We start from the raw sequence: 57044 nt of genomic DNA, 5'->3' as shown, positions 1-57044 counted from the left end.
GCCGTCGGCCCGGGCGGTCTGCCTCGCCCTCGACATCCCCCTCGCCAAGACCACCCGCCGCCTCAACGACTGCTACCACTCCCTCCTCGCCAACCCCCGCCCCAACTCCGAGGCCGACACCGGCGAACTCCTCGAAGCCCTCGGCGTCTTCGACGTCCCCGTCACCCTCACCGACACCGACCGCGCCCTCATCGACCTCTTCCTGGTCGCCATCGACGCCATGGGCGGCATCCGCCCCGGCCACCAGCACGGCCTCGCCCGCTGGTTCACCACCGGCAACCTCACCACCGCCTACCTCTCCCTGGCCGCCGCCCACCCCATGCCCCGCACCGGCGACCCCACCACCTACTGGACCACCCTCATCACCGCCGGCGAACTCCTCGCCGCCGCCCCCAGCCCCGACTTCCGCATCAAACTCGCCCTCGCCCACTGCCGGAACCAGGCCCGGAAGGCCACCGTCGGGTGATCTACTGGATGCCCAACACACGTTTGCCGCCGGCTACTTGAGGCCTTCACCGTGTTCCGCGACGACCGCCCGCGCGACATCCGCGTCCCCACCGACCGCGAGACCGCCGAGCGCTGGGACGCCGTCACCGACCTCACCCTCCGCCCGCCGGCGGCGTTCTGAACCCTCCGACCCCGCCGGTCCGGATACCCGTCGTTGACCGCCCCGGCCCGACCTCCCAATCCCGGGGGACCGAACTACTCCATCGGGCACGAAGAATGGGGTTAGGCTGTGAAGATGGTTGCGAACTGCACAGAAGAAGTGGCCATCAGCGAACCGGAGTTCGTCAGTGCCCCCGCCCTGATCCTTCAGTCCCTCGCCGCCGATCCCGACCGACGGGCCATCACCACCGCCGACGGTGCGGTGATCACCGCCGGCGACTTCGCCGCCGCCACGTACCGCCTCGCCCACGAACTCCTCGCCCGGGGCGCGGCACGCGGCACCACCGTCACCCTGCTCACCGGCAACACCCCCGAGGCGTTGAGCGCCCGGTACGCCGCCGGGCTCGCGGGCGCGCGGGTGGTGAACCTCTACGACGGCATGAGCGCGCCGACCCTCGCCGAGATCGCGGCCAGCGTCGACACCGCCCTCCTTCTCGTGGACGCCGAACGGTACGCGACCGCAGCCGAGTTGCTCCCCCTCGTCGACGTGCCGACCGTCCTCACCCTGGGACCCGGCCCCGGCCCGTCGACCATCGGCGCGGACGTCATCGCCGCGTCCGCCCACCACCCCGCCGAGCCGCCCGCCGTCCGAGTCGGCCCCGACGACGACCTGGGCATCCGCCACACCGGCGGCACCACCGGCATCCCGAAGGGCATCCGCAGCCTGCACGGGCCCTACCGTCGCGTCTTCGACGCCCCGATCGGCAGCGACCCCGCCGACGGCGCGCCCCGGCTCCTCGCAGCCACCCCGCTCGCCCATCTCGCGGGCGTCCTCTGCGACCTGACGCTCCACCATGGCGGATCGGTGGTCCTCCAGCGCTCCTTCGACCCCGGCGCGGTGCTGGCCGCCGTCGAGCGCGAACGCATCACCGACCTCTGGGCGCTGCCCCCACTGCTCTACCAGCTGCTCGACCACCCGGCGGTCGGCCGGACCGACCTGTCCAGCCTGCGGCAGATCGCGTACGGGGGCTGCGCCGCCTCGCCGACCCGGATCCGCGAGGCGCTCAAGGTGTTCGGGCCGGTCCTGACGGGCGCCTACGGGATGTCGGAGGCACAGCTGATCTCCGTGCTCACCCCGCAGGAGCACGACCGGATCGGGCCGGGCGGCAGCCGGGTCCCGGTCGGCCGGCCCCTCCCGGGCGTCGAGGTGGTGATCCGGGCCGCCGACGGCACCGGGCTGCCGACCGGCGAGCAGGGCGAGATCCACATCCGCGCCGCCACCATCATGGCCGGGTACTGGAAGCGGCCCGACCTCACCGCCGAGGTCCTGCGCGACGGCTGGCTGAACACCGGCGACATCGGCTACCTCGACGAGGACGGCTACCTCTTCCTGGCCGACCGCCTCAAGGACAAGATCATCGTGGTCGGGGGGCACGTCTACCCCGACGAGGTCGAGGAGTTGCTCCTCACCCACCCGGCGATCGCCCGGTGCGCGGTCTACGGGGTGCGCGACGCCCAGGAAGCGGAGCACGTCCACGTCGCCGTCGTCCCCGCACCCGGGCAGCAGCCCGAACTGGCGGACATCCGCGCGTACGTCACGGCCCGCAAGGGCCGGATGTACGCACCGGAGGCCCTGCACGTGATGGCCGAGATCCCGCTGACGGCCGTGGGCAAGCCGGACAAGAAGCTGCTGCGCGACTCCCACGCGGGCTGAGGACGGCCCCGGGGGGCGTTTCCCTTCGATTCAATCAAACCCTCCGAAGGGAAACGCCCCGGTCGACAGCGACCGGTCGTCAGCCCACCAACAGTCGGGGCACACACCGTCGGGGCAACCCGGACGGGTACGCCATCATGGCGCCATGGCAGATGAAACGATCACCGCTCGCACTATCGCCGACCGTTACCTCGACCACGTGGCCGCCCAAAGCCCCTTGAACGCCGCCTGGTTGGGCCTGCACCCCGGCGACGACCGGCAGCCGGACCTCTCCCCCGAAGGATTCGAGGCGCTCGCCGACCTCGCCCGACGCGCCCTCACCGACCTCGACGCCACGACCGCCGCCACCGGCCCCGCCCCGGAAGACCCCGCCGACCAGAACTGCGCCCGACTCCTCCGCGAACGCCTCACCGCCGAACTGGCCGTCCACGACGCCGGCGAGAACCTCCGCCAGCTGCGCAACATCTCCGCGCACGTCCACCAGGTGCGGAAGATCTTCACCTACATGCCGACCGCCACCGACGACGACTGGGCCACCGTGGCCGGCCGGATGCGCAACCTGCCCGCCGCACTCGACGGCTACCGGGCCACCCTCACCGAAGGGATGAACCGGCGCCTGCTCGCCGCGCCCCGCCAGGCCGCCACCGTCATCGACCAGCTCACCGCCTGGACCGGCGAAGGCACCGGAAACGCGGGATGGTTCGCCGACTTCGTCACCCCCGGCCCCGAGCAGCTGCGCGGCGAACTGGACGCCGCCGCCCTCCGGGCCACCGCCGCCGTCGCCGAGTTCCGCGACTGGCTGCGCGACACCTACGCGCCGGCCACCGCCGACACCCCGGACGCCGTCGGCCGGGAACGCTACCGGCTCGCCGTGCGCCACCACACCGGCGCCGACATCGACCTCGACGAGGCGTACGCCTGGGCCTGGAGCGAATTCCACCGCACCGCCGCCGACATGCGTGCCGCCGCCGAACGCGTCCTGCCCGGGGCGGGCGCCCTCGCGGCGATGCGGCACCTGGAACGGCACGGCCACGCGGTCCAGGGCGAGGAAGCGATCCGCGACTGGCTGCAGCAGACCATGGACCGGGCGATCACCGCCCTCGACGGCACCCACTTCGACATCTCCGGACCACTGCGCCGGGTCGAGTCCCGGATCGCACCGGCAGGCAGCGCCGCCGCGCCTTACTACTCCGGCCCCAGCCTGGACTTCAGCCGCCCCGGCCGCACCTACCTGCCCACCCTCGGCCGGGACACCTTCCCGACCTGGCAACTCGTCAGCATCTGGTACCACGAGGGCGTTCCCGGCCACCACCTGCAACTCGCCCAGTGGGTCGCCGTCGCCGACCGACTCAGCCGCTACCAGACCACCCTGGGCATGGTCAGCGCCAACGTCGAAGGCTGGGCCCTGTACGCCGAGCGCCTCATGGACGAACTGGGCTTCCTCGACGACCCGGCCCACCGCCTCGGCTTCCTCGACGAACAGATGCTGCGCACCATCCGGGTGATCATCGACATCGGCATGCATCTCGGCCTCGCCATCCCCGCCGACGCGGGCTTCCACCCCGGCGAACGGTGGACTCCGGAACTCGCCACCGAATTCATGGCCACGTACAACGGCAGTCCCGCCGACATGCGCGACAGCGAGATCGTCCGCTACCTCGGCTGGCCCGGCCAGGCCATCGGCTACAAGATCGGCGAACGCGCCTGGCTCCAGGGACGCGAAGCCGCCCGCCACCGCCAGGGCGCCGCCTTCGACCTCAAGACCTGGCACATGAAGGCCCTCACCCAAGGCTCGCTCGGCCTCGACGACCTGGTCGAGCAGCTCGCCGCACTCTAGGAGCGGCGGGAACTCCAGGAACCGGCTCCGAACGCCGGGAACGGCGCCGTACTCGAGGAGCGTCGCACAACCCCCGCCAAACCCCCCGGAGACCCCCACCGGACTTCACCCCACCGTGGGGTTTCGCTCAACGAACCACCACCCCGCTGCCGAGAAGCCAAGAGGGGTGGCGGCGCTGAGGGCTGCCACCCCACCTCCCCCACCCGCACCGGCCCTGCCTGACTCCTCCGTCCGACTCGCCCTCGCCGCCTCCGACGACCACGTCCTAGTTCTCCTCCCGGCCCTCCTCCCGGCCCTCCTCCCGGCCCCGGAAGGCCCTGCGGTACTCGCGCGGCGCGACGCCGACCCGCGCCGTGAAGACCGGGCGCAGGGAGACCGCCGAGGTGAAGCCGCAGCGGGTGGCGACGGTGTCGACGGGGAGGTCGGTCTCCTCCAGGAGGCGTTGGGCGGTGAGGATGCGCTGGTCGAGGAGCCAGCGGGTCGGGGTGGTGCCGGTGGTGGCGGTGAAGTGGCGGGCGAAGGTGCGTTCGGACATCAGGGCGGCGGCGGCCATCCGGGGGACGGTCCAGGGGGTGTCGAGGGAGGCGAGGATCTCGGCGCGGACGCGGGAGAGCGGGTCGTCGGCGGTGGGGGCCGGGACCGGGGTGGGGATGAACTGGGCCTGGCCGCCGGCCCGGAAGGGGGCGGTGACCATGGCGCGGGCGATGGTGGCGGCGGCCTGCTGGCCGTGGGCGGTGCGGACGAGGTGGAGGCAGAGGTCGATGCCGGCGGCGACGCCGGCCGAGGTCCACAGGCCCTCGCCGCCGGTGAAGAGCACCTCGGGGCGGACCGTCACCGCCGGGAAGCGGCGGGCGAGTTCGGGGGCGAGGGCCCAGTGGGTGGTGGCTTCGCGGCCGTCGAGCAGGCCGGCTTCGGCGAGGACGAAGGCGCCCGCGCAGAGCGAGGCGATGGGGATCCCGGCGGCGGCGACGGCCCGCAGGGCGTTGAGGACGGCGGGGTCGAGGTCGGCGCCCGGGTCGTCGACGCCCGGCACCACGACCAGGTCGCAGTCGGCGAGCGCGGCCGGCCCGTGGTCGGGGACGCGTTCCAGCCCGCCGCCCAGCCGTACCCGGGCGCCGTCCGGGCCGCAGACCCGCAGGTCGAAGGCGGGCAGCCCGGGTCGGGAGGTCCGGTTGGCCCACACCTCGCCGATCACCGCGTAGTCGAAGGCCCGGACACCGTCGAAGATCAGGCAACCCACGGTTCGCATGGCAGAAATCTACTGGCAGGAATCTATCGATGGGTGACGTTTCTGCCCATCACGGCCCCGGCACCCGGACGAGCACGATGGACCCATGACGAACACCGACGCCTTCGACGCCCCGCTCACCCTCGACTCCGACGCCGTCCTCATCGTGATCGACGTCCAGAAGGGCTTCGAGGACCACGACTTCTGGGGCCCCCGCGACAACCCGCAGGCCGAGCAGCGGATCGCCGAGCTGATCGCCGCCTGGCAGGCCACCGGCCGCCCGATCGTCACCGTGCAGCACGCCTCCAAGGCGGGGCCGCTGGCCGAGGGCGCGCCGGGGTACGAGCTGAAGGACTTCGTCGCCGAGGTCACCCCGGCGCTGCACATCGTCAAGACCGTCAACAGCGCGTTCTACGGCACCCCCGACCTGCACGCCTGGCTCCAGGAGCGCGGCGCCCGTCAGCTGGTCGTCACCGGGATCATCACCAACGTGTGCAACGAGACCACCGCCCGGATGGCCGGCAACCTCGGCTACGACGCGATCTTCCCGACCGACGCCATGCACGGCTTCGACATGACCGGCCCCGACGGCACCACCCTCCCCGCCGCCGAACTCGCCCGCGCCACGGCCACGGTGCTGCACGCGATGCGGTTCGCCAAGGTGGTGACGGCGGACACGGTGCTCCAGGCGGCCAAGGCCTGAGCAGCCAGGGTCCGAACGCTCGGGCCTGAAAGCTCAGACCTGAAGACTCAGACCTGAAAGCTCAGGCCTGAACGCCGAGCCTGAACGCTACGGCCTGAGCAGCGGCTCGTACGCGTTGCCCTCCACGGCGTTGAGCAGCACGAACTCCGGCCCGAGGCCGAACGCGACCTCCCGCAGCCGCGCCAACGCCTCGGCCTCGGAGGGGACTTCGAGCCCAAGCGCGGCGGCGGCCGCGTCCCGGTCGGCGAAGTGCCCGGGCTCCTCCTCCAGGTAGTCCTCGGCGGCCTCCGCGCACTCCGCCGCCGTGAGCCGCCAGCAGTCCCGCCACCACGGCACGGCCAGCAGCAGCCGGACCAGCTCCGGCACCCCGACGGCCAGCAGGGCGGCGCCGCCCTCGGAGTCGGCGTACAGGACGGGCCGTTCCTCGCCGCCGTCGCCGCAGAGGAAGTAGGTGCCGCCCGCGCCGTCCTTGGCCACCGCCTCCAGGGCCGCGCCGGAGGCGAGCACCACCTCCTCGACGTGCTCGTAGCTCCGGGAGGGGTCGAACTCGCCTGTGCAGGTCAGGTAGTCGGCGGCGGCGTCGTTGGCGCGGATCGCGTCGAGGAGGGACATGGCGGCCACCCTACGGCGCACCGCTGACAGGGCTCACCCGGCCGGGAACCACCCCGCCGGGAACCACCCCGCAGGGGCTCACGCCGCCAGCCGCTCCGCCAGGAACTCCTCCCAGGTCCGCCGCCCGTGCTCCGCCCCGGTCAGGGTCAGGTTCTCCCCGGCCCGGTACGCGCGCCCGACCTTGCCCGGCACCCGTACGGGCAGCTGGCGGCGGCTGCGGCCCTGCGCCTCCAGGTACCGCCGGGTCAGCTCGCCCATCTCGTAGACGGTGGGGCCGGCCAGGTCGGGCACCGTTCCGGCCGGCTCGTCCAGCGCCAGTTCGACCATCCGGGCGGCGACCTCGCGCACGTCCACGGGCTGCCAGCGGATCCCGCCGGGCGCCGGGACGAGCGGCAGCTTCGCCATCTTCGCGACCACGGTGAACGCCAGGTCGTGGAACTGGGCGGCCCGCAGGATCGTGTACGGCAGGCCCGAGCCGGCCACCGCCTCCTCGGCGGCGTGCTTGGCCCGGAAGTAGCCGAGCGGGATCCGGTCGGCGCCGATCACCGAGATGTACACCAGGTGCCGCACGCCGGCCCGCCGGGCGGCGGCGACGAGCAGCCGGGTGGCGGTGTCGTCGCCCTTCGGGCCGCCCGCGAGGTGCAGCACGGTGTGCACGTCGGCCAGTGCCTCGTCCAGCCGGGCGGCGGCCTCGGCCGGGTCGCCGAGCAGGTCGCCGCGCACGTAGGTCACGCCGTCGGCGGCGGCCCGGTCCTGCCGGCTGAGGACGCGGACCGGCCACCCGGCCGCGCGCAGCAGCGGTACGACCTGCTTGCCGAGGGTGCCGGTGCCGCCGGTGACCAGCACGGGGTTGTTCGTCACGAGATCCACGGTCGTCTCCGATTCGTCCCTGGCGGGGAGTTGATCTCTCCGCCGCAGCCGTTGTTGGGTGGCTTCTGCTGCTCTGACCCACGGCGACGAAGGAATGTGACACGGTGGACGAGAATTCTTCTCCGGATGCCCGCAGCGCCCGAGCCGCGCTCTTCGAGGAGCAGCGCCCGCATCTGAAGGCCGTCGCCTACCGGATGCTCGGCTCGATCAGCGAGGCCGAGGACGCCGTCCAGGACACCTGGCTGCGGTACGACCGCACCGACACCGCCGGGGTGGAGAACCTGGGCGGCTGGCTGACCACGGTGGTCTCGCGGGTCTGCCTGAACCTGCTGCGGGCCCGCGCCCTGCGCCGGGAGGAGCCGCTGGAGCCCGCCGGGCCGGGCGGCGAGCCGGGCCCGCCGCGCATCCCGGACCCGCTGCTGCGGCGCGAGGGCGTGGTGGATCCCGAGCAGGAGGTGATGCTCGCGGATTCGGTCGGGCTGGCGCTGATGGTGGTGATGGAGTCGCTGTCGCCGGCCGAGCGGGTCGCTTTCGTGCTGCACGACCTGTTCGCCGTGCCGTTCGAGGAGATCGCCCCGCTGATCGAGAAGACGGCGGCCGCGACCCGGCAGCTGGCCAGCCGGGCCCGCCGCAAGGTGCAGGGGCAGGCACCCGCGCCGGACCCGGACCTGGGCCGGCAGCGGCTGGCCGTGGACGCCTTCTTCGCCGCCGCCCGCCACGGCGACCTGGACGCGCTGCTCGCCGTGCTCGACCCGGACGTGGTGCTGCGCTCGGACGGCGGGGCGGTCATGGCCCGGCACACGGTGGTGCTCTCGGGCGCCGCGACGGTGGCCGGCCAGGCCACCCTGTGGGGCACGCTGTCGCCGTTCGCCCGCCCGGCGCTGGTCAACGGCACCGCGGGCGCCGTGGTCATCGGCGACAACGGCCGGGCGCTGTCGATCATGGCGTTCACCGTGGTGGACGGCGCGATCGTGGCGATCGACGTGCTCACCGACCCCGATCGGCTGGCCGCGCTGGACCTCTCGGACTTCCGGAGCGTCTGAGACACGAAGGGGTGGGAGGGCAGGCGAGCGCCCTCCCACTCCGACAGCCTCAGCGACGTCCCGCCGGCGCCGACAGCCACCGCCGCCGCCCGTCAGCGCCCGACCGCGCCGTCCAGCTGCTCGCGGATGATGTCGGCGTGCCCGGCGTGCCGCCCGGTCTCCTCGATCATGTGGACCAGCACCCAGCGCATCGACGGCGCCTCGGCGTTCGGCCGCAGCGAGCGCACGCCCGGGCGGTCGAGGTCCGGGGCGGCCGCCGCCACCGCGTCGGCCCGGGCGATCGCGTCCCGGTACGCGGCGATCTCGTCGGCCACCGTGGCGCCGTCCAGCGGGATCTCGTCGGACTCCAGCGGCTCCTCCCCCAGCCCCTGGTAGGCCCACTCGAACCAGTTGAGTTCGACGGCCGTCAGGTGCCGCACCAGCCACAGCAGGCTGGTGCCGGAGGCGACGCCGGGGCGCCGGGCGTCCTCGTCGGAGACCCCGGCGAGCTTGCCGATCACCGCCTCGCGCAGGTATCCGAGGAAGGCCAGCAGAGTGGTCGGCTCGTCGGTGTTGACGCCGGGCGGGCGGTTGTCGGAGCGCTTGCGCGCGGTGCTCTCGGTCACCGCGCCACCCTAGCCAGGGCTTTGACGCTCGGTCACCAGCCCTGGGCGGAGACCCAGCCGGCGAGGTGCCGGGCGCAGTCGTCGACCGACTCCCGCCAGGTGTGCGCGGCGCCGCCCCCGGCCTCGTCGCTGACGTGCTTGACCAGCCGCACCGGCACCCCGGCCCGGTGGGCGACGGTGGCGACGGCGTAGCCCTCCATGTCGACCAGGTCGGCGTGCTCGGCGAGCCGGTCGCGGGCGGCGATGTCGGAGACGAACAGGTCGCCGGTGGCCAGCACCGGTCCGTCGCCCTTGCCGATCACCAGCGGGGCGCCGTACTGACGCCCGGTGAGCGCCTGCAGCGCGGGGGTGTCGAGGTCGTGCTGGATCACCTGGACCACGTGGTGGGTGCCCTCCCAGCCGGGGCGCAGCGCGCCGGCCGTGCCCAGGTTGATCACCTCGGAGGGCTTCTCGCCCTGGGCGAGGACGGTGGCCAGCGCGGCGGCGGCGTTGACCTTCCCGATCCCGGTGAGCAGCACGGGCAGTCGGTCGTCCAGGTGGGCGGCCTCCTCGCGGACGGCGACGACGAGCAGCGGGCGGTCGGGCGAGATCGTTCCAAGCAGGCGCATGGGCCCATCGTACGGAGCGAAGGGGTGCCGCACCCGGGAGCGCGCGCCCACGAACGGACCCGCGCGCTCCGCCCGGTCGGGGGAACCACGGAGGGTGCGGGCCGCGTCGGACGGTTCGCCACCTCTCCGTACGGGCCTCGGCCGCCGCGGTGCGACGGCGTGCGGAAACCGTGCACGACATGCTCAAGATCGGCGCAAGTCAGGTGTGGCCGGGGAGAGTCACGGCCATACTGCTGCCATCGGCCGGGCCCGGGGAACGGGCCGGCTCCAGGGGAGGATGAGGCGGGTGGCGACACCAGTAGGCAACGGCGCTCCGGGCGCCGCGATCCCGGCACGGCCGGACGGTCCACCGGGAGCCCCGGCCGCGCCGGGAACGCCGGTCGCCGTGCGGCCCGGCAGGGCCCCGGCGCCCAGACCCGGCGGAGCGCCCGCCCGGCGCCCCCGGGCGGTCGTCGCCACCGGCGTCCGCGCCCGGCTCGCGCAGGCCACCCGGACGGCGCCCGGCCGACTGCGGCTGGCCGGGGTGGTGCTCGCGGTGCTCACCGTGGCGTTCGGCGGGCTCACCGCCTGGCAGTTGGAGACCAGGGCGCAGGCCGCGGACCGGGTGGTCTCGTACAGCCAGCCGCTCAGTCGGGACGCCGCCGAGATCCACCGCAACCTGGCGGACGCCGCGACCACCGCGGCGAGCGGCTTCCTGCTGGCCGGGGCCGAGCCGAAGGACGTCCGGGCCCGCTACGAGCAGGACCTCGCCACGGCCGCCAAGCTGGTCGCGCAGGCCGCCGCCCGGACCACCGCGACCTCCCCCGCGCAGGACTCACTCGCCCGGCTGAACCAGCAACTTCCGACGTACGCCGGTCTGGTGGAAACCGCCCGGGCCGACAACCGGCAGGGCATCCCGCTCGGCGGCGCCTACCTGCGGTACGCCTCCGAGCAGATGCAGACCGTCCTGCTGCCGGCCGCCGCCGAACTGGCCGCCGCCGAGAACCAGGAGCTGGCGAACGACTACGCCGCGGCCAAGTCGGTGCCGTGGGGGGCGTACGGCCTGGCGGTGGTCACCCTGGCGGCGCTGGTCTGGGTGCAGCTGACGCTGTTCCGCCGCACCAACCGGGTGTTCAACATCGGCCTGCTGGGCGCCACCGCCGCCGTGCTGGCCGGCGCGCTCTGGCTCACCGTCACCGGGCTGACCACCAGTTCGGCGCTGAAGCGCAGCGACACCGAGGGCGCGACGCCGCTGCGGGCGCTCAACTCCGCCCGGGTCGACGTGCTGACCGACCGGCTGGCGGAGAACCTGCACCTCGTCGCCCGCGGCTCGACCACCAAGTACGCCGACCAGTGGACGAAGACCACCGAGCACCTGGAGGGGGCCGCGTCCCGGGACGCTCCGCTGGAGCGGCGCACCGGCTCGCTCCCGGAGGCCGTCCGGCTCGCGCCCTCGGCCGCCGAGCCGAGCGTCCGGGAGGCGGTGACCCAGTTCGACCAGTGGCGCGACCGGCACGACGCGGCCCGGAAGCTGGAGGTCGACGACGCCGACTACCAGGGCGCCCTGGACGCGACCGTGACGGCCACCGCCGACACCCACACCGCCGACGCCTTCTTCAACGCCACCGACCGGGCGCTCGCCCGGGCCGCCGACATCGAGCAGGACCGGTTCGAGCAGTCCGCCGAGGGCACCGGCGGGGACCTGCGGGCCGCCGCCGGCGCGGCCGCGCTGCTCGGCCTGCTGGCCGCGGCCGCCGCGCTGCGGGGCCTGGGCCGACGACTGGCCGAGTACCGGTAGCCGGTAACCGGCAGGGAGGAAACGGACAGATGCGCAAGAGAACCGTACGGACCAGGCCGGTCGCCGCCCTGGCGCTGCTGGCGGCCGGCGCCGTCGTGCTCGCCGGCGGCGGCCCGGTCGGCGCCGCACCGGCCGGGCCGGGTGCCACCGCGCCGCAGGCCGCGCAACAAGGGCAGCAGGGACAGCAGGCGCAGCAGGACCAGGCCGACTGCGACGTCTACAAGAGCGTGCCGCCGAGCACCGAGGACGGCCCGGCCGTGAAGGCCATCAAGGCCAAGCGCAGTCTGGTGATCGGCGTCGACCAGAACAGCTACCGCTGGGGCGCCCGCAACCCGAACACCGGCCAGATCGAGGGCTTCGACATCGATCTCGCCCGGGCGATCGGCACCGCCATCATCGGCGACCCGGACAAGGTGGTGCTCAAGCCGGTGGCGACCGCCGACCGGATCGACGCCATCCAGAAGGGCCGGGTCGACCTGATCGTCCGCACCATGACGATCAACTGCCAGCGGATGAAGGACGTCGCCTTCTCCAAGCCGTACTTCAACATCACCCAGCGCGTCCTGGTGCCGAAGGCGTCCCCGGCGAAGGACATCGACGACGCGGTCAAGGGCCGGACGGTCTGCGTCGCCGACGGCTCCACCGCCCAGACCGTACTCAAGGACAACAAGACCATCGGACAGGTCGTCACCGTGGGCAACCAGCTGGACTGCCTGGTGCTGCTGCAACTCGGCAAGGCGGACGCCGTCATGACCGACAACGGCCTGGCGGCAGGTCAGGCCGCCCAGGACCAGACCGTGCGGATCGTGGACGGCGAGGTGCAGCCGGAGGTGGTCGGCGTCGCCATGCTGAAGGAGAGCCCCGACCTGACCGCCCGGGTCAACCAGGTGCTGGCCGACTACTACGCGCGCGGCGACTGGGCCCGTTCGTACGAGCACTGGCTCAAGCCGTACATGCTCAACGACGCCGACCACTACTGGCCGGGCACGCACTGAGGCACCCGGAGGCACGCACTGAGGCACCGACAGGGCATCCGGGCCCGGGGCGTTGACGCGGTCTTGACGCCCCGCGCCCGTTCCGCCTCAACGGCCACCGGCTAGGGTTCGGGACGATCACCGCGGGGAGACCGGTGGTGGACACGGGGGGTTGTCGTGGGATCGCACGTCATGCGCGTCAGGCGCCTCGGGATCGCACGCGAGGAAGGAAGGACACCGCGGTGGCGGCATCGGCTGGCCCGGTACTGAGCCGGGAGGAGGTGGACCGCGCGCTCGCGCGCCTCGGCGCGGAACGGGACGCGGTCGAGTCGGCGCTGCTCGCCCTGCAGGACCACCCGGGCCTGCGGCTGCTGGACGGCGCCGAGCTGGCCGGGCGCACCCTGGAGCGCTGGTCGGTCGCCGGGAAGGGTCTGCCGCTGCTCTGGGCGCTGTTCGACCGCTACTCCGAGGCGCTGGCCTCGGCGCGCGCCGTGCGGGCCCGCAAGGCCAAGCCCGGCGCGCCCGAACTCGCCGAGCTGAGCGAGCTGTTGACCGGCGACGCGGTGACCGTCCCGGGCGGCGCGGTGCCGGACGGGCCGCAGCTGCTCGGCGCGCCCGCCAAGCTGGTCGAGCGGATCAGCCTGGACGCGCTGATGGCCCGGATGAACTCCTGGTACGCCTCCGTGCTGGAGGTGGTCAGCGCCGCCGACGCGGTCTGGTCGGCACTGCCGGCCCGGATCGACCTGCTGCTGGCCGAGCTCCACCGGGTGCGGACGCTGGCCGGCTCGCTCGGCGTACGGACCGGCGGCCACCCGCTGGCCGACGACATAGCCGCGATCGAGAAGGACCTCACCGAACTGCGCACCGAGGTGCACGGGGACCCGCTGGCGCTGTGGCGCCCGGCCCGGGTGCCCGCCCAGCGCGGCACGGTCCCGGAGGGTTCGGCCTTCGCCGGACCCGCCGGGGTGGTGGACACCGAGCGGTTCGACCGGGCCGGGCGGGCGCTGGACGGCGTCCGGCTGGAGCTGGAGGACCTGCTGCGGCTGCGCGACGAGGCCGAGGAGCGGCTGCAGGGCGTCGGCGACCTGCTCCAGCGGGCCGACGCCACGCTGGCCGAGGCCCGCCGGGCGCGCGGCGAGGTGCTGGCGAAGATAGCGGCCAGCGACGTCCCGGCGGTACCCGGCCCGGCCTCGGCACTGCGCGAGCGGATCGTCGCGGCGCTGGACCTGCGGCAGGCCGGGCAGTGGGGCCGGCTGGCGCCACTGCTGGACACGCTGGAGGACGCCGCCGCCAAGGAGCTGGCCCGGGCCCGGCAGGCGCTCACCGAGGTGACCCAGCCGCTGGCCGTCCGGGCCGAACTGCGCGGCCGGCTGGACGCCTACAAGGCGATGTCGGCCCGGCTGCGGGTCTCCGAGGACCCGGAAGTGATCGAGCGGTACGAGAAGGCGCGCTGGCTGCTGTGGAGCGCGCCGTGCGACCTGCGGGCGGCGGCCGCCGCAGTGGCCAGGTTCCAGCAGTCGCTGCGGCCGGCCCAGGCCGAGGCCGCGCAGGTTCAGGAGGCGACCGGCGAGGCGCCGGTCGACGGACAGGTCCAGGGGGGCTGAGGTTGATGGGCGGGACGTGCGTACGGCCGGAGTGCTCCGGCAGCGGCAGGATCGACGCCGACGGCTACTGCGACGAGTGCGGGCTGGCCCCGGCGGGCGGGACCACCGCGGCACCGAAGACACCGACGGCCGCTGCGGCGACCGCGGCGGGAGCCCGGGCCGGGGACGGTGCCGCCGGCCCCGGGGCGGCCTGCCCGCGTGACTGCTCCGGCACCATCGACGCGGACGGCTACTGCGACGAGTGCGGTCTCACCCCGCCCGGCGCCGACACCGGCGTCACCCAGCCCTACGTCCCCTCCGCCCGGGTCTCCCCGGACTCGGGGCGCAGCGGCTCGGTGCGCTCGATGTCGGCCCGCACCGGCTCCGCCCGCTCGATGTCCGGCCGCTCCCGCTCGCACCGCTCGACCCGCACCGGCTCCGCCCGCTCGGTCTCGGTGCGCTCCTCCCGGGCCAGCGCCAGCGCGGGCACCCGCAACCGGCTGGGCGCCGGCCTGGTCACCGTGCCGACCGTGGAGACGGCCGACCCGGCGCAGGCGGTGCTGGCCAACCCGGAGGTGCCCGAGCGCAAGCGGTTCTGCTCCAAGTGCGAGGCCCCGGTGGGCCGGGAGAAGAACGGCAACCCCGGCCGCCCGGAGGGCTTCTGCACCAAGTGCGGCACGCCGTACTCGTTCACGCCCAAGCTGCGCCGGGGGGACCTGGTCGGCGGGCAGTACGAGGTGGTGGGCTGCCTGGCGCACGGCGGGCTCGGCTGGATCTACCTGGCGGTGGACCGGCGGGTCAACGACAAGTGGGTGGTGCTGAAGGGCCTGCTGGACACCGGGGACGAGGACGCGCTGGCCGTGGCCGTCGCCGAGCGGCGCTTCCTGGCCGAGGTCGACCACCCGAACATCGTCCGGATCATCAACTTCGCCGAGCACCCGGACCTGCGCACCGGCTCCACCGACGGCTACATCGTCATGGAGTACGTCGGCGGCAAGTCGCTCAAGGACATCGCCAACGACCGCCGCACCCCGGACGGCCGGCGCGAGCCGCTGCCGGTCGAGCAGGCGATCGCGTACGCGCTGGAGGCGCTGCCGGCCTTGGGCTACCTGCACGGCCGGGGCCTGGTGTACTGCGACTTCAAGATCGACAACGCGATCCAGAGCGGCGACACGCTCAAGATCATCGATATGGGCGCCGTCCGCCGCCTCGACGACGACGGCCCGATCTACGGCACCATCGGCTACCAGGCCCCGGAGATCGCCACCGACGGCCCCTCCCCCGCCTCCGACCTGTACACCGTGGCCCGCACCCTCGCCGTGCTCACCTTCGACTTCCAGGGCTACAGCACCACCTACCGCGACTCGCTGCCCGGCCCGGAGGACGTCGAGGCTTTCGCCCGCTACGAGTCGTACTACCGCCTGCTGGTCCGCGCCACCGACCCGGACCCGGCCCGCCGCTTCTCCTCCGCCGAGGAGATGGCCGACCAGCTCACCGGCGTGCTGCGCGAGATCCTGGCCCTTCAGAACGACCGGCCCTACCCCGCGCTCTCCACCCTCTTCGGCCCCGAACTGCGCGTCGTGGACACCGAGTTGGTGCTGCCCACCGAGCAGGCCGGGCAGCTCCGGGTGGCCGCCCTGGACCCGGCCGCCGCCGCCCTCGCCCTGCCCATCCCCCGGGTGGACCCGAGCGACCCCAACGCCGGCTTCCTCGCCACCCTGCTCTCCCCCGACCCCGAGGAGGCCCTCGTCGCCCTGGCCGGCATCCCCGCCGTCTCGGTGGAGAGCCGGCTGCGCGAACTGCGCGCCCTGCTCGAACTCGGCCGCCACCGCGACGCCCTGACCCGCCTCGACGCGCTGGAGCAGGACCACCCCGACGACTGGCGGGTGGTCTGGTACCGCGGCCTCACCGCCCTGGTCGGAGCCTCCGAAGAACTCCCCGAGGGCAACGGCGAGCGCCCTGAGGGCGAGCACGCACCCCGAGTCACCGCGGAGGCGAGCGGGCGAATGACAGCCCTGCGGGCGGCGGCCGAGGCCTTCGACGCCGTGTACGACGCCTTCCCCGGCGAGGCCGCGCCCAAGCTCGCCCTCGCCATCTGCGCCGAACTGCTCGGCAACGGCGGTGACGCGGCCGAGTTCTACCGGCTGGTGTGGGCCACCGACCAGGCCTACCTGAGCGCCGCCTTCGGGCTGGCCCGGGTCCGGCTGGCCGAGGACGACCGGGCCGGCGCGGTCCGCGTCCTGGAGTCCGTCCCGGCCACCTCCAGCCAGTACACCGCCGCCCGGATCGCCACCGTCCGGGCCCGGCTGCGCGAGCGGCCCGCCACCGACGAGCTGGCCGCCGACCTCGACGCGAGCTCGGCGCAGCTGACCGCGCTGCGGCTGGACGACCGGCGCCGCGAGGAGCTCTCCGTCGAGGTGCTCGGCGCGGCCCTCGGCTGGGTCGGCGCCGGGTCGGCCGGGTCCCGGCAGGCCGCCGACCTGGCGGTACTGGGACGTCCCGCACAGGAGCGGGAACTGCGCTTCGCCCTGGAACAGTCATACCGGGTACTCGCCCGGTTGGCCGACCGGGCCGAGATCAGGATCGAGATGGTGGAACGGGCCAACCGTGCCCGTCCCAGGACGTGGGTGTAGCCGATGCCGCAGCAGACCGAGTGCCCGAGCTGTTCCGAGCCGATGGACCCGGAGGACGCCTACTGCGGCTCCTGCGGGGCCGGTCGGGACGGCCGGCCCGCCCAGGGCGCGATGCCCGCGGGCTGGGCCGCCGCCCGGGGTGAGGCCGTACCGCAGCAGCGCGGGCCGGTCTGCGTGCACTGCGGGCAGCCGCAGGTCACCGCGGACGGCTACTGCGAGGGCTGCGGCGGCGCCCAGCCGCGGCCGCGCGACCACATGGAGAAGGCGCTCGCGGGCGTTGCCGGGGTCAGCGACCGCGGCGTGCGCCACCACCGCAACGAGGACAGCTTCACCATCGCCGCGAGCTCGCTGCCCGGCGGCGAGCCGGTCGTGGTCGCCGTGGTGTGCGACGGCGTCTCCTCCTCCGACCGCCCGGACGAGGCCTCGGCGACCGCCGTCGACGCCGCCTCCGAGTCCCTGCTGACCTCGCTGGAGGCCGGCCAGGAGCCGACCGGGGCGATGCGCGCGGCCATCGCCGACGCCGCCAAGGCCGTGGCCGACCTGGCGACCGACGGCTCCGGCCCCGTGCGGCCCGACCTCAACGCGCCCGCCTGCACCTACGTCAGCGCGATAGCCGCGGGCGGCCGGGTCACCATCGGCTGGGTCGGCGACACCCGGGCGTACTGGATCCCGGACGACCGCGCCGCCGCCGAACCCTTCCGGCTCACCCAGGACGACTCCTGGGCGGCCCGGATGGTCGAGGCCGGGCTGATGAACGAGGCCGAGGCGTACGCCGACCCGCGCGCGCACGCGATCACCGGCTGGCTCGGCGCCGACGCCGAGGAGGTCGTGCCGCACACCCTCGACTTCACCCCGCACGTCCCCGGGGTGGTGCTGATCTGCACCGACGGCCTGTGGAACTACGCCGAGGCGGCCACCGACCTGGCGTACTACGTCCGGCCGGACGCCCGCACCGAGCCGCTCGCGACGGCGCAGACCCTGGTGAAGTTCGCGGTCGCCGCCGGCGGCCACGACAACATCACCGTCGCGGTGCTGCCGATCGACCCGCCGGTCGTGCCCGTCGAGGAGGCCGAGCAGACCCCCACGGCGCTCGACCTGCCCGTGCTGACCCCGTCCGTGCCGGCCGCGCGGCCGGCCGCTCAGGCGGCTCCCGGGGGCGGCGAGGACTACGAGGACTACGAGCCGACCCTGCCGGACATCCCGGTGATCGGCTCCCCCGCCGCACCGCTGCCGCCGACACCGCCGGTCCCGCCCGCACCGCCGGCGGTCCCCCCGGCCGTTCCCCCGGTTGTTCCCCCGGCACCGGCTCCTCCGGCACCGCCCGCCACACCGCCCGCCGCACCGCCCGTCCCGCCGCAGCCGCCGCACCCGCCGACGGCCTGACCGGCCGTGCGCCGGACGCCCCGGCGCCACGGTCCGCCGCTCCCGAGCGCCCAGCCGCCCGGGGCCGGCGGACCGCCCCACCGTCCTGATCGCATCCACCCCCTCACCCGACGGGAGCCGACCGCCCCATGGCAACACTGGCTAAGCCGAACCTGCCCAGGTTCGACGTGGAGATCTTCCAGAACGAGTACCTGGCCGACGGCGCCCGCGAGGTCAACGCCATCGTCACCGTCACCGCGACCGGCGGCGGCACCTCGGGCGGCCGCCCGCTCGGGATCACCGACGCGGGACCGGCGGGGGCCGAGGCCGCCGCGGCCGTGGTGATCCTGGTGGACTGCTCGGGATCGATGGACTACCCCAAGACCAAGATCAACGGCGCCCGGGACGCCACCGCCGCCGCCATCGACGCACTGCGTGACGGCACCGCCTTCGCCGTGGTCGCCGGCACCCACGAGGCCCGCGACATCTACCCCGGCGACGGCACCCTCGCCACCGCCTCCGCCGCCACCCGCGAGCAGGCCAAGCAATCGCTGCGCCGCCTCACCGCGGCCGGCGGCACCGCGATGGGCACCTGGCTCGCCAAGGCCGACAAGCTCTTCCTCACCCGCCGCGAGATCGCCATCCGGCACACCATCCTGCTCACGGACGGCAACAACGAGCACGAGTCGGCGGAGGACCTGGCCCGCAACATCGAGCGGGTCACCGGCCACTTCACCGCCGACTGCCGGGGTGTGGGCACCGACTGGCGGATCGACGAGCTGCGCACGATCTCCTCCGCATTGCTCGGCACCGTCGACATCGTCGCCGAGCCCTCCGGCCTGGCCGAGGACTTCCGCTCGATGATGGCCGGCGCGATGGGCAAGCAGGTCGCCGACGTCGCGCTGCGGATCTGGACCCCGGCCAACGCCACGGTGAAGTTCGTCAAGCAGGTCGCCCCCGCGGTCGAGGACCTGACCGCCCGCCGCGCCGAGGCCGGGCCCCGGGCCGGCGACTACCCCACCGGCTCCTGGGGCGACGAGAGCCGCGACTACCACGTCTGCGTCGAGGTCCCGGCCGCCGCGGTCGGCAACGAGATGCTCGCCGCCCGGATCAGCCTGGTCCTTCCCCCGCAGGTCGGCGGCGGCGCCCCCGAGGTGCTCAGCCAGGGCCTGGTCAAGGCCGTGTGGACCGACGACCTGGCCTCCTCCACCCGGATCAGCCCGCAGGTCGCCCACTACACCGGGCAGGCCGAGCTCGCCTCCTCCATCCAGGCGGGCCTGGAGGCCCACCGAGCCGGGGACGTCGACACCGCCACCGCCAAGCTGGGCGCCGCCGTCCGGATCGCGCACGCGACCGGGAACGAGGGCACCTACAAGCTGCTGCAGAAGGTGGTGGACGTAGTGGACCCGAAGGAGGGTACGGTTCGGTTCCGTAAGAACGTGAGCGAGGCCGACTCGATGACCCTTGAGACCCGGTCGACCAAGACGGTACGTGTGAAGAAGTGACCGCTGAAGACGTGACCGGGCCGGCACCCCGGCGCGACGCCGCACCGAGCCGGCCCGAAACGAGGGGGACCTGATGCCGATCTGCCCGAGGGGCCACGAGTCGCAGGCCGAGGACTGGTGCGACTTCTGCGGCTTCCCGATGACCCCGCCGGCCCCGAACCCCGGCGCTCACGGCGCCCACGGGGGCTACCCGGGCGCGCCCGGAGCCGCCACCCCCGCCCCCGCGCCCGGCGCACCCGCCGGGTACCCGGAGCACGGCGGTGCGTCCTTCGGCGCGCCACCGCCCCCTCCCCCGATGCCGCCGGGGGCCTTCCCGCAGCCGCCCGCGGCGCCGCAGGGCCTCACCGAGGGCCTGGTCGTCTGCCCGATCTGCCGCAGCCCGCAGACCGGCCGGTTCTGCGAGGAGTGCGGCTACGACTACGAGCTCTCCACGCCCTCGCGCCGCCAGGCCCCGGCCACCGGCGCACCCGCGCCCGGCCCGGCCCAGTCGCGGCCGCTGAACATCCCGGCGGCGTACGGCGGGGCCCCGCAGCAGCAGCCGCAGTCCTCGTACGGCCAGGCGCCGCACGAGCAGCAGCAGTACGGCCACGGCCAGGCTCCGCACGAGCACCAGCAGCACGAGCAGCAGCAGTACGGCCAGGCGCCGCACCAGCAGCCGGCGGCCGGCCGGCAGGCCGTCGCCCCGCCCGTCCCGCAGCAGCCGCACGCCCCGGCGCAGCCGCACACCTACGGCTACCCGCCGGCGGAGGCCGCGTACCCCGAGTCCGCGTTCCCCGAGGCCCCGGTGCGCGAGGACTCCGGCCCGGTGTACGCCCAGCCGGCCGGTCCCGGCCCGAACAACCGCGGCGGCGACTTCGGCACCTCCTTCCACCTCGCCCCGCCGCAGCCACAGCACCCCCAGCAGGAGGCCGCCCCGGCCGAGCCGGTGCGGACCACCTGGATCGCCGTGGTCTCGGCCGACCGGGACTACTTCACCGACATGATGGCCCGCAGCGGCCCCGAGGCGGCCGGCCTGTTCTTCCCGCCGTACTGCCCCGAGCGCCGGATCCCGCTGACCGGCCGCGGCCAGCTGCGGATCGGCCGGCGCAGCCAGCACCGGGGCACCGTGCCGGAGATCGACCTGTCCGTCCCGCCGGAGGACCCGGGCGCCTCGCACCAGCACGCGCTGCTCGCCGAACAGGCGGACGGCAGCTGGGTGCTGGTGGACCAGGACTCGACCAACGGCACCACCGTGAACGGCGGCGCGGAGGCGGTCGCCCCGCACACCGCGGTGCCGCTGAACGACGGCGACCGGATCCACGTCGGCGCCTGGACGACCATCACGGTGCACCGCGCCTGACGGAAGATCACAGCTCCGAAAACTGTTCGGAACGATTTCCTGAGGAAGCGTCACCGACAACTCCGGCCGGGCCGGGCGGAATTCAACATCCGCCCGGCCCGGTTTTGTTCCAGAATCCTCAAGGAACCCACAAATTCACCGTCGCGGGTGTGCACAGGGACACGCTGAAGCCCTAGGCTCAGGGCACATGACTGCAGCTATATCCGCCGACGGCATCCGTCAGCGGTACGGGGATGTACAGGCCGTCGACGGGGTGTCCCTCACCGTCGAGGCCGGCGAGTTCTACGGGATCCTGGGCCCCAACGGCGCCGGGAAGACCACCACCATGGAGATCCTGGAAGGCGTCCGGAAACCGGACGAGGGCCGGGTCGAGCTGCTGGGGATGGCTCCCTGGCCGCGCAATCCGAAACTGCTGCCGCGAATCGGCGTGCAGTTCCAGGCCTCCGCTTTCTTCCGGAAACTGACGGCCCGGGAGACCATCCGCACCTTCGCGTCGTTCTACGGGGTCGGTCCCAAGCGGGCCGATGCGATGCTGGAGCGGGTCGGTCTGGCCGACAAGGCCGAGACCCTGACCGACCAGATGTCCGGCGGCCAGGCCCAGCGCCTGTCGATCGCCTGCGCGCTGGCCCACGACCCGGAGCTCGTCTTCCTGGACGAGCCCACCACCGGTCTGGACCCGCAGGCCCGGCGCAACCTCTGGGACCTCCTGCGCGACATCAACGCCGAGGGCCGCACGGTCGTGCTCACCACGCACTACCTGGACGAGGCCGAGGTGCTCTGCGACCGGGTCTCGATCATGGACCACGGGAAGATCCTGCACACCGGCGCCCCGGCGGCGCTGATCCGCGAGATCGACGACACCGTCCGGATCAGCGTGGCCTCCGGCCAGCTGCCGCTCGACCGGGCCCGCGAGCTGCTCACCGCGGCCGGCGCCGACATCGCCAACCTGGAGGACGACACCGTCTCGCTCTCCGTCTCCACCCGCCTTCCGGCCCCGGTGCTCAGCGTCCTGGCCGAGCAGAGCGCGCTACGCGGCCTCGAGGTGCGCGGCGCCACCCTGGAGGACGTCTTCCTCCAGCTGACCGGACGGGAGTTCCGCGCATGACCGCCTCTACCTCCACCGAGCCGAAGGTGCCCGCCCAGCGGGGCGGTTCGGCCGGCGCCGCCGACGGGCGGGAGCGGGTCAGCGCGTTCTGGAGCCTGTCCCGCGCGATGCTGCTCGGCATGAAGCGCGACCGCACCGCGACGTTCTTCATCCTGCTCTTCCCGCTGGTGTTCCTGGTCTTCTTCGGCACCGTGACCAAGGGCTCCGGCAGCCCGCACGCCAAGGTGGCGCAGGTCGGCGCGGTGAAGCTGTTCGACTCGATCCAGGGCGACGCGCGCAGCGGCCTGAACGATGTCCTCACGATCACCAGGACCGACGACGAGTCGGCCACGCTGGAGAAGGTCCGCAAGGGCGACTTCGACGCGATGATCACGCAGGGCCCGGACGGCAAGGTCGAGCTGCGCTACAGCGCCGCCGACACGGTCCGCGCCGGCGCGCTCCAGGGCATCCTCAACTCGGTGGTTCAGAGCGCCAACCAGGCCGCCACCGGACAGCCCCCGGCCTACGTGCTGGACGCCCAGCAGGTCGAGGACAAGTCGCTCAAGCCGATCCAGTTCCTCACCCCCGGCCTGCTCGGCTGGGCCATCGCCACCGGCGCGGTGTTCGGCGCCGCGCTGACGCTGGTCAACTGGCGCAAGACCAAGGTGCTGCGGCGGCTGCGGCTGGCCCCGATCAGCGCGGGCACGGTGGTCAGCTCCCGGGTCGTGGTCTCCCTGCTGACCGCGCTCCTGCAGAGCACCGTCTTCCTGGTCGTCGCCACGAGCTTCTTCGGACTCAAGCTCACCGGCGACTGGTGGCTGATCATCCCGCTGGTGGTGTGCGCGACGCTCGCCTTCATGTCGATCGGTCTGCTGGCCGGCTCGGTCGCCAAGACCGAGGAGGCCGCCAACGGCATCTCGCAGGTCATCGTGCTGCCGATGTCCTTCCTGTCCGGCTCGTTCTTCCCGCTGGACGGCGCCCCGGGCTGGCTGCAGACCATCTCCAAGGTCATGCCGCTGCACTACCTGGTGAGCGCCGCCCAGTCGGTGCTGACCCGCGGCGGCGGCGTCATGGACGCCCTGCCCACCATGGGCGGCCTGCTGCTCTTCGCGGCGGTGCTGACCGGCATCGCCTGGAAGCTGTTCAAGTGGGAAGACGCCTGACCGGCCTGACCGCTCGACCGGCCTGACCGCTTCGCGCTGATGCCTGACCCCGACGGGGTCGTACGCCCCTGGACCCCCGCCTTTGGTCCTGGTGTACGACCCCGTCGGCGTCTGCGACCATGGTCGGGTGAGAGAGATCCGGCAGGGCACGTTGAGCGAGGAGACCTTCTACGACCAGGTCGGCGGTGAGCCGACCTTCCGACGCCTGGCCCACCGGTTCTACGAGGGCATCGCCGAGGACGAACTGCTGCGGCCGATGTACCCCGAGGGCGACCTCGGCCCGGCCGAGGAGCGCATGGCGCTGTTCCTGATGCAGTACTGGGGCGGCCCGCGCACCTACAGCGACCGGCGCGGCCACCCGCGGCTGCGGATGCGGCACGCGCCGTTCAAGGTCGACCGCGCGGCCCACGACGCCTGGCTGAGGCACATGCGGGCGGCCGTCGACAGCCTGGAACTGGCCGCCGACCAGGAGCGGCAGCTGCTGGACTACCTGACCTACGCCGCCGCCTCGATGATCAACACCGAGGGCTGAGCCGCCCGTTCCGCCCGCCCGGGCCCGGCTAGACCAGCGCGCTGAGCCCGAGACCCGCGCCCGGCGCGGCCACGGTGCGCACCGCCACCGAGCCCGCCGGGGCGCTCAGCCGCAGCCAGCCGCCCGCCCGGTGCACGGACAGCGGGGCGCCGGGCTTCAGGAAGCCCATCACGTACGCGGCGTGCACCGCCCGCAGCGGCAGCTCCGGCAGCGCGGACACCGGACGGGACCAGATCTCGTCGGCCAGCGCGTCCAGCACCGTACGGGTCCGGTGGTGCGCCGGCACGGCCTCGCTGCGCTCGCGGAACTCCCGCACCCCGGCCATGAGTTCGGGGTACACCTCGGCCGCCGGCGGGGACCCGGCCGGCCGCCAGCCGGTGCGCGGCGGCAGCAGCCCGGCCCAGGCCGGGCCGGTCACCGGCGCGGGCAGCGCGACGGCGCCCTCCTCGGCGTCCACGCCGTCCAGCAGTTGGCCCGCCGAGACCGTCAGGTCCACCGGCTCGTCGAGGCGGTCCAGCCGCGCGGTCCGGATCGCCAGCGCGCCCGAACCGCCCAGCGGCAGCCGTCCGAAGACCGCCAGCACGCCGTCCTCGGCGGCCGGCTCCACCGCCTGCAGGCGGACGGCCGCCGCCTTGTCGAAGCGCAGCAGGCGCAGCAGGAAGGCGGAGAGGTCGGCGGCCTCCCCGGCGTCGGTCAGGGCGAGACGGGCGGTGACGGTCAACGCAGCTCAGCTCGAATCATCACGTGGCGGTCAGACCGCGGCGGGCACGGGCTCGTCCATGAAGCGGCCGAGGAACTCCCGCTCCACCGGCGAGATCCGGCGCGGCCGGCCCTCGGCCAGGTCGTAGGGGACGACCACGGTGGACGCCCGGACGTACACGATGTCGGTGCCGTCCTCGGCGACGTCCTTGACCTCGTACGAGACGGTCAGCGAGGCACCGCCGATCTTCGTCACCCAGGTCTCGATGGTGACCGGCTCCGGCCGGTGCACCAGCGGGCGCTTGTAGTCGATCTCGTGGCGCGCCACCACCGAACCGCCCGCGAACTCCCCGGCGCCGGCCGCGGCGGCCTGGGTGAACATGAAGTCGATCCGGGCCTCCTCCAGGTAGCGCAGGAAGACCACGTTGTTGACGTGCCCGAAGGCGTCCATGTCGGACCAACGCAGCGGGCAGGCGTAGATGTGGCGAGCCACGGGTGTTCTCCTCGGTTCCGGTCGCCCGCCGCCGCCGTCGCCTCGGTGGCGACGGGCGGTGGCGGCGGGCCGCGGCCCGGCAGGCCGCCCCGGAGGGCAGTCTGCCGGGCCGTTGTGACGGCTGGGTGTCAGCCTCGGGTCAGCTTCTTGTACGTGGCCCGGTGCGGACGGGCGGCGTCGGCGCCGAGCCGCTCGATCTTGTTCTTCTCGTAGGACTCGAAGTTCCCCTCGAACCAGAACCACTTGCTCTCGCCCTCGTAGGCGAGGATGTGGGTGGCCACTCGGTCCAGGAACCAACGGTCGTGGGAGATGACCACGGCGCAGCCGGGGAACTCCAGCAGGGCGTTCTCCAGCGAGGAGAGCGTCTCGACGTCGAGGTCGTTGGTGGGCTCGTCGAGGAGCAGCAGGTTGCCGCCCTGCTTGAGGGTGAGCGCCAGGTTCAGGCGGTTGCGCTCACCACCGGAGAGCACGCCGGCCGGCTTCTGCTGGTCCGGGCCCTTGAAGCCGAAGGCCGACACGTAGGCGCGGGACGGCATCTCGACCTGGCCGACGTTGATCCAGTCCAGACCGTCGGAGACGACCTCCCAGAGGGTCTTCTTCGGGTCGATGTTGGCGCGGCTCTGGTCGACGTAGCTGATCTTGACGGTCTCGCCGACCTTGACCGTGCCGCTGTCCGGGGTCTCCAGGTCCTGGAGCATCTTGAACAGGGTGGTCTTGCCGGCGCCGTTCGGGCCGATGATGCCGACGATGCCGTTGCGCGGCAGCGTGAAGCTCAGGTCGTCGATCAGGATCTTCTCGCCGAAGGCCTTGTTGAGGTTCTCGACCTCGATGACGACGCTGCCCAGACGCGGGCCCGGCGGGATCTGGATCTCCTCGAAGTCCAGCTTCCGCATCTTGTCCGCCTCGGCCGCCATCTCCTCGTAGCGGGCCAGACGGGCCTTGGACTTCGCCTGGCGACCCTTGGCGTTGGAGCGGACCCAGTCCAGCTCCTCCTTGAGGCGCTTGGCGCGCTTCGCGTCCTTCTGGCCCTCGACCTTCAGACGCGACTGCTTGGTCTCCAGGTACGTGGAGTAGTTGCCCTCGTACGGGTAGGCGCGGCCGCGGTCGAGCTCCAGGATCCACTCGGCGACGTTGTCCAGGAAGTACCGGTCGTGGGTGACCGCGACGACGGTGCCCTTGTACTTCTCCAGGTGCTGCTCCAGCCAGTTCACCGACTCGGCGTCCAGGTGGTTGGTGGGCTCGTCGAGCAGCAGCAGGTCGGGGGCCTCCAGCAGCAGCTTGCAGAGCGCGACGCGGCGCTTCTCGCCACCGGAGAGCTTGGTGACCGGCCAGTCGCCGGGCGGGCAGCCCAGGGCGTCCATGGCCTGCTCCAGCTGGGCGTCCAGGTCCCAGGCCTCGGCGTGGTCCAGCTCCTCCTGGAGCTTGCCCATCTCGTCCAGCAGGGCGTCCGAGTAGTCGGTCGCCATCAGCTCGGCGATCTCGTTGAAGCGGTCGAGCTTCCCCTTGATCTCCTTGACGCCGTCCTGGACGTTCTCCAGCACGTTCTTGGACTCGTCCAGCGGCGGCTCCTGGAGCAGCATGCCGACAGTGAACCCAGGCGAGAGGAAGGCGTCGCCGTTGGAGGGGTGCTCCAGGCCGGCCATCATCTTCAGCACGGTGGACTTACCGGCGCCGTTGGGGCCCACGACGCCGATCTTCGCTCCGGGGAGGAAGCTGAGCGTCACGTCGTCAAGGATGACCTTGTCTCCGTGAGCCTTGCGCACCTTGCGCATCGTGTAGATGTATTCCGCCACGTGAGATCGCTCCGGCGTCGTCGGGAGTATTCGGCTTGCAGCGTTCCATTGTGCCGCACCCGGCCGCGAGCCCCGAACCGCCGGGGTGCCCCTCCGGGGTATCCCGGCCGTGCCCCGCACGCGTCCTCCGCCCCTGCGTCGGCCCCCGACGGGGCGCCCCCGCCCGCCGACCTCCGCTTCCCTCCGCGCGCGACGCAAAAGCCCGGCCCCCCGCAGCGACTGCGGGGGGCCGGGCTCGGCTCTGCGTCAGGGCCTCAGGAGGTCAGTGCCTCGGGGCCCGCGGAACCGGTCAGGCAGTGGTGCGACCGTGGCGGCCGCGGCGGCGCAGGACGAAGACGGCGGCGCCACCGGCCACGACCAGGCCACCGGCAACGGCGGCGAGGATCGGGGTCGAGTCATTGGCACCGGTCTGGGCCAGGCCACCGGTGCCCGGGGTGGTGCTGGTGGGCGCCGGGGAGGGGTGGCCGGCGCCGGTGCTCGGGGTACCCGAGGGGGTGCCGGTCGGGGTGCCGTTCGGGGCCGGGGTGGACGGACCGGACGTCGGCGTGGTGCCGCCGGTGCCGGTCTTGCAGTCCAGGACACCCTCGAAGTCGCGGGTGTAGCCGTTCGGGCCGGAGACGGTGATCTTGTAACCGGTCTTCTCGGCGACCTGGACGAGCACGCTCTCGGTCTTGCCCGGCTGGACGGTCAGCTGCTGCTTGCCGACCGTGACGGTGCCGGCCTCGTCGCCACCGTTGGTGACGGCGACGCGCACGCCGCCGCTGGCGCACTCGACCTTGGCGGTGCTGTCGATCAGCGCGCCCTTGCCCTGCTTCCAGGTGGCCTTGGCCGCGTCGGCGACGCTGAGCTTGCTGGAGCCGGCCAGGATCATGGTCTGGCTGTGGTCCTCACGGGTGTAGCCCTTGCTGAGGAAGACACGGCCGCTGGGCACCACGGTGGAGGCGCTGGCGTTCACGGTGACCGAGCCGTCCGGGGTGCCGGCCGGCACGTCCAGGAACAGCTGGGTGTCCTTGGCGATCGGACCGGCGATCGAGCCGCCGACCGGCTTGCTGTCCTTGTCCAGCAGCTTGACCTTGTCGGCGGAGTCACCGCTGACGGCCAGCTTCACCTCGGAGGCGCTGGAGTTGAGGGTGAACGGGCCGAGCTTGGCGCCGGACTTGCCGGAGACCGAGTCCGGGCTGAGGCTCAGCGAGGGCTTGGGCTCGGCGGCGATGCCCTTGTTGGCGGCACCGGTCAGGTAGTCGCGGAGCTTCTTCGCGTCAGCGCTGTGCGGGACGGCGTTCTTGTTGTCCGAGTACTTCCAGATCGCGGCCTGGGTGCCCGCGGCGGCGTCCTCGGCGGTCAGGCTGCCCGTGCCGGCGGCCTTGGCGAGCGCCGTGAGGTCCTTCACCTGCGGGTAGGAGTTCTCCAGGATCCAGCGGATCTTGGAGGCCGCCTCGACCTTGTTCTTGTCGCCGAGGGAGCTGGAGGCCCAGTCGGACTCCTGGTACTGGATCTTCTTCCGGATGTCGACCGGGAAGCCGAAGTCGATGCAGTAGGTCTGCAGCTCACCGTCGGCGGTCTTGAGGGTGAACAGGCCGCCGTCGACGGTGCCCTCGCCCTCGACGTCGATCTTCTCGCCGAGCATCGTGGGCTGCACCACAGCGGTCACACCCGAGCCCGGGGTGTCCGCCGCGACCGCCGCACCGGCCGCGAACAGTCCTCCGCTCACCGCCAGTCCGGTCGTGAGCATGACAGTGGTTATCCGGGACAGACTCCGCCCCTGCCTCTGGAACATCTGGGATCCCTCCGGGCCGAGCCGCACCGATGGGGCGGTCCGCCGACTTGCCGTGCCGCGCGTGCCCCCTGGAGGCACTGCTGCGGGTATGAACCAGACGAATCCTATTGACCCCCACGAGCCCCGAAACCCCCATGCGAAATCAGGACGATTCCGTATCTGGATCGTTATCAACCCCCTCAGGTTCCACACAAGCTGACGGTCGGCCAGAAACTCTCCGCCACTTTCCGTTATCCGGTCGGGATTGCACGTGCGGGTACAACGACCTTCTCGATCAACATATTTGTCGACAGGGAAGGTCACCGACCGGTCAGTTCAATGCATCCGGCCCGTCACCTCCCCGCCCCCTCTCGGCCACCTCGACCTGTCCTCCCGTCACCGGCCGCGCGCCCGGCGGCAACGCCCGCGGACCGGGCGCCGAAGCCACCGCCGCCACCCCCGCCGGGGCCGCCGCCGGGGCCACCGCGGCCGCCCTGCGGGCCTCCAGTGCGCTCACGATCCACTCCGGCACCACCTCGCCCCCGGACTGCGCCCCGGCCGGCCCCGCGCCGCCCGGCGACTGCCCGCGCACCCCGGCCGCCCAACGGAACGCCGAGGTACCGCGGGTGAGATCGTGTCCGACCGATCGGGCGTCGATCTCCGCCCGACTGCGCCGCGCCTCCCCCTCCCTCCACTCCCGCACCCGCAGCCGGCCGCTCACCAGCACCGGATCGCCCTTGGCCAGCGAGCCGATCAGGTTCACCGCCAGCGCCCGCCAGGCCGTCACCGTCACCCACTGCGTCTCGCCGTCCACCCAGCACTCGCGCTGCCGGTCGTACCGCCGCTCGGTGCAGCCGAGCCGGAAGCTGGCCGTCGGCACCCCGCCGGCGCTTTCCCCGTAGCTCACCTCCGTGGCGACATTGCCGAGCACCGTCACATGCGACTCGTTCACAGCACACTCCGTTCTCGCCGATGCACCGTACGGAATCGACCGGTGCGCCTTGAGCGTGCACTTCGGGAGAAATCCCGGCCAGTGACTTACGAAATCCTGTGGATAACTCGGCCTCATGGAACAGTTGTCACTCGCAGGGGTGAATTTCAGCCTTCCCGGAAGCGCTTCGCCCCCGACTCTTCGCGGCCATGACAACAAACCCGCTGATCGCCGCCCCGGGCGCCGTGCGCCGGAACACCCGCCGGGGACCGTCCGCGCACGTCATCCGACCGACACAACCGCGATTACCGCCCCCACCCGCACCGTCGGCGACACATTCTCCGTGTCGAATCCATAACGGGTGAGGAGGCAGCCCCGTAACGACTGCACAACGTCCGGCGCGGAACACTCCCAGACCGCTGCACGCACGGCCTTCACCTGCGATTATCGGACCGCTCCACCGAACCGACACACCAACGACGGTGTCGTCACACTCGGACGAGGAACTGGACACCCTTATCCTGTCCCCGACAGGACGAGGGCCCGCCAACCCCCACCCCCACCCTCCGGCACGGGGCGGACCGCGCGCGCCCCGGCGCTCGTCGCCCGATCCCGGCCACGGTCACGCCCACCCGGGCGCCGCCCGTCCCGCCCCCATAGCTCAGCGGATAGAGCACCCGCCTTCTAAGCGGTAGGTCGCAGGTTCGAATCCTGCTGGGGGCACCATCCCGCAATTCCCGCAGGCCACCGGCGCCAATCGCGACTACGCGTAGCCGGGCCGACTCCCCCGGTAATGCCGAGCACCCACCGCGCATAAGCCGTGACAATGCGTGTCGTGCCCGCCGCGAAAACGACCGCCGGCCAATGCCGTCGGTTCCGGGAATCACGCGGCGGGAATGGCGCGGTTCGGACATTCCCGCCAGGCTCCGCAAACGGCGGAAATCCCGGGCGAATCCCCCACCCAGGAACATTCCGACAGCCTTCCGGCAGCCGGTCGGCCCGCCGGCCAGTCCACTGGCCGGCCTAGCGGTCAGTCCACCGGTCAGTCCGCCGGTCGGCCCGCCGCCCCTGCCAGATGGGCGTCCAGCAGGGCGATCTGCCGTTCCGGCGGGAACTCCTCCGGGGCGAACAGCGCCTGCACCACCAGCCCGAGCACGAAGGCCTGCGCCCCGGCGGCGACTTCGGCCGGGTCGGCCTGCGCCGGGAGCTCCCCGAGCCGCTGGGCGTCCGCGACGAGCTCGGTGAGCGCCACCCGCGAGCGGGCGTAGCGGCCCGCGTGCGCGGCCGCCAGCTCCGGATCGGCCAGGGCGTGGTCCCAGGAGCCGACCCAGATCCGGTTGCCGGCCGACGCCTCCGCGTCCAGCGGCAGGACGTCGAGCAGCGCCGCCCGCAGCCGGGGCAGTCCGGCGGGCGGCGGCGGGCTGCCGTCGGCGGGCGCGGTGCGCCGGGGCCGTTCGCCCGAGCGCCGGTCCAGTTCCTCCAGGGCGTGGCTCAGCAGTGCCCGCTTGTTCGGGAAGTAGTGCGTCAACAGTCCGGTGGAGGCACCCAGTTCGGCGGCCACGGCGCGCAGGGTCAGCCCCTCGAAGCCCCGGCTGGAGAGCACCCGCCACACCCCCTCGGACACGTCCGAGCGGCGGGCGTCATGGTCTCCACGGGCCGGCGTCATGGGGGCTATCGTACATACCAAACGTTTGTTATGAATGATTCCGACCAGTCCGCGCCCCACCCGCGAAAGGCCCGCCCGTGTTTGCCGTACCGCTCACCGACCACGCCGAACTGCGCCCGCTGGAGCCGTGGCAGGCCCCCGAGTTCCTGGCCCACATCGACCGGGCCCGCGCCCACAACGACCCGTGGATCCCGTGGGCCACCTTCTCCACCGACCTGGACTCGGCCCGCGCCACCCTGCAGCGCTACGCCGACGGCCAGGCCGCCGACCAGAAGCGGATCTACGGCATCTGGCTGGACGGCACGCTGGTCGGCGGCGTGATGTTCGTGGGCTTCGACACCAAGTCCGGCGTCTGCGAGATCGGCGCCTGGACCGAACCGGCCGGCGAGGGCCGCGGGCTGATCACCGCCGCCGTCCGGCAGCTCCTCGACTACGCCTTCGTCACCCGCGGCCTGCACCGGGCCGAGTGGTGGTGCACCTCCGTCAACACCCGCAGCCGCGCCGTCGCCGAGCGGGTCGGCATGCGGCGGGACGGCGTGCTGCGCGAGTGGTACCTGCACAACGGGGTCCGCCTCGACAAGGAGATCTGGGCGATCCTGGCCTCCGAGTGGGCCGCCCGGACCTGAGGCCGGAAAGCCCAGGGCCCGGTGGACTCCCCGCAGTCCACCGGGCCCCGCCCCGTCCGAGCGGCCGCTCGGACGCCTCAGGCCGCGAGCACCGGCCGCGCCTCCTCCGCCCCGGCGCCCGTGCTCCCGGCGCCCTCGGCCTCGCCCTGCGCCGGCCGCAGCCGCAGCGCGAGCAGCAGCGCCAGCGCCAGCACCCCGCCCGCCGACAGGAACACCACGTCCACGGCGTCGGTGAAGCTGCGCACCGCGTGCTCGTGCGCCGCGCCGGCGAGCGTACGGACCGCGCCGAGCGTCCGCCCGGGCTCGCCCGTCTCGTAGGCCCGGGCCAGCACGGTGCCGAACAGCGCCGCGCCGAGCGCGCTGCCGAGGGTCTGGAAGAAGCGCACCCCGGTGGTCGCGACACCGAGCTGGTGCCGGGGCACGGCCTCCTGCACCACCGTGATCAGCTGGCCGATCAGCTGGCCCAGCCCGCAGCCCAGCAGGGCGAGTTCGGCCAGCACCGCCCAGAGCCCGGTGTCCGGCCCGCTGAGGCCGAGCAGGCCCAGGGCGAGCGCCGCGCAGCCCGCACCGGCCACCAGGAAGGTCCGCGTCGAGTGGCCGCGGGCGGTCAGCCTGCCGACCAGCAGGCCGACCGCGGTCATGCCGGCGGCCATCGGGATCAGGTAGAGGCTGGCCGAGGTCGGGGCGACCTCGCGGGCGATCTGCAGGTAGAGCATCACGTAGACGATCGAGCCGGTCATGGCGACGCCGACCAGGCCCTGGATGGCGAAGCCGAGCCGCACCGCGCGGATCCGGAACAGTGACAGCGGCAGGATCGGCTCGGCGGCGGTGGCCTGGCGCCACAGGAAGAGTCCCAGCGCGGCCAGGACGGCGGCGCAGAGCCCGAGGATCACCGGGGAGTTCCAGGCGTGGTCCTTGCCGCCCCACTCGGTGATCAGCAGCAGCCCGGTGGCGAAGGCGGCGGCCAGGGCCGCGCCGAGGAAGTCCAGGCTCCGGCGGCCCGCGGCCGGCGGCAGCTTGACGGCCAGGGCGATGCCGGCCAGGGCGAGCAGGCCGAGCGGCAGGTTGATGTAGAAGATCCAGCGCCAGCTCAGGTGGTCGGTGAACAGCGCCCCGATCAGCGGGCCGACCGCCATGCCCAGGCCCGCGACGATCCCGCCCATCGCGCCGCCCTTGCCGCCGCGTCCGGCCGGCTCCTTGAGGTGGGCGATGACCACCATGGTGACGCTCATCAGCCCGCCGCCGCCGATGCCCTGGACGGCGCGGAAGGCGATCAGCTGGCCCATCGACTGCGCGGCCCCGCACAGCCCGGAGCCGAGCAGGAAGGTGCCGAGGGCGCCGATCAGCACCCGCTTGGCGCCGTACAGGTCGCAGAGCTTGCCGTACAGCGGCAGCAGTGCGGTGGCGGCGAGCGAGAACGCGCTGATCAGCCAGGGCAGCCGGTCGACGCCGTGCACGGGGTCGAGGTCGCGGACGATCGGCACGGTGGCCGCCGACACGATGTTCATGTCGAGCACGGCCAGCACGATCGTGACCAGGCAGAGCAGCATGGCCAGCCTTTGTCGGGCCGGTGTCATCGGGGCGGGTGCGGTCAAGGCGGCGGATGCCATAGGGAAGTCCCCCCAGCGTCAGTGGAATTCGGCCCGGACGGATGCGGTCGGGCGGGCTCGCCCTCACCATGGCAGGATTTTTATACCCGGTCAACACTTCATCCCGGCACATCTTTCAGCCTGGTCAACCTTTGATCCTGGTACAGTTCCCCCATGGAGACGCGCACCGGCACGGACGTCGGCCTCGACCTCGACCTCGACGCACTCCCCCTGCGCGAGCGGAAGAAGATCCGGACCGCCCGGCGGATCTGGCGCACCGCCGTCACACTGTTCGCCGAACGGGGCTTCGACCAGGTCTCCGTGGCCGAGATCGCGGCCGCCTCCGAGGTGTCCAAGATGACCGTCTTCAACTACTTCCCGTCCAAGGAAGACCTGGTCCTGGGCCCGATGGAGCACCACCTCGACGAGCCAGCCCGGGTGGTGCGCGAACGCGCCCCGGGCACCTCGGCGGTGGCGGCACTGCGCGAACAGTTCCTGTCGGCGCTCGCGGTGTTCGACCCGGCGACCGGCCTGAGCGACCAACAGGTCGTGCTCGACGTGGTCCGGCTGATCCACCGCACCCCGGCCCTGCTGATGCGCACCACCGCCGGCTTCGACCACCAGGCACAGGCCCTGCTGGCCGCCGAGCTGCTCGCCCAGGACCCGGCCCACGACGAGCTGACCGCCCAGCTCGCCGCCGCCCAGCTGATGGCCGCCCGGCTCACCCTGACCGGCCGCAACCAGCGCCGGATGCTGACCGGCGAACGCGCCGAAGACGCCCTGCCCGCCGCGCTCGACGCGGCCCGCCGCGCCTTCGCCCTGGTCGAACGGGGCCTCGGGGACTACTGCGCCGGTACCGCCTGACAGAGTGGGCGCACCACGACCGACCGGAGGTGCGCATGGACCAGCCGCTGCTCACGCGGGACCGCTCCGCCCTGCCCGCCCAGGCCGAGGGCCTCAACGCGTACGTCGGCGAGGACGGCGTCGCGGTGCTGGAGTTCGCCCGCCCGCACCGCCGCAACGCGGTGACCCTGGCGATCTGGGCGGCCCTGCCCAAGGTGCTGGAACAGCTCGCCGGGCACGAGGGCGTGCGCGCCCTGCTGCTCACCGGCGCCGGCAATACCTTCAGCGCGGGCGCCGACATCGGCGAACTCGCCGAGGTGTACGGCGATCCGGAGCGCGCGGACGCCTACCACGCGGTCAACGTCGCCGCCGAGGAGGCGCTGGCGGCCTTCCCGCACCCGACGATCGCCGTGGTGCACGGCGCCTGCGTGGGCGGCGGCTGCCAGCTGGCCGTCGCCTGCGACCTGCGCTTCGTCGCCGAGGACGCCCGGCTGGGGATCACCCCGGCCAAGCTCGGCGTGGTCTACCCGGCGGTGCCGACCCTGCGGCTGGCCCGGCTGGTCGGCCCGGCCCGCGCCAAGTACCTGCTGTTCTCCGGCGAGTTGGTGCCGGGCCGGGACGCACTGCCGCTGGGCCTCGCCGAACGCGTCCTGCCGGACGCCGAACTCGACGCCGCCGCACTGGACTTCGCCCATGTGCTGACCCGCCGCTCGCCGCAGACCATCGGCGCCGTGAAGGCCGCCCTGGCCGTCCCGCCGGAGCGGGCGGCCGAGGCGCTGGCCCCCTGGGAGCGCCGCTCCCGCGAGGCCTCGGACGTGCACGAGGGCCTCGCCGCCTTCCTGGAGGGCCGCCCGGCCCGCTTCTGAGCCGGCCGGCCCGGCGGCGGGTGCGGCAGTCGGCCCGGCGGCGGGCGCGGCAGCGAGACACATACGATCATCCCGCCGGCACCGCCGACCGGCGGCCCGTCCCGCCCCCTTCACCACCGGAGCAGCACCCCGATGACCACCGAGGCCACGGCCGCCACCACGAGCCGGACGACCTGGGCCCGCCGGATCACCGACGGCGTCGAGCCGAAGAACGTGATCATCGCGGTGCTGCCGCTGATGGGCGGCCTGCGCCACGGCTGGCCGGGCCTCGGCTGGGCGGCCTTCGCCGCCCTGTTCGCGGCCGTCATCCCGACCCTGTTCATCCGACGCGGCATCCGCAAGGGCACCGTGGAGGACCGCCACGTCGGCCACCGGCAGCGCCGGCTGACCGTCCTCCCGTTCATCATGGGCTCCGTGCTGACCAGCTTCGCGGTGATGATCCGGCTGGACGCCCCGGCCGACCTGACCGCGATGGTGCTGGCGATGTTCGCCTCGCTGATCCCGATCCTGGTGATCACCGTCTGGTGGAAGGTCTCCGTGCACACCGCCGTCCTCAGCGGCGCGGTGGTCTGCCTCGGCATCGCGCTCGGCCAGCTCTGGCTGCTGCTCTACCCGCTGGTCGGGGCGGTCGGCTGGTCGCGGGTGGTGCTGCGGGACCACACCACCGCGCAGACCGTCGTCGGCGCGGTGGTGGGCGCCCTGACCGCCGGGCTCACCTTCTGGCTCGCCCGGTAGTCCCGGCCGTTCGGCACGGCCGTCAGGCACGGCCGCTCAGCGGATCAGCGGTCAGCGGATCAGCGGTCAGCGGTCAGCGGTCAGCGGTCAGCGGTCAGCGGTCAGCGGTCAGCGGTCAGCGGTCAGCGGTCAGCGAAGATAAGTGGAGATCAGTGGCTCAGCGGATCGGCATCCCCGAGATCGCCCGGGCGATCACCAGCCGCTGGATCTCGCTGGTCCCCTCGAAGATCGAGTAGATCGCGCTGTCCCGGTGCATCCGCTCCACCGGGTACTCCCGGGTGAAGCCGTTGCCGCCGAGGATCTGCATCGCCTGCGCCGTGACGTACTTGGCCGTCTCGCCCGCGTACAGCTTGGACATCGAGCCCTCGGCCGCGGTGAACGGCTGGTTGGTGACCGCCATCCAGGACGCCCGCCACACCAGCAGCCGGGCCGCGTCGATCCGGGTCTTCATGTCGGCGAGCTGGAAGGCCACGCCCTGGTTGTCGATGATCGGGCGGCCGAACTGCTCCCGCGTCTTCGCGTAGTCCAGCGCCACCTCGTACGCGGCCCGGGCGATGCCGATCGCCTGCGCGCCGACCGCCGGGCGGGAGGCCTCGAAGGTGGCCATCGCCGCGTTGCCCCGGCCGCCCGGGCGCTTGACGCCCTCGCGGGCCCGGGCCAGCCGCTCGTCCAGCTTCTCCTTGCCGCCGAGCAGGCAGCTGCCGGGCACCCGGACACCGTCCAGCACCACCTCGGCGGTGTGTGAGGCCCGGATGCCGTGCTTCTTGAACTTCTGGCCCTGGCTCAGCCCGGGCGTGCCCGGCGGGACGACGAAGGAGGCCTGCCCCTTGGCGCCGAGCTCCGGGTCGACGGTGGCGACCACGACGTGGACGGCGGCGATCCCGCCGTTGGTGGCCCAGGTCTTGGTGCCGTTGAGCACCCACTCGTCCTTGGCCTGGTCGTACACCGCCCGGGTGCGCAGCGCGGAGACGTCGGAGCCGGCGTCCGGCTCGGAGGAGCAGAAGGCGGCCACCTTGAGGTCGTCCGGGGTGCCGAACATCTGCGGGGTCCAGGTGCCGATCTGCTCGTCGGTACCGTTGGCCAGCACCGCGACGGCGGCCAGCGTGGTGCCGACGATGGACAGCCCGAGGCCCGCGTCGCCCCAGAACAGCTCCTCCATGGCGATCGGGATGCCGACGCCGGAGGGGTCGAAGTACTGCTGGGCGTAGAAGTCCAGCGAGTAGATGCCCAGCTTGGCGGCCTCCTGGATGATCGGCCAGGGGGTCTCCTCGCGCTCGTCCCACTCGGCCGCGGCCGGGCGCATCACGTCGGCGGCGAAGCCGTGCAGCCAGTCGCGTACGGCGAGCTGGTCCGCGCCCGGGTCCAGCGAGAACGTGCTGCTCATGGGTACTTGCCTCCGAAGACGTGTGCGGCCGACCGGGGTGTTACCTCGGGTAACATCGTCGGAGTCTGCTACTGATTGGTAACCGGTGTCAACGCCCGTACCCGGGGTCAACACCCCTGACCGGTGCCGATGCCGAGTCAGCCCCCCCAACTCCGAGGAGCAGCGCATGTCCCGAGAGCCCCGCCGCGAGCAGCTGCTCAACGCCGCCGACCGGGTCATCCAGCGCGAGGGACCGGGCGCCAGCATGAACACCATCGCCGCCGAGGCCGGCATCACCAAGCCGATCCTCTACCGACACTTCGGCGACCGGAACGGCCTGATCAGAGCCCTCACCGAGCGCCACACCGGCGGTCTGCTGGCCGCCGTCCGGGCCGCCCTCGCCGAGCCGCTGGAGCGCCGCGACCGGGTCGAGCACGTGCTGGACACCTACCTCGCCGGGATCGAGGCCCGCCCCCAGGTCTACCGGCTGCTCACCCACCCCGAGCCGGGCGACCCGAGCGGCGCCGGCAACGCGCTCGCCCCCGCGCTCAGGCAGATCGCCGAGGAGATCACCCGGGCCGTGCAGAGCCAGGTCGACCTCGGCGCCGACCGCGACCTGCTCGCCGAGGCCTGGGGCCGGGGCATCACCGGCATGGTGCTGGCCGCCGGGGACTGGTGGCTGGAGACCAAGCCCTGCTCGCGCACCCGGATGGTGCAGGCACTGGCCGATCTGCTCTGGGGCCGTCTGGCCGCCGCCGCGGACCTGCCGACCGCCGCCCTGCCGACCGCCCTCGTCGAGCCGGCGGCCCCGGCGGCCGACTGAACTCCCGCCGGCCGAAGGCCCCCGAGCGCTCCTCCGGCCGAACGGCCGCTGCGCGCACGACCCTTGTGCGGCAGGCGGCATCAGGGGCATCATCGGGCCCCCACCCCCCGCCGTGCGAGGTCCCCGATGCGCCTGCGCCGCACCGCCGTCGCCCTGCTGCTCGCCGTCACCGCCGCCCTGAACGCCGCCCCTGCCCAGGGCGCCCCGGAACAGGGCGCCGCGGATTACGGCGCCCCGGACTACGGCGCCGCGGATTACGGCGCTCCGGCGGCACGCTTCCCCACCGGCACGGCCACCGGCCCGGACGGCCGCACCGCCCTCACCGACGCCCGGGGCCGCCGGCTCCAGCTGCGCGGCTTCAACCTCGACAAGTACGCCGAGGCCACCGAGGCCGAACTCGAAGCCGTCGCCGCCCAGGGCTTCACGCTCGTCCGGCTGCCGGTCTCCTGGACCAGGCTGGAGCCCCGGCGCGGCACGCTCGACCCCACCGAACTGCACCGCCTGCAGCAACTCCTCGGCCGGGCCGACCGCCTGGGCCTGCTCGTCCTGATCGACTTCCACCAGGACGTCTACGGACCGGAGTTCGGCGGCGGCACCAACGGCATCCCGGTCTGGGCCACCCGGGACGACGGCCTGCCCTTCACCCCGGACCCGGACGACTGGTTCGCCGGCTACTTCCAGCCCGCCGTCCAGGCCGCCTTCCGCCACCTCTACGACGACCCCGACCTGCGTGCCTGGCAGGCCGACTTCTACACCCGGCTCGCCCGCGAACTGCGCTGCCACCGCTCGCTGTTGGGGTACGACCTGTTCAACGAGCCGTTCGGCCCGGTGGACGGCGACCCGACCGACCCGGCAGTGCTGGCCGCCGCCTCCGCCGCCCTGGAACAGGGGCGGCTCGCCGACATGTACCGCCGCCTGATCGCCGCCGTGCGCCGGGCCGACACCCGCGCCTGGCTGTTCGTGGAGCCGACGGTCCTGGTCGGCCAGGGCGTGCCGACGCGACTGCCCGGCTTCACCGACCCGCGCCCCGGCGCACCCCGGCTCGGCTACGCGCCGCACTTCTACGACACCGCCGTCGAGAACGGCGCCGACTGGGACCCGTCCGACGGCTTCGTCGAGCAGTACACCGCCGCGATCACCGCCTACCCGGCCGCCCACCGCCTGCCGGTGCTGGTCGGCGAGTGGGGGCCGCCGAACTCCCGTACGCCGGGCAACCGCCTGCTGGTCCGCCGGCAGGTCGCCGCGATGGACGGCTTCGCCGAGGGCTGGACCATGTGGTACTGGTGCCGGGGCACCGGCGGCTACTGCGCGCTCGACCCGGCCGGGCTCCCCGCCCCCGGCGACGAGCCCGCCTTCGGCCCGTACCCGGCCGCCGTGGCCGGCACCGGCGTCCGCACCGACGGCGGGACCGTGCGCTGGAGCGCCGACGGCACCGGGCGCGGCAGCGAACTCGTCCTGCCGCCCGCCGCGTTCCCGCACGGCGCGAGCGTGGCGGTCTCCCCCGCCGATGCCCACGTCGAGGTCGAGCAGCCCACGGCCGGACACGCGGGAACCGTACGGATCCGGCTCCCGCACGCCCGACCGGGCACCGCCGTGGCGGTCACGCTCAGCCCGAAGTGATCAGGCCAGCCCCCGGCGGGCCAGCAGCGGTCCGGTCTCCGGCGCCCGGCCGACCACCGCGCGGAAGGATTCCAGCGGGTCCCGGCCGAACCCGCGCGCCAGCAGCTCGCGCCGGAACAGCTCGCCGCTCTCCCGCACCGACCGCCCGTTGCCCTCGAACCACTGCACGGTGTCGGCGTCCAGCACCTCCGACCAGATGTAGGCGTAGTACGCCGCGCTGTAGCCGCTGGCGAAGATGTGCTGGAAGTACGCCGTCCGGTAGCGCGGCGGGATGGCGTCCACCGCGACCCCGGCGGCCGCGAGCGCCCGGGCCTCGAACTCCTCGGCGTCCGCGATCTCCGCGCCCTGCGGCACGGTGTGCCAGGCCCAGTCCAGCAGCGTGGCCGCCAGGTACTCCACCGTCCGGAAGCCCTGCCCGAAGCCCTCGGCCGCCACCATCCGCTCGACCAGCTCGGCGGGCAGCGGCTCCCCGGTCTCGTGGTGGCGGGCGTAGTTGGCCAGTACCTCCGGCCGGACCATCCACATCTCGTTGACCTGCGACGGGAACTCCACGAAGTCCCGCGGCACCGAGGTGCCCGAGAACCGCCGGTACCGCACGTCCGAGAACAGCCCGTGCAGCGCGTGCCCGAACTCGTGGAAGAGCGTGCGCACCTCGTCCCAGGACATCAGCACCGGCTCGCCGGGCGCCGGGCGCGGGATGTTGAGGTTGTTCAGCACCACCGGCCGCTGCCCGGTCAGCCCGGACTGCTCGACCAGCGAGTCCATCCAGGCCCCGCCGCGCTTGGACGCCCGGGCGTGGAAGTCCCCGATGAACAGGCCCAGCGGGGTGCCGTCCTCCTCGAACACCTCGTAGACCCGCGCGTCCGGGTGGTGGGCCGTCAGGTCCGGCCGCTCGGTGAAGCTCAGCCCGTACGCCAGCCGCGCCGCGAAGAACACGCCGTCGCGCAGCACCCGCTCCAGCTCGAAGTACGGGCGCAGCACCGCCGCGTCCACCTTGAAGGAGTTCTGCCGGACCTTCTCCGAGTAGTACGCCCAGTCGTGCGCGGCGATCTCCTCGATCCCGTCCTCGGCCGCCGCCTGGGCCAGCTCCACGGCCTCCCGGCGGGCGTTGGCCACGGCCGGACCGACCAGGCGGGCCAGCAGGGCGGAGACCGCCTCGACCGTGCCGGCCGTCTCGTCCGCCACCACGTACGCGGCGTGGCTCGGGTGCCCCAGCAGCGCGGCCCGCTCGGCGCGCATCGCCGCCATCCGGATCGCGATCGGGCCGTTGGCCTCGATGCCCCGGCCGAGCGAGGCGGCGAGCAGCCGCTCGCGCACCGAGCGGTCGGTGAGCTGGGACAGCACGGGCTGGCCGGAGGTGTTCTGCAGGCTCAGCACGAACGTGCCCTCGTGGCCGAGCACCCGGGCGTTCTCCGCAGCGCCGGCGATCGCGCCCTCGGACAGCCCGGCCAGCTCCTCCGCCGAGTCCAGGACCAGCGCGTTGGCCCGGTTCGCGGCGTTCACGTTCTGCTGGAACGTGGTGCCCAGCGCGGCGAGTTCGGCGTTCAGCTCACGCAGCCGGGCCTGCTCGGCCTCGCCCAGCCGCGCGCCGGAGCGCTCGAAGCTCGTGTACCAGCGCTCCAGCAGCCGCAGCGACTCCGGGTCCAGGCCGAGCTCGGCGCGGGTCCCGTACAGCGCCTCGACCCGGGCGAACAGCGCGCGGTCCAGGTGGATCGCGTCGTGGTGGACGGCGAGCAGCGGGCTGACCTCGGCGTCCACCTCGTCCAGCAGGTCGGTGGTGTCGGAGGAGGACTGGTTGCGGAACACCGCGTCCACCCGGCGGAGCAGTTCCCCGGAACGTTCCAGGGCCACCAGGGTGTTCTCGAAGGTCGGCAGGCTCCGGTCGGCGGTGATCGCCGCGATCTCGGCCAGCTGCTCGGCCATCCCGCGCTCGTAGGCGGGCAGGTAGTGCTCCTCCCGGATCTCCGCGAAGGGGGGCAGCTCGTAGTCCAGCGTGCTGGGCTGGAAGAACGGGTTCTCGGTCATTTCGCCGACCCTACGCGGTGTCACCCACCCTGCCTATGCGGCCCTCCACCCGTTGTCGTACCCACCCGTTAACGTCAGCTCAGCAGCCTTGTGGTCCGTGCGGCCGCAAGCCCGCACACCCGTAAGCCGCACATCCGTAGGCCCGCACACCCGTGCCCGTACCCGCACGCCCCACCGCGCGCCGGAGAGGAGCAGCCCCCGTGGCACCCAGGACCGCCCTCGCGCCCGACCCGCACGGCCCCGGCGGCCGGCTCCAGCCGCTGGACGACGCGGGCGCCCCGCTCGGCCCGCCCGAGACCGTCCGCGACCTCGCGGCCGCGGTCGCCGCCCGGGAGGCCGCCGGGAGCGATCGTCCGCCGGGGCCCCGCTGGGTCTGGGCCGCCGCCGACTCCGCGTACGCCCCGCTGCTGGCGCGCCTGCCCGACCGGCTCGCCCGCTGCCACGACCTGCGGCTGGTCGAGGCCCTGCTGCTGGCGCACGAGGGCAGGTTCGGCGCGCCCCGCTCGCTCGGCGCCGCCTGGTCCCGGCTGCGCGGCCTGCCCGTCCCGGCGGACCTGCCCGAGCCCGGCCTGGCCGAGGCCGACGGCGGCCAGGACACCCTGTTCGCCCCCGACCGGCTGCAACTTCCGCCCGGCGCCGACCCGTTGGCCGCCGTGGTCGCCGTCCACGCGGAGCAGCAGCGCCGGATCGCCGCGATCGCCGACCCGGGCGCCCGGCAGCGGTTCCGGCTGCTGGTCGCCGCCGAATCGGCCGGCGCCCTGGTGGCCGCCGAGATCGCGCACGACGGCCTGCCCTGGCGCACCGACGTCCACGACCGGCTGCTGACCGAACTCCTCGGCCCCCGCCCGACCGTCCCCGGCACCCAGCCGCGGCTGCTCGCCGACCTCGCCGCCGAACTCCAGCAGGCCCTCGGCGGCAAACCGTTCAACCCCGACTCGCACACCCAGGTGCTGCGCGCCTTCGCCGACGCGGGCATCCAGCTCGGCTCCACCCGCTCCTGGGAGCTCAAGGGCATCGACCACCCGGCCGCCCAGCTGCTCATCCGCTACAAGGAGCTCTCCCGGATCCACGTCGCGCACGGCTGGGCCTGGCAGGATGCCTGGGTCCGCGGCGGCCGCTTCCGGCCCGAGTACGTGGTCGGCGGCGTGGTCTCCGGCCGCTGGGCCAGCCGCGGCGGCGGCGCCCTGCAGATCCCGCGCATCCTGCGCCGGGCCGTGGTCGCCGACCCGGGCTGGCTGCTGGTGGTCGCCGACGCCGCCCAGCTGGAGCCCCGGGTGCTCGCCGCGCTCTCCCAGGACGCCGGGCTGGCCCGCACCGCGGCCGGCGGCGACCTGTACGAGGCGCTCGCCGCCACCGCCTTCCAGGGCGACCGGGAGAAGGCCAAGCTCGGCCTGCTCGGCGCCATGTACGGGCAGACCAGCGGCGACATCGGCCCGCTGCTGAACACCCTGCGCCGCCGCTACCCGGCCGCGATGGGCTACGTCGAGGCCGCCGCCCGCACCGGCGAGGACGGCGGCGTGGTCGCCTCCCGGCTGGGCCGGGTCTGCCCGCCGGCCTCCGCCGACTTCCTCGACCTCACCGAGGCCGACACGGCGGGCGAGGCCGGCGGCCGCACGGCCCGCGCCCGCGGCCGCTTCACCCGCAACTTCGTCATCCAGGCCAGCGCCGCCGACTGGGCCCTCGCCCTGCTCGCGGCGCTGCGCCGGCGGCTGGCCGAACTGCCGGCGGCCGGCCCGGCGGACCGCCCGCACCTGGTGTTCTTCCAGCACGACGAGGTGGTGGTGCACACCCCGGCCAACCTGGCCGACGAGGTGGCCGCCGCCGTCGCCGAGGCCGCCGACGAGGCCCGCCGCCTGGTGTTCGGCGACACCCCGGTGCGCTTCCCGCTCACCACGGCGGTGGTGGACTGCTACGCCGACGCCAAGTAGCCGACGCCGAGCAGCCGACGCCGGTAGCCGACGCCGAGCAGCGCCACCGCGGCCGGGATCAGGGCTTCCGGGATCAGGGCTTGCGGGATCAGGGCTTGCGGGATCAGAGCTTGCGGGATCAGAGCTTCCGGAATCCCCGCGCGTCCTCGGCCGCCGCGACCACCTCGGCCAGCCTCGCCCCGGTCGAGGCGGTGACGGCGGCGGCCACCGCGCCCTCCACGAACGGCGCGTCCACCAGCTTCACGCCCGGGCGCGGCTCGTCCTCCAGCACCGTGACGGCGGTGAGCACCGAGCTGCCGAGGTCCGGCAGCACGACCACGCCCGCCCCGCCGTCCGCCCGCGCGATCGCCCCGGCGATCAGCTCGTAGCTGGTGCCGAGCCCGCCGTCCTCCGTCCCGCCCGCGACCACCACCCGTACGCCGTCCGGGGCGAGTTCGCCGAGCAGCTCGCGCAGCCCGTCCGCGAGCCGGGCGCTGTGCGAGACCAGAACAATGCCCACGTTTTCGCTCATGCCGTCGACCCTACGGTCCGGTCCCACTGCTCCGGGAGAGTGACCGGAATCGTGCGTGTCGCACCCCGTGCCCACCACCCCCGTCTGGCGTAGCGTCGGGGCAGGCTGTTGCGTCCTCACCAAGGGAGCGAAGAGCGTTGAAGAAGCTGATCAACACCCCGGAGAGCGTCCTGGAGGACGCCCTGGCCGGCTTCGCCGCCGCCCATCCGGAGCTGACGGTGGACATCCCGAACCGGGTGATCACCCGGGCCGCCCGCCCGGCCGGGCCCAAGGTCGCGCTGATCTCCGGTGGCGGCTCCGGCCACGAGCCGCTGCACGGCGGCTTCGTCGGCCCCGGCATGCTCGACGCCGCCTGCCCGGGCGAGGTGTTCACGTCCCCCGTTCCGGACCAGATGCTGGCCGCCGCCAAAGCGGTGGAGAACGGCGCCGGCGTCGTCTTCGTCGTGAAGAACTACACCGGCGACGTGATGAACTTCGAGCTCGCCGCCGAACTGGCCGCCGAGGAGGGCCTGGAGGTCCGCACCGTCCTGGTCAACGACGACGTCGCGGTCGAGGACTCCACCTGGACGGCCGGCCGCCGCGGCACCGGCGCCACCGTGCTGGTCGAGAAGACCGCCGGCGCACTGGCCGAGCGCGGCGCCCCGCTGGACGAGGTGGCCGCCCTGGGCGAACGGGTCAACGCCGCCTCCCGCTCCTTCGCGATCGCGCTCACCGCCGCCACCGTCCCGGCCGCCGGCAAGCCCGGCTTCGACCTGCCCGAGGACGAGATCGAGGTCGGCGTCGGCATCCACGGCGAACCCGGCCGGCGCCGGGAGAGACTCCGCCCGGCCCGCGAGCTGGCCGCCGAGGTCGTCGAGACCATCCTGGCCGACCACCACCTGACCCCGGGCGACGAGGTGATCGCGCTCCTCAACGGCCTGGGCGCCACCCCGCTGCTGGAGCTGTACGTGGTCTACGGGGAGGTCGCCGCCCGGCTCGCCGAGCGCGGCATCACGGTGGCCCGCAGCCTGGTCGGCAACTACGTGACCAGCCTCGACATGGCGGGCTTCTCGCTCACCCTGACCAAGGCCGACACCCAGCTGCTGGAGCTCTGGGACGCCCCGGTCGACACCCCCGCCCTCAAGCGGGCCTGAGGAGGATCCGCGATGGACCCCGACACCCCGATGTCCGGCACCCCGATGTTCGACACCACGCCGGCCGAGGCCTGGATCCGCGGGATCGCCGCGGCCGTCGAGAAGGAGCAGTCCCGGCTCACCGAGCTGGACTCGGCGATCGGCGACGGCGACCACGGCAGCAACCTCCGGCGCGGCTTCGCGGCCGCCCTCACCGCCCTCGACGGCCTCCGGCCGGCCGGGCCCGGCGCCGTCCTCACCAAGACCGGCACCACGCTCATCTCCAAGGTCGGCGGCGCCTCCGGCCCGCTCTACGGCAAGGCCTTCCGCGCCATCGGCGCCGCCTTGCCCGGGCCCGCCGACCCGGCCGCCCTCGCCGAGGCACTGTCCGCCGGGCTGGACGCCGTCCGCCTCCTCGGCAAGGCCGAACCCGGGGACAAGACCATCGTGGACGCCTGGACCCCGGCCGTCGCCGCCTTCCGCGCCGCGGCCGCCAAGGGCGCCACCCTCCCCGAGGCCGCCGGCGCGGCCGCCGACGCCGCCGAACAGGGCGCCCGCGACACCGTCCCCCTCCGGGCCCGCAAGGGCCGCGCCTCCTACCTCGGCGAACGCAGCATCGGCCACCAGGACCCCGGCGCCACCTCCACCGCCCTCATCTTCCGCGCCCTCGCCGACACCCTCACCGACACCATCGCCCACGCCTGAGCCCCACCCACCCCCTCGCCCCTCTTCTCCCCGCGCCCCGACCGGGGCGCGGGGAACCTCGCCCCGACCAGACCCCCGCCCGCACCACGCCCCCCGAACCCCGGCCGCACCCCCCGAACCCCGGCCGCACCCCCCGAACCCCGGCCGCACCCGCCGGCCGCCGGCCGCCGGCCGCCGATCAACCGTCCGTCCGCGCGATCAGCAGCAACAACGCGTCGTCCCGCAGGTCCCCGCCGGTGTGCGCCATCAGGTCCCCGTACACCCGCCCCACCGCCGCCTCCAGCTCCCCCGCCGAGCGCGCGGCTCCCCGCACCAGCGCCCCGACCCGCTCCGCCAGCGGATAGAACTCCCCGCTCGTCCGGTGGCGCGCCTCGATCACCCCGTCCGTGCAGAGCACCAGCACGTCCTCCGGCCCGAACGGCTGCCCCCAGGTGGTCGGTTCCCCGGTGGCCAGTCGGCCGAGGCCCAGCGGCACCCACGGGTCGGGCGCGTCCAGGACGTGGGCCCGTCCGTCGCCGTCGACCCGGATCGGCGGCACGTGCCCGTACTGCAGCAGTTCCATCGCCCCGGGCGTGCGGAATTCCGCGAACAGCGCCGTGGTGAACTCCCCGGCCGGCACGTGCCGTTCGACGCTGGCCTCGATCCGCGCGGCGACGCCCCGCAGCTCGGCCTCGTCGTACGCGGCCTCGCGGAACGCGCCCAGCACCACGGCCGCGGTCTGCACCGCCGCGAGCCCCTTGCCCCGGACGTCGCCGACCGCGACCCGGGTCCCGTGCGGTGTCTCCAGGACCGAGTACAGGTCCCCGCCGATCCGCGAGGCGTCCGCCGCCGACACGTACCGGACGGCCAGCCGCAGCGGTCCGACGACCGGTCCGGGCAGCCGGAGCAGTGCCCGCTGGGCGGCCTCGGCGACGGAGCTGACGGCCGCGAAGGCCGCCGCGCGCCGCATCCGGATCTTGGCGACCCAGGCCGAGAACAGCGTCAGCACCAGGTAGCTGACCATCGCGCCGTAGAGGAAACGCGCGTCGTTGATGTTGTCGACCTCGTCGTAGTGGCTGAGCCCGAACACCGCGAGCAGCCCGAGCGAGCAGACCGCGAGCAGCTCGCGGGGCCGCAGGGTCAGTGCCGCGATGGCCGGCACGACGGTCATCAGCGGGGCGAGGTAGCGGTCCTTGCCGGAGAGGAAGTCCGCGAGCGCGACCAGCAGGATGGCGAGCAGCGACGGGGCGGCGCGCCGCCAGAGCGGCACGTCCTGGAGGTCGGCGGCCAGCAGGGCGCCGCGCTGCCGGTCCGGCGGCAGTCCGGCTGCCTTGGGAGCCGAGGGGGACTGGGCGCGGCGGATCGGAAACACATATCGAACATAAGGGACGATCACGACACCCACCCGCCCACCCCGTCGCCTACGATGCGATGCACCTCCCCCGCCACCCTACGGAATACCCCACAGGGGTATGGTGTCATCATCGTAGGAACCCGCACCGATCTTCCGGAGGCCCCGATGTCCAGCACCATCACCTACACCGTGTCCGGCATGAGCTGCGGCCACTGCGAGAAGGCGATCAGCGAGGAGCTCTCCGCCCTCGCCGGTGTCACCGAGGTCGCCGCCGACGCCAAGGCCGGGACCGTGACGGTCTCCTCCGCCGCGCCCTTGGAGGACGAGCAGGTCCGCGCCGCCGTCGACGAGGCCGGCTACGAGCTGGTCGGCCGCAGCGCCTGAACCACCGAGGTACGGCGGGGCCGGACCAGCGGCCCCGCCGTAAGCCCAGCAAGGAGCTGATCCGCATGAGCACGTCCGCCCCGGACCTCGAGGCCCGGGACCGGGTCGAGCTGTCGATCGGCGGGATGACCTGCGCCTCCTGCGCGGCCCGGATCGAGAAGAAGCTCAACCGGCTGGACGGCGTCGAGGCGACCGTCAACTTCGCCACCGAGAAGGCCCGGGTCGACTACGGCCCCGGGGTCACGGTGGCGGACCTGATCGCCACGGTCGAGCGCACCGGCTACACCGCCGAGCTCCCCCCGCCCCCGGCGCCCGCCGCCCCCACGCCGGCCGGTCCCGAGCCGACCGGTGCCGTGCCGGCCGGTCCCGCCGCCGCGCCCGAGCAGCCCGCCGCCGACCCCCTCCGCGACCGGCTGCTGATCGGCGCCGTGCTCAGCGTCCCGGTGGTCCTGCTGTCGATGGTCCCGGCCCTGCAGTTCACGAACTGGCAGTGGCTGGCCTTCGCGCTCACCGGCCCGGTCGTGGTGTACGGCGGTCTGCCGTTCCACCGCGCCGCCTGGACCAACCTCAAGCACGGCGCCGCCACCATGGACACCCTGGTCTCGCTCGGCACCCTGGCCGCCTTCGGCTGGTCGTTCTGGGCGCTGTTCTGGGGCCACGCCGGCCTGCCCGGGATGCGCCACGACTTCTCGCTCTCCGTCGGCGACACCGACCCCTCCTCCGCGCTCTACCTGGAGACCGCCGCCGCCGTCACCGTGCTGATCCTGCTCGGCCGCTGCCTGGAGGCCCGCTCCAAGCGCCGGGCGGGCGCCGCGCTGCGCGCCCTGCTCGACCTCGGCGCCAAGGACGTCGCGGTCCTGCGAGGAGGCCGCGAGGTGAGCCTGCCGGTGGACCGGCTGACCGTCGGCATGCGCTTCGTGGTCCGCCCCGGGGAGAAGATCGCCACCGACGGCGTGGTGGCCGAGGGCAGCTCCGCCGTGGACGCCTCGATGCTCACCGGCGAGTCCGTCCCGGTCGAGGTCACCGTCGGCGATCCCGTCACCGGCGCCACCGTCAACGCCGGGGGCCGCCTGGTGGTCGAGGCCACCCGGGTCGGCGCCGACACCCGGCTGGCCCGGATGGCCCGGCTGGTCGAGGAGGCCCAGAACGGCAAGGCAGCCGCCCAGCGGCTGGCCGACCGGGTCTCCGCCGTCTTCGTCCCCGCCGTCATCCTGATCGCCCTGGCCACCCTGGTCACCTGGCTGCTGGTCACCGACAGCCCGACCGAGGCCTTCACCGCCGCCGTGGCCGTCCTGATCATCGCCTGCCCCTGCGCGCTGGGCCTGGCCACCCCGACCGCGCTGCTGGTCGGCACCGGCCGCGGCGCCCAGCTCGGGATCCTGATCAAGGGCCCCGAGGTCCTGGAGTCCACCCGCGCGGTGGACACCGTCGTCCTGGACAAGACCGGCACCGTCACCACCGGCCGGATGACGCTGCTCGCCGTCCACACCACCGACACCACCACCGAGGCCGAGGCGCTGCGCCTGGCCGGCGCCGTCGAACACGCCTCCGAACACCCGATCGCCGCCGCCATCACCGCGGCCGCCACCGAGCGGACGGGCGAGCTACCGCCGGTCGAGGGCTTCCGCGCCGTCCCCGGCCGGGGCGTGGAGGGCGTCGTGGCGGGCCGCACGGTGGTCGCCGGGCACGAGGCCCTGCTCGCCGACCGGGCGCTGCACCTGCCGCCCCCGCTGGCCCGCGCCAAGGCCGCCGCCGAGGCGGCCGGCCGCACCGCCGTCGCGGTCGGCTGGGACGGCGAGGCCCGGGCCGTCCTCGAGGTCGCCGACACGGTCAAGCCGACCAGCGCCGAGGCGATCACCCGGCTCCGCGCGCTGGGCCTGCGCCCGGTGCTGCTGACCGGAGACCACCGTGCGGTCGCCGAGGCGGTCGCGGCCGAGATCGGCATTCCCGCACCGGACGTGATCGCCGAGGTGCTCCCCGAGGACAAGGTCGCGACGGTCGAGCGACTGCAGGCCGAGGGCAGGGTCGTCGCGATGGTCGGCGACGGCGTCAACGACGCCGCCGCGCTCGCCCAGGCCGACCTGGGCCTGGCGATGGGCACCGGCACCGACGCCGCGATCGAGGCCGGCGACCTCACCCTGGTCCGCGGCGACCTACGCTCGGTGGCCGACGCCATCCGGCTCTCCCGCCGCACCCTCGCCACCATCAGGGGCAACCTGTGCTGGGCCTTCGGCTACAACGTGGCGGCGATCCCGCTGGCCGCCGCCGGACTGCTCAACCCGATGATCGCCGGGGCCGCGATGGCCTTCTCCTCGGTCTTCGTGGTCACCAACAGCCTGCGCCTGCGCCGCTTCCGACCCGCCTGAGCCCTGACCCGGGACGACCCCCCTGAGCTCTGACCCCGCACAACGCGAAGGCCCGGACCGCCGTCGGTCCGGGCCCCTCGCCGTACGTCAACGTCCCAGCAGCTCGCCACCGTTGCAGTGCAGGATCTCGCCGGTGATGAACCCGGCCTCGGGCGAGGCGAGGAAGTGCACGGCCGCCGCGACCTCGCCGCTCTCCCCGATCCGGCCGAGCAGGGTGCGGGCCGCGCGCCGGGCCACCTCGGCCTCGTCCAGCCGCGGCCCGAAGAACTCGGTGCCGCTGACCGTCCCCGGCGCGACGATGTTGGCGGTGATGCCCGAGGTGCCCAACTGGGCGGCCAGGAAGTGGTTCCAGGCGTGCAGCGAGGCCTTCGCCGCGCCGTACGAGCCGGCCCCGCGCAGGGCGGCGATGGAGCTGATGGTGACCACGCGGCCGGAGCCGGGGGTGAGCCGGTCGCGGATCGACTCGGTGAGCAGCACCACGGTCAGCACGTTGCGCTCGAAGTCGCCGCGCCAGCGGGCCAGCAGGGCGTGCGGCCCGCCGCCGACCACGGTCTCCCGGCTGCCGGCGTTGTTGACCAGGACGTCGATCTGCTCGGGCAGTTCGCGAAGGGCGTCCTCCACGGCATCCGGGTCGGCGAGGTCGCACACCAGCGGGGTGACGTTCGGTCCGAGGTCGGCCGCGGCCTTCTCCAGGACCGCCCGGCGGCGGCCCACGATCACCACGTGGTCGTCCAGCTCGGCGAACCGCCGCGCGACTTCGTACCCGATTCCCGTGCCACCGCCGGTGACGACGACGTTCCTGGCCATCTGCGCACTCCCTCCCCAGTTCCGCCGTCGCGCTGCGAGTGTGCGCGACGGTCCGTACCGGAATGCCACGATTCCTATCACGCTCGGTTGCCGTGACTGCGGGGAGGGTGACGTCCCGCCCGAGTGAAGGTGTGGTATGGGCGGGGTACGACGCGCACACGGAGCGTGGCGAGAGGCAGCTCACACCCCCCGGGCGTAACTTCTCGCACCCTGATACGTCTTAGGTTGGTAGTGCGGCAGTTTTTCCGGTGGGCGAGGACACACTGAACGGCAATGTGTCCCCGCGCTTGCATCGGCTGCCGCCGACGGGGCTCCGGCGGGCCCCGGGAACGGTCGTCGTCCTCGACGGCCTTCGCGCACGGCGCCGGGGTTCTGGCGGGCCAGGGACGCTTTGAGCGGCCGTCCACGGCTGCGGCCGGCCCCGGAGTCGTGCGTCGTACGGTTCCGTCTTCGCGCGGCCCCCTCCGGGGGTACGGCGCGGGGACGCGAAGGGGCCCGGTCGCTCAGACGGCAACCGGGCCCCTTTCAGCTTCCGTCCGGGCCGGAGCCCGTCGTCGGCGTCGTCGCGCGCGTGGTCAGCGGCCCTCGAGCGGGACGTAGTCGCGGATCGCGGTGCCGGTGTAGATCTGGCGCGGACGGCCGATCCGGCTGGTCGGGTCGTTGATCATCTCGTGCCAGTGGGCGATCCAGCCCGGCAGCCGGCCGAGGGCGAACAGCACGGTGAACATGCTGGTCGGGAAGCCCATGGCGCGGTAGATCAGGCCGGTGTAGAAGTCCACGTTCGGGTACAGCTTGCGCGAGATGAAGAAGTCGTCCTTGAGGGCGTGCTCCTCCAGCTTGAGCGCGATCTCCAGCAGCTCGTCGCTCTTGCCGAGCTGGCCGAGGACCTCGTGCGCGAGCAGCTTGACCTGGGCGGCACGCGGGTCGAACGCCTTGTAGACCCGGTGACCGAAGCCCATCAGCTTGACGCCGGCTTCCTTGTTCTTCACCTTCGTGATGAAGGAGTCGACGTCGCCGCCGTCCTTCTGGATGCTCTCCAGCATCTCCAGGACCGCCTGGTTGGCGCCGCCGTGCAGCGGGCCCCACAGGGCCGAGATGCCGGCCGAGATCGAGGCGAACAGGTTGGCGTGGCTGGAGCCGACCAGGCGCACGGTGGAGGTCGAGCAGTTCTGCTCGTGGTCCGCGTGCAGGATGAGCAGCTTGTCCAGGGCGTTGACGACGACCGGGTTGAGCTCGTAGTCCTCGGCGGGGACGGCGAAGGTCATCCGCAGGAGGTTCTCGACGTAGCTCAGGTCGTTGCGCGGGTAGACGAAGGGCTGGCCCATCGCCTTCTTGTACGCGTACGCGGCGATCGTCGGCAGCTTGGCGAGCAGGCGAACCGTCGACAGGTGGCGCTGGGCCGCGTCGAACGGGTTGTGGCTCTCCGGGTAGAACGTGGACAGCGCGCCGACCACCGAGGACAGCATGGCCATCGGGTGGGCGTCCCGCGGGAAGCCCTGGAAGAAGCGCTTGACGTCCTCGTGCAGCAGGGTGTGCTGGGTGATCTCGCGGCTGAACTCCGCCAGCTGGTCCGCGTTGGGCAGCTCGCCGTTGATCAGGAGGTACGCGGTCTCGATGAAGCCGCCCTGGGAGGCGAGCTGCTCGATCGGGTAGCCGCGGTACCGCAGGATGCCGTTGTCGCCGTCCACGAAGGTGATCGCGGACTTGTACGCGGCGGTGTTACCGAAGCCGTTGTCCAGGGTGACCAGGCCGGTCTGCGGGAGCAGCTTCGAGATGTCGAAGCCGGCGTTGCCCGCAGTGCTCTCGACGACGGGGTACTCGTACTCGCCGTCCTGGTACCGCAGTACTACCGAGTTGTCGCTCACGTCTTCCTCACCGACGAAATGAATCCTCTTCCAAGGTGCCCTGACTGTCTCTACGATCCCCCATCCGGAGGACAGCCGCGCACCCGGGGTGACCCGAAAGGGCCCACCCCTACAAAACCTGCCGCCGCAGCCGGTACGAACCGGACAAGATCGGCACAAGCCTAGGTTCTGCCGTAAATCTCTTCACGTCAAGAGAACATTAGAGGCAACCATCCTGCTGGACAATCATCCAGTAGTCAGCCGGTGATCGAGCGCGGTATGCCTCCGACCTGCGCTGACAGCCCGTACGGCCTGTCCGATCGCCTTCCGTGACCCGACCAGCACCACGAGTTTCCGGGCCCTGGTCACAGCGGTGTAGAGCAGGTTCCGCTGGAGCATCGTCCAGGCGGACATGGTGACCGGAATCACCACCACCGGGTACTCACTGCCCTGCGAGCGGTGGATCGTCACCGCGTACGCGTGGGCCAGCTCGTCCAGTTCGTCGAAGTCGTACCCCACCTCCTCGTCCTCGTCGGTGAGCACCGTCAACCGCTGGTCGTCCACGCTGAGGGCGGTCACCACTCCCACTGTGCCGTTGAAGACCCCGTTCCGCCCCTTGTCGTAGTTGTTGCGGATCTGCGTGACCTTGTCCCCCACCCTGAACGTCCGGCCACCGAAGCGGCGTTCAGCCAGGCCCTCCCGGGCCGGCGTCACCGCCCCCTGCAGCAGGGTGTTCAGGTTCCCCGCACCCGCCGGACCGCGGTGCATCGGAGCCAGCACCTGGACGTCCCGGCGCGGGTCGAAGCCGAACTTCTGCGGGATCCGGCGCGCCACCACGTCCACCGTGAGCCCGGCCGCCCGCTCCGCGTCGTCCTCCGCGAACAGGAAGAAGTCCGCGAGACCCTCCGTCAGGGGCGGCCTGCCCTCGTTGATCCGGTGCGCGTTGGTCACCACGCCCGACTGCTGCGCCTGCCGGAAGATCCTGGTCAGCCGCACCGACGGGATCGGCCCGCCCGCCGCCAGCAGGTCCCGCAGCACCTCCCCGGCACCCACCGAGGGCAACTGGTCCACGTCCCCCACGAACAGCAGGTGAGCGCCCATCGGCACGGCCTTGACCAGCTTGTTCGCCAGGATCAGATCCAGCATCGAGGCCTCGTCGACCACCACCAGGTCCGCGTCCAGCGGCCGGTCCCGGTCGTACGCGGCATCCCCGCCCGGCTTCAGCTCCAGCAGCCGGTGCACCGTCGACGCCTCCATCCCGGTGAGCTCCGACAGCCGCTTCGCCGCCCGGCCGGTCGGCGCCGCCAGCACCACCTTGGCCCGCTTCGCCAGCGCCAGCGTCACGATCGACTTCACCGTGAACGACTTGCCGCAGCCCGGACCGCCCGTCAGCACCGCGACCCGCTCGGTCAACGCCAGCCGCACCGACTGCTCCTGCTCCGGCGCCAGCTCCGCCCCGGTCCGCTTCGCCAGCCACTCCAGCGCCACCGGCCAGTCCACCCCGGCGAACCAGGGCATCCGGTCCGTGCCCGAACGCAGCAGCCGCAGCAGCTGGTTGGCCAGCGAGATCTCCGCCCGGTGGAACGGCACCAGGTACACCGCGGTGATCGACTCGCCGCCCTCCCCCGGCACCGACTCGCGCACCACCCCCTCGGTCGCCACCAGCTCCGCCAGGCAGTCGATCACCAGCCCGACATCCACCTGCAGCAGCTTCACGCCGTCCGCGATCAGCCGCTCCTCCGGCAGGAAGCAGTGCCCCTGGTCGCTGCTCTGCGACAGCGCGTACTGCAGCCCGGCCTTCACCCGCTCCGGGCTGTCGTGCGGGATCCCCACCGCCTGGGCGATCCGGTCCGCCGTCAGGAAGCCGATGCCCCACACGTCCCCGGCCAGCCGGTAGGGCTCGTTCTTCACCACACCGATCGAACCGTCGCCGTACTGCTTGTAGATTCGCACAGCCAGCGAGGTCGACACCCCGACCCCCTGCAGGAAGACCATCACCTCCTTGATGGCCTTCTGCTCCTCCCAGGCCGCCGCGATCTTCTTCGTCCGCTTCGGCCCCAGCCCCGGCACCTCGATCAGCCGGCCCGGCTCGGTCTCGATCACCTCCAGGGTGTCCACCCCGAAACGCTCCACGATCCGCTCGGCGAACCGCGGCCCGATCCCCTTGATCAGCCCCGAGCCCAGGTACCGCTGGATCCCCTGGATGGTGGCCGGCAGCACCGTCGTGTAGTTCTCCACCGTGAACTGCCGCCCGTACTGCGGGTGCGAGCCCCATCGCCCGTGCAGCCGCAGCGACTCCCCGACCTGCGCCCCCAACAGCGCGCCCACCACGGTCAGCAGATCGTTCCCGCCCCGGCCGGTGTCCACCCGGGCCACCGTGTAGCCGGTCTCCTCGTTGGCGTAGGTGATCCGCTCCAGCACGCCCTCGACCTGCGCGAGCTGGCGCGGCTGCTGCTCCGACGGCGCCTGCTTGCTCACCGGACCCCCTTCGACCGGTACGGGTGGATCATTCCGCTACGCACCGTACCGCCCGGCCCCGACAACCCCACAGCCCGGAGCCCGCGGATCCACGCCCGGAGGCTGCCGTGCAGCGCCTCCGCCGAGGTGCCAGGCTGTGAGTAGGCAGGGGGGCCGTCGACCGCGCCCCGCCCGGGCCGGCCCCGTCCGAGGAGCAGTGCCGACATGCTCAACACCGCCTTCCGCCCCGGCTCCCCGAACTGGCTCGACCTGAGCAGCCCCGACACCCGGGCCTCCGTCGACTTCTACACCGCCCTGTTCGGCTGGACCTTCGCCTCGGCCGGCCCCGAGGCCGGCGGCTACGGCTTCTTCCAGCGCGACGGCCGGACCGTCGCCGCTCTCGGCCCGCTCACCGAGGAAGGCGCCCGGCCCGACTGGACGCTGTACTTCGCCACCCTCGACGCCGACCGCACCACCGAACTGGTCGAAAAGGCCGGCGGCCGCGTCCGGTTCGCCCCCTTCGACGTCTTCACGGCGGGCCGGATGGCCGGCTACACCGACCCCACCGGCGCCGACTTCGCCGTCTGGCAGCCGCACGACACCCGCGGCCTGGACCTCGTCGACCAGGAGGGCAGCCTGTGCTGGGCCGAGTGCCACAGCATCGACGCCGAGCTCGCCAAGTCCTTCTACCGCACCGTCTTCGACTGGCAGGAGCAGGACGTCCCGTTCGAAGGCACGAGCTACACCGTCCTCACCCCGGCGGGCGGCGGCACCGACGACGCCCACGGCGGTATCGTGCAGCTCGGCCCCGAGCAGACCGCCGCCGGCACCAGCTCGCACTGGCTCCCGTACTTCGAGGTCCCCAACACGGACGCCGGCCTCGCCATCGCCACCAACCTCGGCGCGACCGTGCGGATCCCCGCCACGGACGTCCACGGCGTCGGCCGCCTCGCCCAGCTGGCCGACCCGCACGGCGCGGTGTTCGCCGTCATCACCAGTGCCGAGCCCGGGGAGTGACACCGGCTCACCCCTCCCCCGGATCGCCCCTCCCCGGAGCGGGCCTCAGAAGGGGCCTGAGGGGGTGCTACGGGCGTAGACACGTAAGGGTGGGCAAGAAGAGGGCTTCTATTCTCTGATCATGAGCGACACGACCGATGTGACGATCCGCCCGGCGACCGAGGCGGACCTCCCGGCAATAGTGGCGATGCTCGCGGACGACCCGCTGGGCGCCACCCGCGAGAACCTCGACGACCTCACTGCCTACCGCACCGCCTTCGCCCGCATCGACGGCGACCCGCACCAGCACCTGGTCGTCGCCGCCCGCGCCGGCCGGACCGTCGGCACCCTGCAACTGACCCTCATCCCGGGCCTCTCCCGGCAGGGCTCCACCCGCACGATCATCGAGGCCGTCCGTATCCACGCCGACGAACGCGGCAGCGGACTCGGCACCGTCCTGATCGAGTGGGCCATCGAGCGCTCCCGCGAACTCGGCGCCGAACTCGTCCAGCTCACCTCCGACGCCACCCGCACCGACGCACACCGCTTCTACGAGCGGCTCGGGTTCGTGCCGTCGCACGTCGGTTTCAAGCTGAAGGTCTGACACGGCGCCCGAGCCATCGCCCGAAATACCGTCCGGAAACCGTCCGTAAACGCGAAGAACCCCCATCCGGGATCCGGATGGGGGTTCTTCTGAATGATTGTTCGGCGGCGTCCTACTCTCCCACAGGGTCCCCCCTGCAGTACCATCGGCGCTGTAAGGCTTAGCTTCCGGGTTCGGAATGTAACCGGGCGTTTCCCTCACGCTATGACCACCGAAACACTATGAAACTGTCAACCGCACACCCGAAAATTTCCGGGCGGGTCGTTGTTTCAGAACAACACAGTGGACGCGAGCAACTGAGGACAAGCCCTCGGCCTATTAGTACCGGTCAACTCCACCCCTCACAGGGCTTCCATATCCGGCCTATCAACCCAGTCGTCTACTGGGAGCC

General features: G+C 73.2%; 47 protein-coding genes, 1 tRNA gene and 1 rRNA gene (1 of these 49 running past the window's edge). 29 read left to right on the top strand and 20 right to left on the bottom strand.

Translation table 11 applies throughout. The features are described from left to right. From ACZ51D_RS15745 to ACZ51D_RS15735, 3 genes are all read left to right on the top strand, one after another. Positions 1–466: the 3' portion of a hypothetical protein gene (locus ACZ51D_RS15745; protein ID WP_465623007.1), read on the top strand. Its footprint begins 101 nt before the window's first position; the window shows 466 of its 567 coding nt (coding positions 102–567); its start codon lies off the left edge, out of view; its stop codon occupies positions 464–466. Between the two features lie 300 nt (positions 467–766). After that, positions 767–2320: an AMP-binding protein gene (locus tag ACZ51D_RS15740; protein ID WP_465623005.1), complete on the top strand. Its 1554-nt coding sequence runs from the start codon at positions 767–769 to the stop codon at positions 2318–2320. Between the two features lie 145 nt (positions 2321–2465). Further along, positions 2466–4157, top strand: a complete 1692-nt coding sequence (locus ACZ51D_RS15735) for a DUF885 domain-containing protein (RefSeq protein WP_465623003.1) — start codon at positions 2466–2468, stop codon at positions 4155–4157. 265 nt (positions 4158–4422) lie between these two features. Here the strand turns inward: ACZ51D_RS15735 and ACZ51D_RS15730 are convergent, their stop codons facing one another. Further along, positions 4423–5406, bottom strand: coding sequence for a GlxA family transcriptional regulator (locus ACZ51D_RS15730; RefSeq protein ID WP_465623001.1), 984 nt, complete (start codon positions 5404–5406; stop codon positions 4423–4425). A gap of 85 nt (positions 5407–5491) precedes the next feature. Between ACZ51D_RS15730 and ACZ51D_RS15725 the strand changes: the two genes are divergently transcribed. Continuing rightward, positions 5492–6088, top strand: coding sequence for a cysteine hydrolase family protein (locus ACZ51D_RS15725; protein ID WP_465622999.1), 597 nt, complete (start codon positions 5492–5494; stop codon positions 6086–6088). An 87-nt stretch (positions 6089–6175) separates the two neighbouring features. On the opposite strand, the gene ACZ51D_RS15720 is transcribed toward ACZ51D_RS15725, so the two are convergent. Further along, positions 6176–6700, bottom strand: a complete 525-nt coding sequence (locus ACZ51D_RS15720; protein WP_465622997.1) for a hypothetical protein — start codon at positions 6698–6700, stop codon at positions 6176–6178. Positions 6701–6778: 78 nt separating this feature from the next. After that, positions 6779–7561 carry an SDR family oxidoreductase gene (locus tag ACZ51D_RS15715; RefSeq protein WP_465622995.1) on the bottom strand — a complete coding sequence of 261 codons (783 nt, stop codon included), beginning with the start codon at positions 7559–7561 and terminating at the stop codon, positions 6779–6781. Between the two features lie 113 nt (positions 7562–7674). Here ACZ51D_RS15715 and ACZ51D_RS15710 point away from each other — a divergent pair, with 113 nt between their 5' ends. Further along, positions 7675–8613 (top strand): sigma-70 family RNA polymerase sigma factor, encoded by a 939-nt coding sequence (locus ACZ51D_RS15710; protein ID WP_465622993.1) that lies wholly within the window; start codon positions 7675–7677, stop codon positions 8611–8613. A 92-nt stretch (positions 8614–8705) separates the two neighbouring features. On the opposite strand, the gene ACZ51D_RS15705 is transcribed toward ACZ51D_RS15710, so the two are convergent. Together ACZ51D_RS15705 and ACZ51D_RS15700 are read right to left on the bottom strand one after the other, a co-directional pair. Next, entirely contained in the window at positions 8706–9218 is a 513-nt protein-coding gene (locus ACZ51D_RS15705) for a DinB family protein (protein ID WP_465622992.1), read from the bottom strand. A 32-nt stretch (positions 9219–9250) separates the two neighbouring features. Continuing rightward, complete coding sequence (locus ACZ51D_RS15700; protein ID WP_465622991.1) at positions 9251–9826, bottom strand: nucleosidase; 576 nt, start codon at positions 9824–9826, stop codon at positions 9251–9253. 286 nt (positions 9827–10112) lie between these two features. Between ACZ51D_RS15700 and ACZ51D_RS15695 the strand changes: the two genes are divergently transcribed. The 10 genes from ACZ51D_RS15695 to ACZ51D_RS15650 all read left to right on the top strand — a co-directional run bounded on the left by ACZ51D_RS15695 (position 10113) and on the right by ACZ51D_RS15650 (position 23778). Further along, positions 10113–11603, top strand: a complete 1491-nt coding sequence (locus tag ACZ51D_RS15695; protein WP_465622989.1) for a hypothetical protein — start codon at positions 10113–10115, stop codon at positions 11601–11603. Between the two features lie 29 nt (positions 11604–11632). Further along, positions 11633–12598: a glutamate ABC transporter substrate-binding protein gene (locus tag ACZ51D_RS15690; protein WP_465622988.1), complete on the top strand. Its 966-nt coding sequence runs from the start codon at positions 11633–11635 to the stop codon at positions 12596–12598. A 221-nt stretch (positions 12599–12819) separates the two neighbouring features. Beyond that, on the top strand, positions 12820–14181 hold the full coding sequence (locus ACZ51D_RS15685; protein WP_360503493.1) for a hypothetical protein: 1362 nt from the start codon (positions 12820–12822) through the stop codon (positions 14179–14181). Positions 14182–14186: 5 nt separating this feature from the next. Next, on the top strand, positions 14187–16793 hold the full coding sequence (locus tag ACZ51D_RS15680) for a serine/threonine-protein kinase (RefSeq protein WP_465622986.1): 2607 nt from the start codon (positions 14187–14189) through the stop codon (positions 16791–16793). A gap of 3 nt (positions 16794–16796) precedes the next feature. Further along, a complete protein-coding gene (locus ACZ51D_RS15675; RefSeq protein ID WP_465622984.1) occupies positions 16797–18176 on the top strand; it encodes a PP2C family protein-serine/threonine phosphatase in 1380 nt (459 codons plus the stop codon). A gap of 128 nt (positions 18177–18304) precedes the next feature. Continuing rightward, positions 18305–19660 carry a vWA domain-containing protein gene (locus tag ACZ51D_RS15670; protein WP_360503501.1) on the top strand — a complete coding sequence of 452 codons (1356 nt, stop codon included), beginning with the start codon at positions 18305–18307 and terminating at the stop codon, positions 19658–19660. A gap of 73 nt (positions 19661–19733) precedes the next feature. Then, positions 19734–20999, top strand: a complete 1266-nt coding sequence (locus ACZ51D_RS15665) for an FHA domain-containing protein (RefSeq protein WP_465622980.1) — start codon at positions 19734–19736, stop codon at positions 20997–20999. 187 nt (positions 21000–21186) lie between these two features. Continuing rightward, a complete protein-coding gene (locus ACZ51D_RS15660) occupies positions 21187–22104 on the top strand; it encodes an ABC transporter ATP-binding protein (RefSeq protein ID WP_465622978.1) in 918 nt (305 codons plus the stop codon). Beyond that, positions 22101–23246: an ABC transporter permease gene (locus tag ACZ51D_RS15655; RefSeq protein WP_360503510.1), complete on the top strand. Its 1146-nt coding sequence runs from the start codon at positions 22101–22103 to the stop codon at positions 23244–23246. Before ACZ51D_RS15660 ends, ACZ51D_RS15655 begins: the two co-directional genes overlap by 4 nt. Positions 23247–23373: 127 nt before the next feature. Further along, a complete protein-coding gene (locus tag ACZ51D_RS15650; RefSeq protein ID WP_360503513.1) occupies positions 23374–23778 on the top strand; it encodes a globin in 405 nt (134 codons plus the stop codon). A 28-nt stretch (positions 23779–23806) separates the two neighbouring features. On the opposite strand, the gene ACZ51D_RS15645 is transcribed toward ACZ51D_RS15650, so the two are convergent. From ACZ51D_RS15645 to ACZ51D_RS15625, 5 genes are all read right to left on the bottom strand, one after another. Further along, entirely contained in the window at positions 23807–24499 is a 693-nt protein-coding gene (locus ACZ51D_RS15645; RefSeq protein WP_360503516.1) for a DUF8185 domain-containing protein, read from the bottom strand. A 30-nt stretch (positions 24500–24529) separates the two neighbouring features. Continuing rightward, positions 24530–24970 (bottom strand): acyl-CoA thioesterase, encoded by a 441-nt coding sequence (locus ACZ51D_RS15640; RefSeq protein WP_360503519.1) that lies wholly within the window; start codon positions 24968–24970, stop codon positions 24530–24532. Between the two features lie 128 nt (positions 24971–25098). Further along, positions 25099–26763: an energy-dependent translational throttle protein EttA gene (gene ettA, locus ACZ51D_RS15635; RefSeq protein WP_360503522.1), complete on the bottom strand. Its 1665-nt coding sequence runs from the start codon at positions 26761–26763 to the stop codon at positions 25099–25101. 289 nt (positions 26764–27052) lie between these two features. After that, the gene (locus ACZ51D_RS15630) at positions 27053–28495 is read right to left on the bottom strand and encodes a Cys-Gln thioester bond-forming surface protein (RefSeq protein ID WP_360503525.1); all 1443 of its coding nucleotides are present in this window, start codon (positions 28493–28495) and stop codon (positions 27053–27055) included. A gap of 355 nt (positions 28496–28850) precedes the next feature. Beyond that, on the bottom strand, positions 28851–29471 hold the full coding sequence (locus ACZ51D_RS15625) for a single-stranded DNA-binding protein (protein ID WP_465622976.1): 621 nt from the start codon (positions 29469–29471) through the stop codon (positions 28851–28853). 629 nt (positions 29472–30100) lie between these two features. Between ACZ51D_RS15625 and ACZ51D_RS15620 the strand changes: the two genes are divergently transcribed. Then, positions 30101–30176: transfer RNA gene (locus ACZ51D_RS15620), tRNA-Arg, on the top strand. 316 nt (positions 30177–30492) lie between these two features. On the opposite strand, the gene ACZ51D_RS15615 is transcribed toward ACZ51D_RS15620, so the two are convergent. After that, a complete protein-coding gene (locus ACZ51D_RS15615) occupies positions 30493–31116 on the bottom strand; it encodes a TetR/AcrR family transcriptional regulator (protein WP_465622975.1) in 624 nt (207 codons plus the stop codon). 77 nt (positions 31117–31193) lie between these two features. Here ACZ51D_RS15615 and ACZ51D_RS15610 point away from each other — a divergent pair, with 77 nt between their 5' ends. Continuing rightward, positions 31194–31742 (top strand): GNAT family N-acetyltransferase, encoded by a 549-nt coding sequence (locus tag ACZ51D_RS15610; protein WP_465622973.1) that lies wholly within the window; start codon positions 31194–31196, stop codon positions 31740–31742. 77 nt (positions 31743–31819) lie between these two features. On the opposite strand, the gene ACZ51D_RS15605 is transcribed toward ACZ51D_RS15610, so the two are convergent. Continuing rightward, on the bottom strand, positions 31820–33352 hold the full coding sequence (locus ACZ51D_RS15605) for an MFS transporter (protein ID WP_465622971.1): 1533 nt from the start codon (positions 33350–33352) through the stop codon (positions 31820–31822). 153 nt (positions 33353–33505) lie between these two features. Between ACZ51D_RS15605 and ACZ51D_RS15600 the strand changes: the two genes are divergently transcribed. The 3 genes from ACZ51D_RS15600 (at position 33506) to ACZ51D_RS15590 (ending at position 35775) form a co-directional block, all read left to right on the top strand. Continuing rightward, entirely contained in the window at positions 33506–34195 is a 690-nt protein-coding gene (locus ACZ51D_RS15600; protein ID WP_465622970.1) for a TetR family transcriptional regulator, read from the top strand. 35 nt (positions 34196–34230) lie between these two features. Then, on the top strand, positions 34231–35040 hold the full coding sequence (locus tag ACZ51D_RS15595; RefSeq protein WP_465622969.1) for an enoyl-CoA hydratase/isomerase family protein: 810 nt from the start codon (positions 34231–34233) through the stop codon (positions 35038–35040). 132 nt (positions 35041–35172) lie between these two features. Further along, positions 35173–35775, top strand: coding sequence for a hypothetical protein (locus ACZ51D_RS15590; RefSeq protein WP_465622967.1), 603 nt, complete (start codon positions 35173–35175; stop codon positions 35773–35775). 157 nt (positions 35776–35932) lie between these two features. Here ACZ51D_RS15590 and ACZ51D_RS15585 read toward each other — a convergent pair whose 3' ends face one another. After that, the gene (locus ACZ51D_RS15585) at positions 35933–37159 is read right to left on the bottom strand and encodes an acyl-CoA dehydrogenase family protein (RefSeq protein ID WP_360503546.1); all 1227 of its coding nucleotides are present in this window, start codon (positions 37157–37159) and stop codon (positions 35933–35935) included. Positions 37160–37325: 166 nt separating this feature from the next. Here ACZ51D_RS15585 and ACZ51D_RS15580 point away from each other — a divergent pair, with 166 nt between their 5' ends. Continuing rightward, complete coding sequence (locus tag ACZ51D_RS15580; RefSeq protein ID WP_465662543.1) at positions 37326–37961, top strand: TetR family transcriptional regulator; 636 nt, start codon at positions 37326–37328, stop codon at positions 37959–37961. Between the two features lie 126 nt (positions 37962–38087). Beyond that, a complete protein-coding gene (locus ACZ51D_RS15575; protein ID WP_465662541.1) occupies positions 38088–39581 on the top strand; it encodes a cellulase family glycosylhydrolase in 1494 nt (497 codons plus the stop codon). On the opposite strand, the gene ACZ51D_RS15570 is transcribed toward ACZ51D_RS15575, so the two are convergent. Next, the gene (locus tag ACZ51D_RS15570) at positions 39582–41606 is read right to left on the bottom strand and encodes a M3 family metallopeptidase (RefSeq protein ID WP_465662539.1); all 2025 of its coding nucleotides are present in this window, start codon (positions 41604–41606) and stop codon (positions 39582–39584) included. A gap of 200 nt (positions 41607–41806) precedes the next feature. Between ACZ51D_RS15570 and ACZ51D_RS15565 the strand changes: the two genes are divergently transcribed. Continuing rightward, on the top strand, positions 41807–43534 hold the full coding sequence (locus ACZ51D_RS15565; protein WP_465662537.1) for a bifunctional 3'-5' exonuclease/DNA polymerase: 1728 nt from the start codon (positions 41807–41809) through the stop codon (positions 43532–43534). Positions 43535–43652: 118 nt separating this feature from the next. Here the strand turns inward: ACZ51D_RS15565 and dhaM are convergent, their stop codons facing one another. Then, positions 43653–44045: a dihydroxyacetone kinase phosphoryl donor subunit DhaM gene (dhaM, locus tag ACZ51D_RS15560; protein ID WP_465662535.1), complete on the bottom strand. Its 393-nt coding sequence runs from the start codon at positions 44043–44045 to the stop codon at positions 43653–43655. A 137-nt stretch (positions 44046–44182) separates the two neighbouring features. Here dhaM and dhaK point away from each other — a divergent pair, with 137 nt between their 5' ends. Both dhaK and dhaL read left to right on the top strand, forming a co-directional pair. Next, positions 44183–45178: a dihydroxyacetone kinase subunit DhaK gene (dhaK, locus tag ACZ51D_RS15555; RefSeq protein WP_465662533.1), complete on the top strand. Its 996-nt coding sequence runs from the start codon at positions 44183–44185 to the stop codon at positions 45176–45178. 12 nt (positions 45179–45190) lie between these two features. Continuing rightward, positions 45191–45862, top strand: coding sequence for a dihydroxyacetone kinase subunit DhaL (gene dhaL / locus ACZ51D_RS15550; RefSeq protein WP_465662531.1), 672 nt, complete (start codon positions 45191–45193; stop codon positions 45860–45862). Between the two features lie 178 nt (positions 45863–46040). On the opposite strand, the gene ACZ51D_RS15545 is transcribed toward dhaL, so the two are convergent. Beyond that, positions 46041–47213, bottom strand: coding sequence for a PP2C family protein-serine/threonine phosphatase (locus ACZ51D_RS15545; RefSeq protein WP_465622954.1), 1173 nt, complete (start codon positions 47211–47213; stop codon positions 46041–46043). A gap of 147 nt (positions 47214–47360) precedes the next feature. On the opposite strand from ACZ51D_RS15545, the gene ACZ51D_RS15540 reads away from it, so the two are divergent. Together ACZ51D_RS15540 and ACZ51D_RS15535 are read left to right on the top strand one after the other, a co-directional pair. Further along, positions 47361–47579: a heavy-metal-associated domain-containing protein gene (locus ACZ51D_RS15540; RefSeq protein ID WP_360503569.1), complete on the top strand. Its 219-nt coding sequence runs from the start codon at positions 47361–47363 to the stop codon at positions 47577–47579. A gap of 65 nt (positions 47580–47644) precedes the next feature. After that, positions 47645–49945 carry a heavy metal translocating P-type ATPase gene (locus tag ACZ51D_RS15535; RefSeq protein WP_465662529.1) on the top strand — a complete coding sequence of 767 codons (2301 nt, stop codon included), beginning with the start codon at positions 47645–47647 and terminating at the stop codon, positions 49943–49945. 87 nt (positions 49946–50032) lie between these two features. Here the strand turns inward: ACZ51D_RS15535 and ACZ51D_RS15530 are convergent, their stop codons facing one another. The 3 genes from ACZ51D_RS15530 to recD2 all read right to left on the bottom strand — a co-directional run bounded on the left by ACZ51D_RS15530 (position 50033) and on the right by recD2 (position 55074). Then, on the bottom strand, positions 50033–50752 hold the full coding sequence (locus ACZ51D_RS15530; RefSeq protein ID WP_360503574.1) for an SDR family NAD(P)-dependent oxidoreductase: 720 nt from the start codon (positions 50750–50752) through the stop codon (positions 50033–50035). 575 nt (positions 50753–51327) lie between these two features. After that, positions 51328–52617, bottom strand: coding sequence for a citrate synthase (locus tag ACZ51D_RS15525; RefSeq protein ID WP_465622948.1), 1290 nt, complete (start codon positions 52615–52617; stop codon positions 51328–51330). A 225-nt stretch (positions 52618–52842) separates the two neighbouring features. Then, entirely contained in the window at positions 52843–55074 is a 2232-nt protein-coding gene (gene recD2, locus ACZ51D_RS15520) for an SF1B family DNA helicase RecD2 (protein ID WP_465622946.1), read from the bottom strand. A 204-nt stretch (positions 55075–55278) separates the two neighbouring features. Between recD2 and ACZ51D_RS15515 the strand changes: the two genes are divergently transcribed. Together ACZ51D_RS15515 and ACZ51D_RS15510 are read left to right on the top strand one after the other, a co-directional pair. Beyond that, positions 55279–56070: a VOC family protein gene (locus ACZ51D_RS15515; protein ID WP_360503583.1), complete on the top strand. Its 792-nt coding sequence runs from the start codon at positions 55279–55281 to the stop codon at positions 56068–56070. A gap of 121 nt (positions 56071–56191) precedes the next feature. After that, positions 56192–56653, top strand: coding sequence for a GNAT family N-acetyltransferase (locus ACZ51D_RS15510; protein ID WP_465662527.1), 462 nt, complete (start codon positions 56192–56194; stop codon positions 56651–56653). Between the two features lie 99 nt (positions 56654–56752). Here the strand turns inward: ACZ51D_RS15510 and rrf are convergent. Continuing rightward, positions 56753–56869 (bottom strand): 5S ribosomal RNA (gene rrf, locus ACZ51D_RS15505). Positions 56870–57044 lie beyond the last annotated feature (175 nt).

Source organism: Kitasatospora sp. NPDC033851, from assembly GCF_055576085.1.
Note: the sequence above shows the minus strand (reverse complement) of the source record. Positions and strands in the feature narration are given on the sequence as shown.

What these genes read in the sequence shown, in the direction of transcription:
- ACZ51D_RS15575 (WP_465662541.1), top strand. Translation starts at nt 38,088, where the DNA reads ATGCGCCTGCGCCGCACCGCCGTCGCCCTGCTGCTCGCCGTCACCGCC.
- ACZ51D_RS15605 (WP_465622971.1), bottom strand. Translation starts at nt 33,352, where the DNA reads ATGGCATCCGCCGCCTTGACCGCACCCGCCCCGATGACACCGGCCCGA.
- ACZ51D_RS15720 (WP_465622997.1), bottom strand. Translation starts at nt 6,700, where the DNA reads ATGTCCCTCCTCGACGCGATCCGCGCCAACGACGCCGCCGCCGACTAC.
- ACZ51D_RS15730 (WP_465623001.1), bottom strand. Translation starts at nt 5,406, where the DNA reads ATGCGAACCGTGGGTTGCCTGATCTTCGACGGTGTCCGGGCCTTCGAC.
- ACZ51D_RS15535 (WP_465662529.1), top strand. Translation starts at nt 47,645, where the DNA reads ATGAGCACGTCCGCCCCGGACCTCGAGGCCCGGGACCGGGTCGAGCTG.
- ACZ51D_RS15725 (WP_465622999.1), top strand. Translation starts at nt 5,492, where the DNA reads ATGACGAACACCGACGCCTTCGACGCCCCGCTCACCCTCGACTCCGAC.
- ACZ51D_RS15585 (WP_360503546.1), bottom strand. Translation starts at nt 37,159, where the DNA reads ATGAGCAGCACGTTCTCGCTGGACCCGGGCGCGGACCAGCTCGCCGTA.
- ACZ51D_RS15680 (WP_465622986.1), top strand. Translation starts at nt 14,187, where the DNA reads ATGGGCGGGACGTGCGTACGGCCGGAGTGCTCCGGCAGCGGCAGGATC.
- ACZ51D_RS15735 (WP_465623003.1), top strand. Translation starts at nt 2,466, where the DNA reads ATGGCAGATGAAACGATCACCGCTCGCACTATCGCCGACCGTTACCTC.
- ACZ51D_RS15580 (WP_465662543.1), top strand. Translation starts at nt 37,326, where the DNA reads ATGTCCCGAGAGCCCCGCCGCGAGCAGCTGCTCAACGCCGCCGACCGG.
- ACZ51D_RS15665 (WP_465622980.1), top strand. Translation starts at nt 19,734, where the DNA reads ATGCCGATCTGCCCGAGGGGCCACGAGTCGCAGGCCGAGGACTGGTGC.
- ACZ51D_RS15530 (WP_360503574.1), bottom strand. Translation starts at nt 50,752, where the DNA reads ATGGCCAGGAACGTCGTCGTCACCGGCGGTGGCACGGGAATCGGGTAC.
- ACZ51D_RS15515 (WP_360503583.1), top strand. Translation starts at nt 55,279, where the DNA reads ATGCTCAACACCGCCTTCCGCCCCGGCTCCCCGAACTGGCTCGACCTG.
- ACZ51D_RS15675 (WP_465622984.1), top strand. Translation starts at nt 16,797, where the DNA reads ATGCCGCAGCAGACCGAGTGCCCGAGCTGTTCCGAGCCGATGGACCCG.
- ACZ51D_RS15595 (WP_465622969.1), top strand. Translation starts at nt 34,231, where the DNA reads ATGGACCAGCCGCTGCTCACGCGGGACCGCTCCGCCCTGCCCGCCCAG.
- ACZ51D_RS15540 (WP_360503569.1), top strand. Translation starts at nt 47,361, where the DNA reads ATGTCCAGCACCATCACCTACACCGTGTCCGGCATGAGCTGCGGCCAC.
- dhaM (WP_465662535.1), bottom strand. Translation starts at nt 44,045, where the DNA reads ATGAGCGAAAACGTGGGCATTGTTCTGGTCTCGCACAGCGCCCGGCTC.
- ACZ51D_RS15690 (WP_465622988.1), top strand. Translation starts at nt 11,633, where the DNA reads ATGCGCAAGAGAACCGTACGGACCAGGCCGGTCGCCGCCCTGGCGCTG.
- ACZ51D_RS15590 (WP_465622967.1), top strand. Translation starts at nt 35,173, where the DNA reads ATGACCACCGAGGCCACGGCCGCCACCACGAGCCGGACGACCTGGGCC.
- ACZ51D_RS15615 (WP_465622975.1), bottom strand. Translation starts at nt 31,116, where the DNA reads ATGACGCCGGCCCGTGGAGACCATGACGCCCGCCGCTCGGACGTGTCC.
- ACZ51D_RS15660 (WP_465622978.1), top strand. Translation starts at nt 21,187, where the DNA reads ATGACTGCAGCTATATCCGCCGACGGCATCCGTCAGCGGTACGGGGAT.
- ACZ51D_RS15700 (WP_465622991.1), bottom strand. Translation starts at nt 9,826, where the DNA reads ATGCGCCTGCTTGGAACGATCTCGCCCGACCGCCCGCTGCTCGTCGTC.
- ACZ51D_RS15570 (WP_465662539.1), bottom strand. Translation starts at nt 41,606, where the DNA reads ATGACCGAGAACCCGTTCTTCCAGCCCAGCACGCTGGACTACGAGCTG.
- ACZ51D_RS15670 (WP_360503501.1), top strand. Translation starts at nt 18,305, where the DNA reads ATGGCAACACTGGCTAAGCCGAACCTGCCCAGGTTCGACGTGGAGATC.
- dhaL (WP_465662531.1), top strand. Translation starts at nt 45,191, where the DNA reads ATGGACCCCGACACCCCGATGTCCGGCACCCCGATGTTCGACACCACG.
- ACZ51D_RS15630 (WP_360503525.1), bottom strand. Translation starts at nt 28,495, where the DNA reads ATGCTCACGACCGGACTGGCGGTGAGCGGAGGACTGTTCGCGGCCGGT.
- ACZ51D_RS15655 (WP_360503510.1), top strand. Translation starts at nt 22,101, where the DNA reads ATGACCGCCTCTACCTCCACCGAGCCGAAGGTGCCCGCCCAGCGGGGC.
- ACZ51D_RS15510 (WP_465662527.1), top strand. Translation starts at nt 56,192, where the DNA reads ATGAGCGACACGACCGATGTGACGATCCGCCCGGCGACCGAGGCGGAC.
- ACZ51D_RS15600 (WP_465622970.1), top strand. Translation starts at nt 33,506, where the DNA reads ATGGAGACGCGCACCGGCACGGACGTCGGCCTCGACCTCGACCTCGAC.